Genomic DNA, 56,287 nt, shown 5'->3' with positions numbered 1-56,287 from the left:
TCGATTGCGCGGCGTGGACATACATGTTCTCGCGCACCGAGACCACCGCGCTGCGCACGATGCGCGAGCCGCCGATGCCAAGCAGCAGCCCCAGCGTGCAGACGATCTGCCAGCTGCCCGGGCCCAGCACCGAGACCACCACGATCAGGATCACCAGGTCCGGGAAGCTCATCCAGGCATCGACCATGCGCTGAACGATCAGGTCCAGCTTGCCGCCGAGGTAGCCGGTCAGGATGCCGAGCAGCACCGAGATCGCCGTGGCGAGCGTGGCCGCGCTCAGGCCGATCACCACCGACAGCTGCGCGCCGTACAGGCAGCGCGACAGCATGTCGCGGCCAAGGTTGTCGGTGCCGAACGGATGCGCCCAGGAGGGCGCCTGCAGCCGTTGCAGCATGTTGATCTCGTTCATGCCGTACGGCGCCAGCAGCTCGGCAAACACGCCGCAGAACAGGAAGATGGCGCAGATGACGGCGCCGGCGGCGCCCAGCGGCTTGTCGCGGAACAGCCGGCCGAGCAGCCCGCGGCCGGGCACGGCGCGCCGGGCCGGCGCGGCAACAGCAGCGGGGGCGGCGGGATTGGGGTGCAGGGCGGGTTTGGCCATCAGCGGTGCCTCACTTTGGGATCGAACAGCCCGTAGCTCAGGTCGACGAGCAGGTTGATCAGCATCACCGCGACGCCCACCACCAGGAACACGCCGGTGATGACCGGATAGTCGCGCTGGTGCACGGCGTCGAGCAGCAGCAGGCCCATGCCGGGCAGCGCGAAGATCTGCTCGATGATGACCGCGCCGCCGATCAGCAGCGGCGCCTGCAGTCCGATCAGCGTCACCACCGGGATCAGCGCGTTGCGCAGGGCGTGGCGCAGCACCACCAGGCGCTCGCTCAGGCCCTTGGCCCAGGCGGTGCGGATATAGTCCTGGCGCAGCACCTCGAGCATCATGGTGCGGGTCATGCGCATGGTGATGGCGGACAGCGCCATGCCCAGCACGATGGCGGGGATCAGCATGTTGCGCACATGCTGCACCGGGTCTTCATGGAAGGGCACGTAGCGGGCCTCGGGCGACCAGCCCCACCAGACCGAGGGGAACACCATCACCATGGTGCCGAGCCAGAAGCTGGGGATGGCCAGCATCAGGATGGAGAACGAGCGCGCGATGTAGTCGGCGGCGCTGTCCTGGCGGATGGCAGACAGCACGCCGATCGGCAGCGCCACCGACAGCGCCACCACCAGCGCGATCACGCCCAGCGAGAAGGTGGCGGGAATGCGCGCGGTCACCATCGACAGCACCGGCTCGCCCTGCCACAGGGACTGGCCCAGGTCGCCGCGCAGCACGATGCCGCCGACCCAGTGCACATACTGCTGCCACATCGGGCGGTCCATGCCGAGGGCGCGGACCAGGTCTTCGCGGGTACGGGTATCGGCGCTGATGTCGTTCTGGCTCAGCATCAGGTCGACCACATCGCCGGGCACCATGCGCACGATGGTGAAGACGATCAGGCTGGCGAACAAGAGCGTGGGGACCAGCGCCAGCAGCCGGCGCAGCACGTAGGCGCTCATCGCAGCCCTCGCAGCGCCGCGTTGGCGCGGCTGGCCGAAACGGAGGATACCGGCAACACGAATCTGCATGATGCTTGGTGCATGTCGTCTCCTGTCTCCCGATCCCTTTGCATCCGCCAGCACAGGATTCTGCTGCTGGGTGGGAGTGGTTTTTGCTATTTCACCGGTGGTGAAACACCGTTGCGGGTGGTCTTGCGAGGCCGTGATCCCAGCATACTGATCGTTCGAAACGAAAACAACCCGATTGCCGCGCGGAAAGGCTAGTGGTTTTCCATGGCCCCGCGGCGGTGTGCGGGACGCGCGCCGGCACGCGCACGCCGGGCCCGGCTGCACGTTGCCTGCGCCAGCGCGCGCGCTGGCTAGTAGCCGCGCAGCGTGGCCCAGCGCTGCAACTGGGCGTTGGCATCGCCAAGCAGTTCCTGGGCCGTGCGTGCCCGCTTCATGAAGAAGCCGATCTCCAGTGCGTCGGTCATGCCGATGCCGCCATGCATCTGCACGCCCTCCTGCACGGCCAGGGTCGCGCTGGTGCCAGCGCGCGCCTTGGCAACGCAGACCAGGCCGGCGGCGTCGTCCGTGCCGGCATCGAGCCGCTGCTGGCACTGCAGCACGGCGGCACGGGTGATCTCGATCTCGGTGAACAGGTGCGCGGCGCGGTGCTGCAGCGCCTGGTACTCGCCGATGATGCGGCCGAACTGGCGGCGCTCCTTCAGGTAGGCAAGTGTGCGCTCGAAGGTTTCGTCGGCGATGCCGAGCAGTTCGGACGCCAGCACGGCGCGGCCAACGTCGAGCACGCGCTCCAGCATGGCGGCGCCATTGCCGGGGGTGCCCAGCACAGCGGCGCCCGGCAGCCGCACCTCGCGCAGGGTCACGCGCGCCGCATTGGTGGCGTCGGCCATGACCGTACGCTCGATCGAGAGGCCGGCGCTGCCGGCAGGAACCAGGAAGAGCGTGATGCCGTCGCGGTCGTCGGGCGCGCCGGCGGTGCGCGCCGCCACGATCAGGGTGTCGGCGACGTGGCCATCGACGACAAAGACCTTGTCGCCGTCGAGGCGGAAGCCGTCGCCGTCGGCGCTTGCGCGCAGGGCATGGCGCATGGGCCGGTGCCTGGCGCTCTCTTCCAGTGCCAGCGCGGTCAGGTGCTGGCCGGCGGTTATGGCGGGCAGCATCGCCGTGCGCTGCGCATCGCTGCCGTAGTGGGTGAGCAGCGCCGCGCCCAGCACGGCGGTGGACAGGAACGGCGAGGGCGCCAGCGTGCGCCCGATCGCTTCCATGATGATGCCGGCCTCCACCACGCCCAGGCCGCTGCCGCCATATTGCTCGGGCACCAGCACGCCGGCGAAGCCGAGTTCGGCAAATTGCTGCCACAAGGAGCGGGAGAAGCCGGTCTCGTCGCGGGTATCGCGCAGCGTGCGCAGCGCGGAGATCGGGGCGGATTCGCGCAGGAAGGTCAGGGCGCTGTCGCGCAGCATTTCCTGCGTCTGGTTCAGTATGATGGGCATGGGCGGACTCGTGTCTGGGTACGTGGCAGCGGGGGAGAGCGCGCGGTGCCGGGCTCAGGCGCCCGGCAGGCCGAGCAGGCGCTTGGCGACGATATTGAGCTGGACCTCGCTGGTGCCGCCCTCGATCGAGTTCGCCTTGCTGCGCAGCCACGCGCGTGCCAGCGCGCCCTGCTGGCTGCGCTCGCTTTCCCACTCCAGCGCGCCGCTGCCGCCGATCGACATCAGCAGCTCGTGGCGGCGCTTGTTCAGTTCCGCACCGTAGTACTTGAGCACCGACGAGAACGCCGCGATGCCCTCGCCCTGGCGGGCCAGGTCGCGCACGCGCTCGCCGGCCGCGGCAAAGGCGGCCTCGTCGATCTCGAACTGCGCGATGTGCGCGCGCAGCATCGGCTCGTCAAGCCGGCCGGCGGCGTCCAGCCCGATGGCCTTGGCAGCGTGCGCGCCAAGCGGCTGCCGCATGCCGCGGCTGCCGATGGCGCTGATCATCTCGCGCTCATGGGTGAGCAGGTACTTGGCAATCTCCCAGCCGCGGTTGAGCTCGCCGACCAGTTGTGCGCGGGGCACCGCGACGTCGTCGAAGAAGGTCTCGCAGAATGGGGATTTGCCGGAGATCAGCGGGATGGGCCGGGTCGTCACGCCCGGCGTTTCCATGTCGAACAGCAGGAAGCTGATGCCGGTGTGCTTTTGCGCCGCGGCATCGGTGCGCACCAGGCAGAAGATCCAGTCGGCCTGGTCGGCATAGGACGTCCACACCTTCTGGCCGTTGACCAGGAAATGATCGCCGCGGTCCTCGGCGCGGGTCTGCAGCGCGGCCAGGTCGGAGCCGGCGTTGGGCTCGGAGTAGCCCTGGCACCAGCGGATCTCGCCGCGGGCGATGCGGGGCAGGTGCTCGCGCTTCTGGGCCTCGGTGCCGTACCTGAGCAGGGCGGGGCCAAGCATGGAGATGCCGAAGCTCTGCAGCGGCACGCGGCAGCCGAGCCGGGCCATTTCCTCGCGCAGCACCTTGGCCTGCTCGCGCGGCAGGCCGGCGCCGCCGTATTCCGTGGGCCATTCGGGCACGGTCCAGCCCTTGTCGGCCATGCGGCCAAGCCACTGGCGCTGGGCCTCGGACTGGAAGCGGAACCTGCGCCCGCCCCAGCAGATGTCGTCTTCGTTGCGCACCGGCTGCCGCATCTCGGCCGGACAGTTCTGCTCCAGCCAGGCGCGCGCCTGCTGCCGGAAGGTCTCCAACTCGTCCACGCGTGTCTCCTTGTTCTCGGGTGCCTGTCGCTGGACGCCTCTTTCTCTGGCGCGCTGCCGGTGAGGTCGCCCGCACCTGGCTGGTCGGCCAGGCGGCGTATCCCGTTATACAAGTCGCATCTGGTAGCGTCAATACTCAATTACCTAAAATGGATGTGGCGGGCGCTGCGGCCAGAGCTGCAAAGTGCACGCATCGCAGGCCATAGTTCAAATCCGAGGTTGCGCTGCAGCACGAAATATCCCAGAAATGAAGGGGTAATTCGACGTAATCACCCGGTGAAAGGGAGGTCAGGCGTTGGGGGCGTTTCCTGTGGTAGCATCCGTTCAAAACATACCGCTATCACGAAAAAGCGGGGATGCACCGGTTGCGTGAGATGCCGGACAGGCAAGTTGCCAACGCAGACCGGTGCCATAGGGAGACCAAGCCGTGCCCGTCGTCATGCCTTCGCTCGACCAGCGAACCGTTTCGTATCCCGGTGCCGGTGCGCCGGACCGCGTGCGCCAGGGGGATTCAGGCGGCATAGGTCACGGCGCATGACATGCACGCGGACCCCCGAGCGGGTAGCCGGCCCCGATGAGGGACCTGACCTGAGCGCGCATGAACAGGCTGAGCGGTGCTATCTCAGGCATGTCGACCAGCACCTGCCGCGCAACGCCCGCGCGTACCTGGCGCACGGCATGCTGGGCATGACCGGGTTCAGGCTGGTGACCGCGCCCACCTTCGTGCCGGCCTACCTGTACCTGCTGTCCGGCTCCAAGCTGACCGTCGGCATCGTGCTGTCCGCGCAATATGCGGGCATGGCCGCGTCGTCGATCTGGGGCGCCACGCTGATCGAGCACCGCCCGCGCGTAATGCCGCTGATCTACCTGGTGGGCTGGCTGGTGCGTGCGCAGATCCTGGGGCTGGCGCTGTCGGCGCTGTGGCTGTCGGGCGAGGCGGCGCTGGTCGCGGCGGGCATCTTCCTGCTGCTGTTCGGGCTGCTCAACGGCGTGCAGAACGTCAGCTTCAACTACCTGACCTCCAAGATCATCCCGCTGGCGCGCCGCGGCCGGCTGACCGCGCTGCGCAACTTCTGCGGCGGGCTCACCGCGGCCGCGGTGGCGTGGCTGGGCGGGCGCTACCTGGTGGGCAACCAGGTGCTGGGCAACGGCTATGCCGCCACTTTCCTGGCGGCCTTCGTGCTGACCAGCATCGGCATTTCAGCGCTCACGCAGATGCGCGAGCCGACCCTGCACGACGTGCGCCTGCCGGCGGGCTTCCTGCGCCGCCTGGCCGAGGTGCCGGCGCTGCTGCGCGCGGACCGCGATTTCGTGCGTTTCTTCGTGGCGCGCGCGCTGGTGGCGTTCGGCATGATGGCGATGCCGTTCTATGCGATCTATGCCGGCACCCATATCGACCTGTCCGGCGCGGTGCTGGGCTACATGAGCCTGGCCTACCTGCTGGCGCAGACCACCAGCAGCCTGGCCTGGGGCCGCATCGCCGACCGCCACGGCTACCGGCTGGTGTTCCTGGCCAGCATCGCGCTGTGGGTGGCGGCAACGCTGCTGCTGCTGTGCGGCACCACGCTGCCCGGCTTCCTGCTTGCCTTCTGCGGGCTGGGCGCCGCCTTTGGCGGCTTCTTCATCTCCGCGGACAACCTGGTGATGGAGTTCGGCAGCCGCAAGGACCGGCCCATGCTGCTGGCGGTGTCCGATACCGCCACTTTCGCGATGATGGCCATCGGCCCGGTCTGCGGCGGCCTGCTGGCCCAGGGCGTGCGCTTCTGGGTGGTGTTCGCGCTCGCCATCCTGGTCAAGTGCGCCGCCTTCGTGCTGGCCCTGCGCATTGTCGACCCGCGCCGGCGCAGGGCGGCGCTTGAGCCTCCGCCGGGCCTGCACCGGCACCCCACACCGATTCAATCCAGGAGAACCGATCCATGACCGCCATCAACGCCGTGACCGACCTCGCGGTGGACGCCGACATCGCCGTCCTGACCCTCGACTCGCCCCCTGTCAATGCACTGTCCGCCGCCGTGCGCAGCGGCATCCGCGACGGCATGGCGCGCGCGCTCGCCGACGATGCCGTCAAGGCCGTGGTGCTGCTCTGCGCCGGCAAGACCTTTGTCGCGGGCGCGGACATCACCGAGTTTGGCAAGCCGCCGGCGGGCCCGTCGCTGGCGCAGGTGCAGGCCATGATCGAGGACGCACCCAAGCCGGTGGTGGCCGCCATCCACGGCACCGCGCTCGGCGGCGGGCTGGAGCTGGCGCTGGTGTGCCATTACCGCATTGCCACGCGCTCGGCAAAGTGCGGGCTGCCGGAAGTCAATCTTGGCCTGCTGCCGGGGGCGGGCGGCACCCAGCGGCTGCCGCGTATCGTGGGCCCGGAACAGGCGCTGGAGATGGTCACCTCGGGCACGCACGTGGCGGCCAGCGCCGCGGCGGAGATGGGCCTGGTCGACCTGCTGACCGACGACGCCTCGTTGCGTGCCGACGCGGTGGCGTTCGCGCGCAAGGTGGTGGCCGAGCAGCGGCCCCTGCGCAAGGTGCGCGAATCCGATGACAAGGTGGCGGCCGCGCGCGGCAAGCCGGAGCTGTTCGCTGCCTTCCGCAAGGCCAATGCGCGGCGCTTTCGCGGCTTCGATGCGCCCGAGTTCAATATCCGCTGCATCGAGGCGGCGGTGGAGCTGCCGTTCGAAGCCGGCCTGAAGCGCGAGCGCGAGCTGTTCACCGAACTGCTCAACGGCACGCAGTCGGCGGCACAGCGCTACTACTTCTTTGCCTCGCGCCAGGTATGGAACGTGCCCGATGTGGGAGCCGACACGCCCGCGCTTGCGGTCAGGCGCATCGGCATCGTCGGCGCGGGCACCATGGGCGGCGGCATCGCCATGAATTTCCTCAACGCCGGCTACCCGGTGACCATCGTCGAGACTTCGCAGCAGGCGCTCGACCGCGGCCTGAAGACGATCCGGGCCAACTACGACAACACCGCGCGCAAGGGCCGGCTCAGCGCGGCCGATGTCGAGGCGCGCATGGCGCTGCTGACTCCCACGCTGGACCTGCAGCAGCTGGCCGATGCCGACCTGATCATCGAAGCGGTGTTCGAGAACATGGAGGTCAAGCAGGACCTGTTCGGCAAGCTGGACCGGATCGCCAAACCGGGCGCCATCCTTGCCACCAATACCTCGGCGCTGGACGTGAACGTGATCGCGGCCGCGACCTCGCGCCCGGAGGCGGTCATCGGCCTGCATTTCTTCTCGCCCGCCAACGTGATGAAGCTGCTGGAAGTGGTGCGCGGCGACAAGACCGCAAAGCCGGTGATCCGCACCGCGATGGAACTCGCGCGCAAGATCGGCAAGGTCGCGGCGCTGGTCGGGGTGTGCCCGGGTTTTGTCGGCAACCGCATGCTGGCCCAGCGCCAGCGCGAGGCCCAGAAGCTGGTGCTGGACGGGGCGCTGCCGTGGGACGTGGACCGCGTGCTGTACGACTTCGGCTTTCCGATGGGGCCCTTCGCCATGAGCGATCTCGCCGGGCTTGACCTTGGCTGGGTGCGCGAGAAGTCCAGCGGCTCGACGCTGCGCGAGGTGCTGTGCGAGATGGACCGCCGCGGACAGAAGGCCGGCGCCGGCTACTACGACTACGACGAACAGCGCAACGCGAAGCCGTCGCCGGTGGTCGAGCAGGTCATTCGCGACTTCGCCGCGAAACAGGGCAGGAACAGCCGCGTGGTGTCGGAGCGGGAGATCCTGGAGCGCTGCATCTATCCGATGATCAACGAAGGCGCGAAGATCCTGCAGGAAGGCAAGGCGATCCGCGCCTCGGACATCGACGTGATCTGGGTGAACGGCTACGGCTGGCCGGTGTATCGCGGCGGCCCGATGTTCCATGCCGACACCATCGGGCTGGACAAGGTGCTGGCGGCGATGCGGCGCTATGAGGCGCTGTATGGCGCGGACTTCACGCCGGCGCCACTGCTGGAGGAGCTGGCGGCGCAAGGGCGCAGGTTCGCCGACCTCAGGTAAGGCAGCAAGGGCTGCCTCGGCCGGCCGGTGCCATGCGCCGGCCAGGCGCCTACTTCTTCTTGACCACGCTGACCTTGCCGTCAGACTCCAGGTACAGCGCCTTGACCTCGTCGATCGATTCCAGGCCCTCCTGCCGGTACTTGGCTTCGAGCTCTTCGTCGGTGATGGATTCGCGCCGCATGTTCTCGCGCAGCTTGGTGCCGTTGCGCACCAGCAGCACCTTCCTGGGTTCGGCAAAGCGCTGGAAAGCGGGGGAGTGGTAGGCCAGCAGGTCGATCAGCCGGTTCCAGGCGATCAGCGTGACCACCAGCAGCACGGCATCGGCGACGCTCTCGCCGTTGCCTGCCATGCCGTTCTGCGCGGCGTCGGCGACGATCACCACCAGCAGCAGGTCGGCGATGCCCAGCGAGCCGATGTCGCGCCGGACCACGAAGCGGAACAGCAGGAACAGCACCCAGTACATCAACGTGCCGCGCGCGACGATCTCGAGCGGGGACAGGGTCAGGAGGAGGGCTTCGCGCCAGTCGAATGACAGGTCCATGCGCGCTACCCAGCAACTTCCGGGCCACTTTGCAACGATGGCGGCGGTGGCACGGGCGTCGCCGCGCCGCGGGTAATTCTTACACCTGGCGCGTACGGTTTGCTGCGCTGAAAGCCAGGCGTCCCGCATGCGGCGGGGACGCCTGGCGGTCCGGTCTCAGGCTAGTCCGCCTGGATGCCGAACTCCTTGACCACCTTGGTGTAGCGGGCGGTGTCGGCGGCGATCAGCTTCGACAGCACCGCCGGCTCGCCGCCCGCCGGCGTGACCGCGATGGTGGCCATGCGCGCCACCACGTCGGGCATCTTCAGGATCTCGTTGACGTGCGTGTTGAGCGTGCGCACCAGGTCGGCCGGCATGCCCTTGGGCCCGAGCAGGGCCTGCCAGGCGCCGATCTCCACATCCTTGTAGCCCAGCTCGGCCAGCGTCGGCACGTTGGGCGCGAACGGCGAGCGCTTCTGGTCCGCAACCGCCAGCGGCACCAGGCTGCCGTTGCCGACGTACTGCGAGATCGCGCCGTAGGTGATGTAGGTCACCGGCACCTGCCCGCCGATCACGTCGACGATGGCGGGCGCCAGGCCGCGGTAGGGCACCTGGCTGATCTTGATGCCGGCGGACTTGTTGAACAGCTCACCCATGATGTGCATCGGCGAGCCATTGCCGGGCGTGGCATAGGTTTCCACCTTGCCGGCCTTGGCGCGCGCCACCAGCTCGCTGACCTTGGTGATGCCGCTGCCCTTGTTGACGACCACGAACAGCGACTGCGTGCCGATCTGGCTGATGGGAGTGAGGTCGTGCTGCACGTCATAGCTGGCGCCGGTGCCGGCCTTGAGCACCAGCGGCGCGAGGGCGACGGTGTTGGGGGCCAGCAGCAGGGTGTAGCCGTCCGGGTTGGCGCGCGCCACGTAGGCGCTGCCGATGGTGCCGGCGGCGCCGGTGCGGTTTTCCACCACCACCGACTGCTTCAGGCGCGGGGCGAGCTTTTCCGCGAACAGGCGCGCCAGCACGTCGACGTCGCCGCCGGCCGGGTAGGCGACAACGATGGTGATGGGCTTGTTCGGGTACGCACCCTGGGCCAGGGCGGTGCCGCCGGTGGCAGCGACCAGGGCGGTCGCGGCGGCCAGCGTGGCGAGTACTTTGCGGCGTACGGACTTCATGATGTTCAGACCTCTGTAAGACGTGGCGCCCGGACGGGCCGGGGCCAATGGCTGTGTTGGCGTCCGGCGCCTTGCCTGCGCCGGACGGTACCGCCGGGGGGCGCGGAGGAAATCAGAAAACGTGCTTGATGCCGATCATCGAGCCCCACTGGTTCTCGCCCGGGCGCGGGTTCGAGCCAGGCGAGCCGCCGCTGACCGACATGGCCAGCTGGCCGCCGTTGTTGATGAAGCCGGCGGTGGCGTACACCGAGGTGCGCTTGCTGAAGCTGTACATCGCGCGCAGCGTATACAGCATGGCCTGGTTGTCGCTGCCGTGGTAGTTCAGGAAGTAGACCTGGCCGGCCAGGTTGACCGCGGGGGTGATGTCGTAGGACGCGCCGGCGTAGTACAGGTCGCTGATCGGCGTGGGGCTGCCCTCGTTGTCGCGGCGGATCCAGCCGGCGCCGATCTTGGTGCGCTGGAACAGCATGTAGCCGCCCAGCGACAGGCGGTCGTCGGTCAGGTTGCTGTTGGTCAGGCCGCCGAAGGCGCCCGGGCCGCCGCGCTGCGAGTCATACGCGGCGGTGACGCCCCAGGTCTTGTTGTCGTAGCCGAGCATGGCCGACCACTGGCGGCACGCCTTCTTGTCGGTGGCGTTCTCGCCGGCGCAGTTGGTGCCCGAGGGGCTGGGGCCGGCGTTGACCGCATCGCGCCCGAAGCTGTAGGTGGCGCCCACCACGAAACCGCTGAAGTTGGCCTTGTACGACACCGCGTTGTCGGCGCGCGTATTGGGCAGGTAGCTGTCGAGCGAGCCCGAGCCGTACACGTTGGGCCCCAGGACATCGCTGTCGAGCGTGGCCCAGAACAGCATGGTGTACTGGCGGCCGAACGACAGCTGCCCGTACTGGTTGCTCAGCCCGACCAGCGCCTGGCGCCCGAACAGGCGGCCGCCCTGGTTGGAGGTGCCCGAATCCGGCGAGAAGCCCGACTCCAGCACGAAGATGCTTTTCAGGCCGCCGCCAAGGTCTTCGGTGCCGCGGATGCCCCAGCGCGAGGGCACGGTCGCGGTCAGGTTGGGCATGCGCACCAGGCCGTCGCCGTTGGCGCCGACATTGCTCACATACTCGACGCCCGTGTCGATGACCCCGTACAGGGTGACCGAGGATTGTGCCGAGGCCAGCAGGGGGAAAGCCGCGGCCAGGCCTGCGGCGATTCGTGCAAGTTTCATCTACCAGTTTCCTTCCGTTTTCCGTTTTGTCGTCTTGTAGTCCGCTGCCACTGCGGATGGCGGCGGCGGATGCTGTTTCGGTCTCTTTTGTGTTTTATATATGAAACATCAAACAACATAAGAAACGTCAAGCAAAATATAGCTGCGAGTTTCCACAAGATGTGAGGAGGGTTATCCCTAGTGAGGCGACGCCGCGAGGGCTAACGCCGGCTCTGCGCGGAGGTTTCCGATCTTTCTATCGTTAACCCTCATCCCGGCTGGACCCCGACACGCCTATGCTTTAAAAGTTTTATTCTCAAACCTAAGTTTTATATATGGAACAAAATCAGCCCCACATTCCAGCCGAGCCAGACCGGCAGTTGCTGGAAGCCCTCGACAGCGGGTTTGCCCAGCGCGTGGTGCAGGTGGGCGCGGACGGCGAGCGCGTGGCCTACCGCGGCGGCGGGAGCACGGGCCCGGCGGTCGTGCTGCTGCACGGCATCAGTTCCGGGGCGGCGTCGTGGCTGCCGTGCGCGAGCCTGCTGGCCGCTCACGCGCGGGTGATCGCCTGGGATGCGCCGGGCTATGGCGATTCGTCGCCGCTGCCGCAGGCGCGGCCGCTGGCGTCGGACTACGCGCAGCGGCTGGACGGGCTGCTGCAGGCACTGGGCGTGCAGCCGGCGCTGATCGTCGGGCATTCGCTGGGCGCGCTGATGGCGGCAGCCTATGTCGCCAACGCGCGCCAGCTGCCCGCGCGCCTGCTGTTGCTCAGCGTGGCGCAAGGCTACGGCGGCGCGGGCAGGGAAGCGCAGGCAAGGGAGGTGGCGCGGCAGCGGCTGGAGGCGCTGGAATCCCTGGGCGTCGATGGCCTGGCGCAACGCGGCCCGGCCCGGCTGCTGAGCGAGGAAGCCGACCCCGGCGCCCAGGCATGGGTGCGCTGGAACATGCAGCGGCTGAACCCGGACGGCTACCGCCAGGCGGTGGCGATGCTGTGCGGCGACGACATCCACGCCTACCTGGCGCGGCGCCCCACTGCCTTGCCCACGCGGATCGCCTGCGGCAGCCGCGATGTCGTCACCACGCCGCCAGCCTGCGGCACGCTGGCCGAACGCTTCGGCCTGCTGTTCTCGCTGATCCCCGATGCCGGCCACGCCTGCTATATCGACCAGGCCGCCGCCACCGCGCGGCTGATCCGCTCGGTGCTGGACGACGCCACCTGAAGCCACCGCGGCGGCGCCTGCCGCCGCATCCCGAGCGGTGGCGCGCAGCTTGCGCCACCCGTTCCAGATTTCGTAGTGCCGATCGCGGGTTAACCCCAGTCAATTTTTGCGGCCGCGTTGTCTATAGTCGTACCTGTGTTCAATATCTAAACCAGTGTTTCATTAGTAAAACGTAGCCAGGCGATCGCAAGACCGGTCGGCGAGGCACGCGGAACACGGTCCCCCGCTGCAAGACATGGAGCAAAGCGCAATGGAAAGCCTCTCGTACAACCCGAACCTGGTGCCCTGGGAGCGTCCGGCGCCGAACAACGTGGCAGGCAAGGGCCATATCGAGCAACCCGGCAAGGTCGCCAACATCGTCTGGCAGACCCGCGCCGCCGCGCCGAGCGCCTATGAGAACGCGCTGGGCGATGCCCTCGAAGCCGCGTTCGAAGGCGGCGCGCAGAACCCGCAGGACATCGTGCGCGCCTTCAATGACGCCGGTTTCCTGGGCGTGGACGGCCAGCCCTGGACCGAAGAGCGCTTCCTGTCCGAAATGCGCCGGCTGGGTGCCTGAGCCCGCCCCAGTCCAAGTCCAGCCTCGAAGCGAGAAAACCATGGAATCGAACAAGCAAGCCCGCACCGAAGCCCGCCTGAACACCGGCCTGCGCAACTACTGGTACCCGGTCGCCGCCTCGTGGGCGGTGTCCCATGCCCCGATCGGCATCACCCGCCTGAGCCAGAACATCGTGCTGTGGCGCGATGGCGAAGGCCAGGTCCACGCCCTGGAAGACCGCTGCCCGCACCGCGGCGCGCGCCTGTCGATGGGCTGGAACCTGGGCGACCGCGTTGCCTGCTGGTACCACGGCGTCGAGGTCGGCGGCGACGGCCAGGTCAAGAGCGTGCCGGCGGTGGAAAGCTGCCCGCTGGAAGGCCGCACCTGCGTGCGCAGCTACCCGGTGCAGGAGAAGGCCGGCGCCATCTTCCTGTGGTTCGGCGACCAGGCCCCGCAAGGCGAGGGCAGCCCCGATGAACTGCGCCTGCCGGAAGAACTGGTCAGCGAAGAACACAGCAACTTCCTGTGCGTGGCGCACTGGGACTGCAACTACCGCTACGCCATCGACAACGTGATGGACCCGATGCACGGCGCCTACCTGCATGCGGTGTCGCACTCGATGGCCAGCGGCGAGAAGTCCGCCGTGATGCAGGTGCGCGAGACCGAGCACGGCCTGGTGTTCGAGAAGACCGGCCAGCGCGGCGTCAATTTCGACTGGGTCGAATTTGGCGAAACCGGCACGCTGTGGCTGCGCCTGGCGATCCCGTACCGCGCCAGTGTCGGCCCCGGCGGCCCGTTCGGCATCGTCGGCATGGCCACGCCGGTGGATGAAGACCACTGCATGGTGTTCTTCTGGCGTACCCGCCATGTGCAGGGCTGGGAGCGCGACGTGTGGCGCTTCCTGTACCGCAACCGCCTGGAGCAGCTGCACTGGGACGTGCTGGAGCAGGACCGCGTGGTGCTGGAAATGATGGCCCCGAACGCACGCGACCACGAGATGCTGTACCAGCACGACGCCGGCATCACCCGCGTGCGCCGCCTGCTCAAGCGCCGCGCCGAGCAGGAAGTGGCCGACGAGCCCGTCGCCATGCTGCAACCCGCCGGAGCCGCCAGCCATGCCTGAGGCAAACACCAACAACACGCTGCTGGCCGGGCGCAAGGTGCTGGTCACCGGCGCCGCGCGCGGACTGGGCCTGGCCTTCGTCAAGGCGCTGGCCGAAGCCGGCGCCACCGTGGCCATGGCCGACATCCTGGCCGAGCGCCTGCAGCAGGAAGCCGACGCCCTGCGCGCCCGCGGCCTGAAGGTGGTGCCGGTCACGCTGGACCTGTCCGATCCGGCCTCGGTGCAGGCTTGCGCCGAGGCCGCGGTCAAGGCGCTGGGCGGGCTCGACGGCCTGGTCAACAACGCCGCCGTGACGGATTCCGGCGGCCGTGACGCCGCCGCCATCGACATTGCCACCTGGGACCGCGTGATGAACGTCAACGTGCGCGGCACCTGGCTGATGACCACCGCCTGCCTGCCGGCGCTGCGCGCCAGCGGCCGCGGCGCCGTCGTCAACCTGGCGTCGGACACGCCGCTGTGGGGCGCGCCCAACCTGCTGGCCTATGTGGCGAGCAAGAGCGCCATCATCGGCATGACCCGGTCGCTGGCGCGTGAACTGGGCAAGGACCAGATCACGGTGAACGCCGTGGCCCCGGGCCTGACGCTGGTGGAAGCCACCGAATACGTGCCGCAGCACCGGCACGACCTGTACCGCGAGCAGCGCGCGATCACGCGCGAGCAGCTGCCCGACGATGTTTGCGGCGCGGTGCTGTTTGCACTGTCCGACCTCGCCCGTTTCGTGACCGGCCAGACGCTGGCGGTCAACGGCGGCTTTGTCATGCACTGAACCAACCGATCCACTGAAAACAGAAGGAATCCAAATGAGCGATCTTTCTCAACCACAAAACCTCAAGCGTTCCTGGGACCAGCCGGAGGACGCCTCGTTCGACCAGTGGATGGAAAGCCGCGTGGCGCGCTTCTCCACGCGCAAGTACGACTGGGACGCGCTGAAGTTCCAGGCCGACTACGACCCCAAGTACCGCCGCGCGCAGATGCGCTACCTGGGCACCGGCGGCACCGGCGTGGCCGCCGACACCAACACCGTGCCGAGCGAGCATTTCACCTTCTCCACCATGATCATCCCGGCCGGCCATGAAGGCCCGTCGCATATCCACACCGACGTGGAAGAGGTGTTCTTCATCCTGCGCGGCAAGGTCAAGCTGATCCTGGAAAAGGACGGCGAGCGCTACGAGACCATCCTGACCGACCGCGACCTGGTCTCGGTGCCGCCGGGCGTCTACCGCGAGGAAATCAACATCGGCGAGGAAGACGCGCTGATGTGCGTGATGCTGGGCGCGAAGAAGCCGATCACGCCGACCTACCCGCCCGAGCATCCGCTGACGAAGATCAAGCGCTGATGCCGGCGAACGCCCGTCAGCACGCATCCACCGAAACCATGAGCAGCAACCCCATCCCGGCCACGCCCGCCGCCAACGAAACCCCGGACAAGTACATCGTCCCGGGCCTGGAGCGCGGCCTGCGCCTGCTGAGCGAGTTCAGCAGCAAGGACCGCACCATGTCGGCAGCGGAACTGGCGCGCCGCCTGAAGGTGCCGCGCTCGACCGTGTTCCGCCTGCTGGCCACGCTGGAAATGCTGGGCTTTGTCGAGCGCGCCGATGGCGGCCGGGATTTCCGGCTGGGCATGGCCGTGCTGCGCCTGGGGTTTGAATACCTGGCGTCGCTGGAGCTGACCGAGCTGGGCCGCCCGCTGCTGGAGCGGCTGCGCGACGAGATCGGCTACCCCAGCAACCTGGTGGTGCGCGACGGGCGTTCGATCGTCTACGTGGCCAAGGCGGTGTCGCCGCGGCCGTTTGCCAGCTCGGTCAACGTCGGCACGCGCCTGCCCGCGCATGCCACGGTGCTGGGGCGCGTGCTGCTGGAAGACCTGTCGCTGGCGGAGTTGCGCGCGCTGTACCCGGAAACGCAGCTTGCGGTGTTCTCCGAGAGCACGCCGCGCACCGTCGACGAGCTGTACGAGATCGTCCAGCGCGACCGCGAGCGCGGCTACGTGCTGCAGGAAGGCTTCTTCGAGGCCAGCATTTCCACCATCGCCGCGCCCGTGCGCGACCGCACCGGCAAGGTGGTGGCGGCGCTGGGCGCCACCATCCCCGCCGCGCATATCGATCCGGCGCAACTGGATGCGATGGTGGAGATGGTCAGGGATACCGCGGGCGAGCTGTCGCGCCTGCTCGACTACCGCCCGTCGCTGCACAGCAGCGGCGCCAAGGTGGTGAATCTGTATCGGGAGTGAGGACAATGTCCATGATTGAACTCGGCGGCAAGGTTGCCGTCGTCACCGGCGGGTCCTCCGGCATCGGGCTGGCGACCGTCGAGCTGCTGCTCGAAGCGGGTGCCGCCGTGGCCATGTGCGGCCGCGACGAGAACCGCCTGCGCAGCGCCGAAGCGCAGCTGCGCGAGAAATTCCCCGGGTGCCGGCTCTATGCCGCCACCTGCGACGTGCTCAAGCCTGAACAGGTCGCCGCCTTCGCCGCTGCCGTGCAGGCCACGCTGGGCAACGTCGACATGCTGGTCAACAACGCCGGCCAGGGCCGTGTCTCCACCTTCGCCAACACCGAAGACGCGGCCTGGATGGAGGAACTGCAGCTCAAGTTCTTCTCCGTGATCCACCCGACGCGCGCGTTCCTGCCGCAGCTCGAGAAGTCGGGCCAGGGCGCCATTGTCTGCGTCAACTCGCTGCTGGCGCAGCAGCCGGAGCCGCATATGGTGGCGACCTCCGCCGCGCGCGCCGGCGTGCTCAACCTGGTGCGCTCGATGGCCACCGAGTTTGCGCCCAAGGGCGTCCGCGTCAACGGCATCCTGATCGGCCTAGTTGAGTCTGGCCAATGGCGCCGCCGCTTCGAGGCGCGCCCCGAAGCAGACCGCCACCTGGACTGGGCCGCATGGACCGCGCGCCTGGCCCAGCAGAAACATATTCCCCTTGGCCGCCTGGGCCTGCCGGTCGAGGCAGCCCGCGCCATCCTGTTCCTTGCCTCGCCGTTGTCTTCGTACACCACGGGCAGCCATATCGATATCTCCGGAGGACACTCCCGTCATGCCTAATCAACAACAGTACGAGCAACAGCAGGTCACCGTCGGCTGCGCCATCACGGCGTTTCTCGAGCAGTGCGGCGTCAAGGCTGCCTTCGGCGTGATCTCGATCCACAATATGCCGATCCTCGACGCCATGGGCGAGCGCGGCAAGATCCGCTTCGTGCCGGCGCGCGGCGAAGCGGGCGGCACCAATATGGCCGATGCCTATGCCCGCACCACGGGCGGCCTGGGCGTGTGCCTGACCAGCACCGGCACCGCCGCGGGCAACGCCGCCGGCGCCATGGTGGAAGCGCTGACCGCCGGTACGCCGATGCTGCATATCACCGGCCAGATCGAAACGCCTTACCTGGACCAGAGCCTCGCCTACATCCACGAAGCCCCGGACCAGCTCACCATGCTCAAGGCCGTGTCCAAGGCCGCCTTCCGCATCCGCAGCGCCGACACCGCCATCAGCACCATCAAGCTGGCGGTGCAGACCGCGCTGACGGCGCCGACCGGCCCGGTCAGCGTGGAGATCCCCATCGACATCCAGGCCGCGCTGATCGAGATGCCGGCCGACCTGCAGCCGCTGCCGGTGCCGCAGCACGTGCCGTCGGCGCATGCGCTGGACGCGCTGGCCGAGCGCCTGGCCAAGGCCAAGCGCCCGCTGCTGTGGCTGGGCGGCGGTGCGCGCCACGCCAGCAAGCAGGTGCAGCGCCTGCTGGACCTGGGCTTCGGCGTGGTCACCAGCACGCAAGGCCGCGGCATCGTGCCGGAAGACGATCCCCGTTCGCTGGGCGCCTACAACCTGCATAAGCCGGTCGAGGCCTTCTACCAGACCTGCGACGCGATGCTGGTGGTGGGCTCGCGCCTGCGCGGCAATGAAACCCTGAAGTACGAACTGAAGCTGCCGCGCCCGCTGCTGCGCATCGACGCCGACCCCGCCGCCGAAGGCCGCTGCTACCTGAGCGACTACTTCGTCAGCGGCGACGCCGCGCTGGCGCTGGACGCCCTGGCGGATCGGCTTGAAAAGCGCATGCAGATCGACCCGGCCTTCGCCGCCGACCTGCGCCGCGCCCACGACACCGCCGTCAACAGCCTGGTCGACGGCCTGGGCCCGTACTCGGCGCTGGTGCAGGCGCTGCAGGGCGCGGTCGGCCGCAGCTTCAACTGGGTGCGCGACGTGACCGTGTCGAACAGCACCTGGGGCAACCGCCATCTGCGCATCTTCGATTCGCGTGCCGGCGTGCATGCGCTGGGCGGCGGCATCGGCCAGGGCCTCGCGATGGGCATCGGCGCCGCGATCGGTGCTGCGGCGACCGCTTCGGGCAAGAAGACCTTCACGCTGGCCGGCGACGGCGGCTTTATCCTGAACCTGGGCGAACTGGCCACCGCGGTGCAGGAACGCGCCGACATGGTGATCGTGCTGATGAACGACAAGGGCTACGGCGTGATCAAGAACATCCAGGACGCCCAGTACGGCGGCCGCCGCCACTACGTGGACCTGCATACCCCGGACTACGCCACGCTGGCCAAGTCGCTGTCGCTGCGCCATGCCCGCGTGAGCAACCTGGCCGAGGTCGGCGCCGCGCTGGAAGCGGCCACGGCCGAGTCGGGCCCGTTCCTGCTGGAGATCGACATGCTGTCGATCGGTTCCTTCAAGACCATCTTTGCCGGCCCCCCGGTGAACCAGGACAACGAAGAGCCGGCGCGCGAACAAACCACTGTCACCGCCTGAGGGAGACCGGAGATGCTGCATGTGTCCATGGTTGGCTGCGGCGCGATCGGCCGCGGCGTGATGGAATTGCTCAAGAGCGATCCCGACGTGGTGTTCGACGTGGTGATCGTGCCGGAGCACACGATGGACGAGGCCCGCGACGCGGTCACCGCGCTGGCGCCGGGGGCCCGCGTGGCGACGCACCTGGACGACCAGCGTCCCGACCTGCTGGTCGAGTGCGCCGGCCACCATGCGCTGGAAGAGCACATCGTGCCGGCGCTGGAACGCGGTATCCCGTGCATGGTGGTGTCGGTGGGCGCGCTGTCCGAGCCCGGCATGGCCGAGCGGCTGGAAGCGGCCGCGCGCCGCGGCGGCACCCAGGTGCAGCTGTTGTCGGGTGCGATCGGCGCGATCGATGCGCTGGCCGCGGCGCGTGTCGGCGGGCTGGACGAAGTCATCTACACCGGCCGCAAGCCGGCTCGCGCCTGGGCCGGCACGCCGGCCGAGCAGCTCTTCGACCTGGATGCGCTGACCGAGGCGACCGTGATCTTCGAGGGCACGGCCCGCGACGCGGCGCGCCTGTATCCCAAGAACGCCAACGTGGCCGCGACGGTGTCGCTGGCAGGGCTCGGCCTGGACCGCACCTCGGTCAAGCTGCTGGCCGACCCGCATGCGGTGGAGAACGTGCACCACGTGGAAGCGCGCGGCGCCTTCGGCGGCTTCGAGCTGACCATGCGCGGCAAGCCGCTCGCGGCCAATCCCAAGACTTCCGCGCTGACAGTGTTCAGCGTGGTGCGCGCACTGGGCAACCGCGCGCACGCGGTATCGATCTAGCCCCGGCAGCCACGCCCCACAGACTTAGCAGGCAACGACAATGAAGACGCAAGAAGTACTTCCCATCTGCATCGCGGGCGAATGGCGCCTGGGGACCGGCGACCGCTACGGCACGCGCTATCCGGCTACCGGCGAGGTGGTGGCTGAACTGAACGCCGCCAGCCTGGCGGATGTGGAAGAAGCGGTGCAGGGCGCCCATCAGGCCTTCCTTACCAGCGGCTGGGCCCAGCGCAAGCCGCATGAGCGCGCCGCCGTGCTGTACCGCGTGGCCGAGCTGATCCGCGCCCAGGGCGAGCAGCTGGCCCAGCGCCAGCGCCTGGACAACGGCAAGCCGATCAGCGAGACGCGCGCCCTGGTGGCCAGCGCCGCCGGCACCTTCCAGTTCTTTGCCGCCGCCTGCGAGACGCTGGAAGAAACCATCACGCCGCAGCGCGGCGACTGCCTGACCATGAGCGTGTACGAGCCGATGGGCGTGGTCGCGGCGATCACGCCGTGGAACTCGCCGATCGCCAGCGAGGCGCAGAAGATGGCGCCGGCGCTTGCCGCCGGCAACGCCGTGGTGGTCAAGCCCGCCGAAGTCACGCCGCTGATGGCGCTGGAACTGGCGCGCATCTGCGAAGAGGCCGGCGTGCCCAAGGGCCTGGTCAGCGTGCTGCCGGGCAAGGGTTCGGTCATCGGCGACGCCATCACCAAGCATCCGCTGGTGCGCCGCGTGTCGTTCACCGGCGGCACCACCACCGGCAAGCATATCGCCCATATCGCCGCCGACAAGATGATGCCGGTGTCGCTGGAACTGGGCGGCAAGTCGCCGACCATGGTGTTCGATGATGCCGACCTGGACCACGCGGTCAACGGCGTGCTGTACGGCATCTTCAGCTCGTCGGGCGAGTCATGCATCGCCGGCTCGCGCCTGTTCGTGGCGCGTTCGCAGTACGAGGCCTTCATGGACCGTCTGGCGCATGGCGCCGCGCAGCTGCGCGTGGGCGATCCGGCCGACGAGCACACCCAGATGGGGCCGCTCATCACTGACCGCCATCGCGATTCGATCGAGTCATACGTCGCCGCGGGCGTGGACGAAGGCGGGCAGCTGCGCACTGGCGGGTTGCGTCCCGATGTTGCAGGCCTGCCCAACGGCTACTTCTACACGCCGACCATCATCGAGGGGCTGGATAACAACGCCCGCATCTGCCAGGAAGAGATCTTCGGGCCGGTGCTGGTGGCGATCCCGTTCGACGACGAGGATGACCTGATCGCGCAGGCCAACGACAGCGTCTATGCGCTTGCCGCGGGCATCTGGACGCGCGACTACAAGCGCGCCTGGCGCGTGGCACGCGCCGTGCAGGCGGGCAATGTGTGGATCAACACCTACAAGCAGTTCTCGATCGCGACGCCGTTCGGCGGCTGGCGCGACAGCGGCCTGGGCCGCGAGAAGGGACGGCTTGGCATCCTGCAGTACATGGAGCAGAAGAGCGTGTACTGGGGCCTGAACGAACAACCGCTGCCGTGGGCCAACCACTGAACCCGGCAGGCTGGAGAGAAGCAATGATCAAGGTATTGGGGATCGACGAGATCGTCTACGGCGCGGATGACTTTGACGCCTGCCGTGGCTTTTTCACCGACTGGGGCCTGGCCATCAAGCGCGACGATGCGCAGGGCCTGGATTTTGAAACGCTGAACGGCTGCCGCGTGCTGGTGCGCCGCATCGACGATGCCACGCTGCCGCCCGCGATCGAGGCCGGTCCGACGCTGCGCGAAGTGGTGTGGGGCGTGGAGTCGCAAGCGTCGCTGGACCAGCTCGCCAAGGCAATCGCTGATGCACCGGGCTTCGTGAAGCAAGGCGAGGGCGATACACTGCGCGTGGGCTGCACCGACCCGAACGGCCTGGCCGTGCGTTTCCAGGTCACCCGCAAGCATGACGTGCAGGTCGAATGCGCGCTGATGAACACGTGGAACGACAAGCCGCGCCTGAACCAGCGCAGCCCGATCTACGACCATGCCACCCCGATCGAAGTGGGCCACGTGGTGTTCTTCGTCAAGGACGTCAAGGCCACGGAGCGCTTCTATGTCGAGAAGTTCGGCTTCGTGCCGTCGGACCGCTACCCGGACCGCGGCGCCTTCCTGCGCTGCACGCCCGAAGGCGGCCACCACGACCTGTTCCTGCTGCAGCTGCCGGAACCCAAGAGCGGCCTGAACCACGTTGCCTTCACCGTGCGCGACATCCACGAAGTCTTCGGTGGCGGCATGCATGTCTCGCGCAAGGGCTGGGATACGCAGCTCGGCCCGGGCCGGCACCCGATCTCGTCGGCCTACTTCTGGTACTTCAAGAACCCGGCCGGCGGCCTGATCGAGTACTACGCCGACGAAGACCAGCTGGACGAACACTGGGAGCCGCGCGCTTTCGAGCCGGGTCCGACCATGTTCGCCGAATGGGCGATCGAAGGCGGCATCGACGGCAACACCCGCCGCCAGAAGAACGCGGGCGGACCGGCAGGCAAGTTCCTGACCGAGAAGCGGTAAGTCAGCAGCAATCGAAGGAAGCAGCAATGAGTGCCCACCAGTCCCTGACCCTGCGCGTCCACGCCATGCGCTATGAAGCGCGCGGCGTGGTCAGCATCGAACTGCAAGATCCCGAAGGGAAGACCCTGCCCGAGTACAGCCCGGGCGCCCATATCGACCTGCACCTGGGCAACGGCCTGGTGCGCAGCTACTCGCTGTGCGGCGCGCCCGAAGCGCGCCAGCGCTACACCGTCGGCGTGCTGCTGGACCGCGGCAGCCGCGGCGGTTCGCGCTACGTGCATGAGCAGCTGCGCGTGGGCGCCACGCTGACCGTGGGGGCGCCGCGCAACAACTTCGAGCTGGACGAAAGCGCCGCGCACACCGTGCTGGTCGCCGGCGGCATCGGCGTCACGCCGATCGTCTGCATGGCGCGCCGCCTGGCCGAGCTGGGCAGGTCGTTCACGCTGATCTACTGCGCCCGTTCGCGTGCCGAGGCCGCATTCGTCGAACAGCTGTCGGCCCATGGCGATGCCGTGCGCTTTCACTTCGACGACGAGGCCGGCGTGCCGCCGGACCTGAACGCGATGCTGGCCGGCCAGGAGGTGCAGACGCACTTCTACTGCTGCGGCCCCGGTCCGATGCTGAAGGCGTTCGAGGCTGCCTGCGAAGCGCATGGCTACCCGAACGTGCATATCGAGCGCTTTGCCGCCGACCCCTCGACCGAGGCGGTGCAGGAGGGCGAGTACACCGTGTCGCTGTCGCGCACCGGCACCACCGTCAAGGTGCCGTCCGGCAAGTCGCTGCTGGACGCGCTGCTCGATGCCGGCGTGCAGATGGACTACAGCTGCCGCGAAGGCGTGTGCGGCTCGTGCGAGACCGCGGTGCTGGAAGGCTGCCCCGACCATCGCGACAGCGTGCTCAGCAACAGCGAGCGCGCCAGCAACAAGACCATGATGGTGTGCGTGTCGGGGTGCAAGGGCAGCAAGCTGGTGCTCGACCTGTAATCCTGCCGCACAGCCTTTGGACACCGATGGTGTTCCCCTCTCCCCTCATGGGGAGAGGGCAGGGTGAGGGGTGGTTTGGCAAGGCACCACGCTACCAGAACCGCCGCCCCTCACCCCCGGCCCCTCTCCCGCAAGCCGGAGAGAGGAGCAATCTTCCCGCATGCCGGGCCGCCCCAGAATCAAACCGAGAAATCCCGTGCTGACCCAGAGACAAGACGCAGCGTCCCCCGGCGCACCGGTGGCCGCCACCGCAGGTATCGTGACCACGGCCGACAGCGCCGGCCAGAGCGCGGCGGCGGCCCGCAGCGGCCCGCTCACGCGCGGCAATATCGTTGCCCGCATCGAGCGCATGCCGGGCAACGCCATGCATATCCGCGCCCGGCTGCTGATCGGCCTGGCCACCTTCTTCGATGGCTTCGACGTCATCGCCATTGCCGCAACGCTGCCGCTGCTGATCGCGCAGTGGTCGCTGACGCCGGGCCAGATCGGCTTCCTGATCGCGGCGCCGTCAGTCGGCCAACTGGTCGGGGCGCTGTTGTTCCCGGGCCTGGCCGAGCGTTTCGGCCGGCTGCGCTCGATCGGCTGGAGCGCGGGCATCATCGGCCTGATGAGTATTGCCTGCGGCTTTGCGCCGTCGTTCGAGATATTCTTGCTGCTTCGCATCGTGCAGGGCCTCGGCCTTGGCGGTGAGCTGCCGGTGGCCGCCACCTATATCAACGAAGTCACGCGCGCGCATGGCCGTGGGCGCTTCGTGCTGCTGTACGAGGTGGTGTTCCCGATCGGCCTGATGGTGTCCAACGGCGTTGGCGCCTGGCTGGTGCCGCACTACGGCTGGGAGGTGATGTACTTCATCGGCGGCGTGCCGCTGGTGCTGTTCTTCATCCTGCGCCGCGTGATCCCGGAATCGCCGCGCTGGCTGGCGGAGAAAGGCCGTCTTGAAGACGCCGATGCCGCACTGCGTGCGTTCGAGGCGCGCGCCAAGGGTCCGCTGCCTCCGCCGGTCAATGCCGGCAGCTACGACCGCATGACCCAGCACCCGCGCCGGCGCGTGCGTGACCTGGTCAGCAAGGCCTACCTCGGCCGCACGCTGGCGGTATGGATGTTGTGGGCGACCTGCGGCTTTATCCAGTACGGGCTGTCGACGTGGCTGCCCACGGTCTACAAGACCGTCTACCACGCGCCGCTGCAGCTGGCGCTGAACCTTGCCGCCGGTGCCTCGGTGCTGGGCGTGGTCGGTTCGCTGGTGTGCGCGATGATCGTCGACAAGGTGGGCCGCAAGCCGGTGATCAATGTGTCGTTCCTGCTGTGCGCGCTGTCGCTGGTGCTGGCGGGGGTGTTCCACGCTTCGGACGTGTACGTGGTCGCTACTTTCTGCGCGCTGGCGATGGGGTTCCTGGCCAGCGGCTTTATCACCGCCTATGTCTATACGCCGGAGCTGTATCCGACCAGCGTGCGGGCGATGGGGTGCGGGCTGGGTGGGGCGTGGCTGAAGCTGGCGGCGATCTTCGCGCCTGGCCTGATCGCCAGCACCATTGGCAGCGGCAACCTCAGCGTCGCCTTCTTCGCGCTGGCCGTGGTGCCGGCGCTGGCGGCTGTCACCGTGCATTTCCTTGGCATCGAGACCAAGGGGCGGGTGCTGGAAGAACTGGAGGTCTGAACGGGCGTGCTCGTCCCGTTCCCTTCGGGCCGCCCCGCGATCCGGGTGCGGCCCTTTTTCTTTATTCCTGCGTGCGCAACAGCTTGCGCAGCCCCTGGTAAACCGCTTCCCGCTCCTCCGGCGACAACTGCCGGATCACCTGCGCCTGCCCCCGCCGCGCCAGCGGCATCACTTGGTCGTGCAGCGCGGCACCGGCTTCACTGATCGCGCAGATCAGCTTCTTGCGCGGCGTGTTGCCGGCTGAGGTCAGCCGCACCAATCCCCGATCCTCCAGCAGCCGCAGCGTGCGGCTCACCAGCGCCTTGTCCGAGGTCGACTGGGTCACCAGCTCGGCAAACGGCAGTTCGCGCGCGTGCGCCAGCAGCGCCAGGATGCGCCACTCCGGCACGGTCAGGCCGAACTGTTCCGCATAGGGCTTGGTCACCGTGCTGCGCAGCGCGGTGACCAGCTGGCTCAGCATCGTGGTCAGGAAATTGTCGACGGTCAGGCCGCTGCCGGCCTCGTCGAGGTCGGTCCACGGGCTGGTGTTGTCGGTGTCTGGCGCGGGCTGGCCGTTGGCGGGCGCGGCGTCACGGGGCATGCGTTCCTCTTGGTCAGGTTCTGCCGGCCGCGGAGTTCGGGCCGGTTGGCGGGCCCGATTGTCTCACAGGCGCTCGCCAATTCCGCCACCGGGGGTCGCTTTCGCGCCATGCGAAAAAATTCAGAAAAGTCAGCCAAGTCAATTGGGGTTTAACGTAAGTTGAGTTGTCAATATTGGCGACATAGGATAGTAAATGTTCCGGATGTGAACACGAGGTTTACTAATAAAACAACCGAAAGTGTTGTAACCCGAGCCAACCCTGTTTTCGCGGTGCGCACAACAGCCCACTCCAACCGCGAATGCGCCCCCACAGGAGCTGTTGATGAGACACGAACGCCCCCGCCGCCTTTTCCTTGCCGCCACTGCCATGGCCGCGCTCGCGCTTGCCGCGGGCAGCGCGCTGGCCACCGCCGCGTATCCGGCCAAGACCGTGACCATGGTCGTGGCCTATCCGCCCGGCGGCGACACCGACGCCATGGCCCGGCTCTATGCCGACAAGCTGTCGGCGCGCCTGAAGCAGCCGGTCATCGTCGAGAACCGCCCCGGTGCCGGCGGCGTGGTCGGCGCCAGCTTCGTCAGCCGCGCGCCGGCGGACGGCTACACGCTGCTGTACACGCCCAACCCTTTCACGCTGGCGCCGATGGTGCTCAAGCTGGCGCCGTCGGCCAGCTATGACCCGCTGCACGGCTTCACCCCCGTGATCCAGACCGCGGTGCAGGCGGTCCTGCTGGTGGCCAACCCGCAGGCCGGCATCAAGACCGTCGGCGAGATGATTGCCGCGGCCAGGGGCGGCAAGACGCTGACCTATGGCAGCCCGGGCGCGGGTTCGCCAATGCATATCGCCGGCGAGATGCTGAACCGCGCCGCGGGCGTGAAGATCCAGCACGTGCCGTACAAGGGCGTGGCGCCGGCAGTCAACGACGTGGTGGCGGGGCACGTGAACTTTGCCTACGTCACGCTGGGCCCGGTGGCGCAGTACATCAACACCGGCCGGCTGATCCCGCTGGCGATCACGGACGCAAAGCGCTCGCCGCTGCTGCCCAACGTGCCGACGCTGGCCGAGCTTGGCTACAAGGACGTGGTGGTCGGCGCCTGGCATGGCGTGATGGCGCCCAGGGGCACGCCGCCCGAGGTGGTCAAGGTGCTGAACCAGCAGCTCAACGACGTGCTGCGCCTGCCCGACGTGACCGAGAAGATGGCCACCTTCGGCGCCAGCCCGGTGGGCGGCGCCCCGGCCGCGCTGGAAAAGGTCAACGCGGCCGATTACGAGCGGCTGGGCAAGGTGATCCGCGACCTCGCGATCACGGCGGAATGACGCAGGGCACCGCATCGCATTCATGCAACCAGACAAGCAGGAGGCCGGCATGAGCAAGGCCATCGTGGGAAGCTCCACGCCGCAGGTGACCGCGCGGGAAAAGGTCATGGGGCGCGCGCAGTATGCCGGCGACATCAAGTTGCCCGGCATGCTGCACGCCAAGGTGCTGCGCAGCCCGCACCCGCATGCGCGCATCGTGCGCATCGACACCGCCGCGGCGAAGGCGCTGGCCGGCGTCAAGCTGGTGGTGACCGGGCACGATGTGCCCACCCGCAACTGGGGCCCGCACCGCAAGGAGCAGCGCATCCTGGCCTGCGGCATGGTGCGCCACGTCGGCGAGGAAGTGGCCGCGGTGGTGGCGGTCAGCGAGGAGATCGCGCGCGATGCGCTGGACCTGGTCCGCATCGAGTACGAGGCGCTGCCCGCGCTGCTGACGCCGGAAGCGGCGCTGGCCGATGGCGCGCCCGAGATCCATGCCGGCACGCGCAATATCGGCCATGAGATGCACATCGTGCGGGGCGACGTGGATGCCGCGTTCGAAGCCTGCGCGGCGGTGTATGAGGCCACCTACGACATGCACTCGCAGTACCCGGGCTACCTTGAGCCGATGGCCTCGGTGGCGGCGCAGGACGGCAACGGGCGGCTCACGCTGTGGGCCTCGACCCAGTCGGTGTTCCTGGCGCGCGCGCGGCTGGCCGAGGCGCTGGACCGGCCGGTCTCGACCATCCGCGTGGTGCAGGCCACCACCGGCGGCGGCTTCGGCGCCAAGATCGTCGAGGAGAACAACAGCCTGATCTGCGCCTTCCTGGCCAGCCGGCTGGAGCGCCCGGTGCGGCTGGTCAACAACCGGCTGGAAGACTTCCAGGGCGCGCGCGCCAGCGTGCCGATGAAAGTGTGGCTGCGCATGGGGCTGTCCGCAGACGGCGTGATCCTGGCCAAGGATGTGCGCATCACGGCCGAATGCGGCGCCTACTCCGGGCTTGCCGGTGATGTGATGCACGTCACCGCCATGCGCAGCGACAACATGCACCGCGTGCAGAACGTGCGCTCGCATGCGGTCATGGCCTATACCAACAACCCGCCGCGCGGCGCCTTCCGCGGCTTTGGCGGGCAGCAGATGCAGTTTCCGCTGAACTGCCACCTGACCGTGCTGGCCGGCATGCTCGGCATGGACCCGGTGGAGGTGCACAAGCGCAATGCGATCGGCGCCGGCGAGACCAGCGTGCATGGCTGGAAGATCAGCAGCACCGGCATGGCCGAGTGCCTGGACATGACCCGCAAGGCCATCGGCTGGGACGAGAAGCGCGCCGCCCCGCGCGGCACCGGCACGCGCCGGCGCGGCGTGGGCATTGCCGCGGCCATGCACGTCAGCGGCAACCGCACGCTGGGCAACTGGGACGGCTCGACCATCCTGCTCAAGGTCAACGAGGACGGGCGCGCGATGCTGCAGACCAGCGAGTGCGACATGGGGCAGGGCGCCAACACCATGCTCAGCCAGATCTGCGCGCAGGAGTTGGGCATCCCGCTGTCGCACGTCACCGTGATGGCGCCGGATACCGATACCGCGCCGTTCTGCCTGGGCTCGCTGGCGTCGCGCGTGACCATCATTGCCGGCAACGCGGTGCTGCGTGCCGCGCGCGAGGCGCGCCAGAAGCTGCTGGCCCTCGCGGCGGAGAAGCTTGGCGTGGACGCGGAACAACTGGAGATTGCCGATGGCCGCATCGCCGCGCCGGGCCAGCCCGACAAGTCCGCCACGCTGGCGGAGATCGCGCGGCTGCATATCTTCCGCCACGGCGGCGAGGGCATCCACGTGCGCGCCACCTATGACGCGCCCACGGTGATGCACGACGCCGACTACTACGGCAACGTCGCGCCCGCGCACTCCTTCGCGGCACAGGCGGTGGAAGTGGAAGTCGACACCGGCACCGGCCAGGTCACCGTGACCGACAGCTTTGTCGCCGACGACTGCGGCAAGGCCATCAACCCGCTCGCCGTGCACGGCCAGACCCACGGCGCGACCGTGCAGGCGATCGGCTGGACCCTGTACGAGAACCTGCAATACGAGGATGGCCGCCTGATGAACGGCAACTTTGCCGACTACACCATGCCGACCGCCGACGCGGTGCCGATGCTGCGCACCGACGTGGTGGAATCGAACGACCCCAACGGCCCCTATGGCGCCAAGGGCGCCAGCGAAACCGCGATCCTGCCGGGCGCGGCGGCGATCGCCAATGCCGTCTTCGACGCCGTGGGCGTGCGCATCCAGTCGCTGCCGATCACGCCTGAGAAGGTGCTGGCGGGCCTGCGCGAACTGAAGCAGAAGGAGGCCGCCCATGCGTGACTTTGCCTTCCTTGAGCCGGCCACCGTGGCCGAGGCCAGCCAGATGCTGGCCGACCTGGGCGACAGTTGCCGCATCCTTGCCGGCGGCACCGCGCTGATGCTCGGCATGCGCCAGCGCATGCTGACGCCTGGCCACCTGGTCTCGCTGGGCCGGCTCGAGGCGCTGCGCGGCATCACCTTCGATGCGCGCGAGGGCCTGCGCATCGGCGCGCTGACGCTGCATGCCGAGGTGGCGCGCTCGCCGCTGGTGCAGGCGCACTACCCGATGCTGGCCAGCATGGCCTCGCGCGTGGCCAATCCGCAGGTGCGCAACCAGGGCACCATCGGCGGCAACCTCTGCTATGCCGACCCCGCCACCGATCCGCCGGGCTGCCTGATGGCGCTGGGCGCGCGGATCGTGGTCAGCGGCCGAGGCGGCGAGCGCGAGATCGATATCGAGGACTTCCTGGTCGACTACTACGTTACGGCACTGGCGCCGGACGAGATCGTCACGCAGATCCGCGTGCCGGCGCCGGGTGCCGGCGCCGATGGCCGCTATGCGCGTTTCCTGCGCACCGCCGCCGAGCACCGGCCGCTGGCCAGCGTGGCACTGGCGGTGCGGCGCGAGGGCGCGTTCTGCGTCGAGGCACGGCTGGCCGTGGGCGCGTCCACGCCGATCCCGGCCCGGCTGCGCCGCGCCGAAGCGCTGCTGGCCGGCAAGGCCGTCACCGCGGAACTGGCCGAGGAAACGGCCGCCATTGTCGCCGCGGACATCAACGCGGTCTCGGACATGCGCGGGTCCGAAAGCTACCGGCGCGAGATGGTGCGGGTAGTCGCGCGCCGCACCATTGCCGAGCTGTTTGGCGTGGCATCGGAGTAAGGAGTCTTCATGAACCAAGTCAGCATCGAACTCACCGTCAACGGCGAAGAACACCAGGTGGAGGTGCCGGCGCGGCGCCTGCTGTCCGACCTGCTGCGCGACGACCTGAACCTGACCGGCACCAAGCGCGGCTGCGAGACCGGCATCTGTGGCGCCTGCTCGGTGCTGGTCGACGGCGAGGTGGTCAAGTCCTGCCTGATGCTCGCCGTGCAGGCGCGCGGGCGCCATGTGATGACCGTGGAGGGGCTGGCCGCTGATGGCCAGCTGCATCCGCTGCAGCAGTGCTTCATGGACAACGGCGGGCTGCAGTGCGGCTATTGCACGCCGGGCTTCCTGATGGCCTCGTGCGCACTGCTTGCCAACAACCCCAACCCGACCGAAGACGAAGTCCGCCACGGCCTGAACGGCAACCTGTGCCGCTGCACCGGCTATGTCGGCATCGTTGAATCGGTCCTGTCCGCCGCGGAGAAAATGCGTGGAAATTGAAAAGACCCTGGTCACCGCGGCGCCGCCGGCGCGCGTGTGGGAGCTGCTGCTCGACCCCAACGTGATGGGCGCGTGCGTGCCCGGCATGGAATCGATCGAAGTGCTGAGCGATGTCGAGTACATCGCCCATATGGCGGTCAAGATCGCCTTCATCAACGCGCGCTTCCGGCTGCATACGAAGATCGTCGAGACGCGCGCGCCGCATTACCTGCGCACCGAGGGCACTGGCGAGGACGCCTCGGTGGCCAGCTCGCTGCGCCAGTCGAGCGAGCTCTTCCTGACCGCGCTGGACGATGGCGGCACGCAACTGCGCATCAGGGTGCAGGTGGACGTGCTGGGCCGGCTGGGCACTTTCGGCCTGAGCGTGATGAAGACCAAGGCCGACCGCATGTGGGACGAGTTCGGCGCCAACCTGCTGGCGCGGCTGTCGCCGCAGGGGGCGCAGGGGGCGCAGGGGGCGCAGGGGGCGCAGGCAGTGCCCGAGCCGGCGGCGAAGTCCGCACCTGCGGCAGCGGTTGCATCGGCTGCCGCGGTCAACGGCCATGCGGTGCTGCCGACGCGGTCCGCGCCGCCCGCACCCGCCGCCGGCGGGCTGTTCTCGCGGCTGTTCGGGCGCGGCGAGGCCGCGCGCGGGCCGCTGTCGGATATCTGCGTCGAGCTGCGCCGCCGCGACGAGACCATCGTGGTGCGGTGGCCCGCCGCCCAGGGCGAGCAATGCGCGGCCTGGCTGCGCGACTACCTGCGCCCGGGGGCATAGGCGGGGCCAGGGCGGGGTCTGCCGGCAATACGGGTACCCTACGGGGTGCAGGCGTGATATATGAGAGCGTTACGCCAAGACCGAATATTGCAGAGACAGACCATGACGACCGATTCGCCGCAGGAAGACACGCAGGAAAGCGGCCAGGAGGGCGCCCCGGAGAGCGCCCAGGACAAGTACATCGTGCCGGGGCTGGAGCGCGGCCTGCGGCTGCTGGCCGAATTCAGCAGCCGTGAGCGCACCTTGTCGGCGGCCGAGCTGGCGCGCCGGCTCAAGGTGCCGCGTTCGACCGTGTTCCGGCTGCTGGCCACGCTGGAAATGATGGGTTTTGTCGAGCGCACCGACGGCGGGCGCGAGTTCCGCCTGGGCATGGCGGTGCTGCGGCTGGGCTTTGACTACCTGGCCTCGCTGGAGCTGACCGAGCTGGGCCGCCCGCTGCTGGACCGGCTGCGCGACGAGATCCACTATCCGTGCAACCTGGTGGTGCGCGACGGGCGCTCCATCGTCTATGTGGCCAAGTCGGTGGCCTCGCGCCCGTTTGCCAGCACGGTCAACGTCGGCACCCGGCTGCCGGCGCACGCCACCGTGCTGGGCCGCGTGCTGCTGGAGGACCTGTCGCTGGCGGAACTGCGCGCGCTGTATCCGGAGGAGCGCCTGGAGGTGTATTCCGAAAGCACGCCGCGCACCGTCGAAGAGCTGTACGACATGGTCCAGCGCGACCGCCAGCGCGGCTATGTGCTGCATGAAGGGTTCTTCGAGGCCAGCATCTCCACCATCGCGGCGCCGGTGCGCGACCGCAGCGGCAAGGTGGTGGCGGCGCTGGGCGCGACCATCCCGGCCTCGCGTATCGATCCGGACCAGCTCGACAACGTGGTGGAACAGGTCAGGCGGGCGGCGGCCGAGCTGTCGAGCCTGCTCGACTACCGGCCGGAGGTGCAGAAACCGTTCGCGTGACGGCAGCGCGCGCCGCCAGCCATCCAATGGGAAGCAATATGCAGCAACGCAAGACATACAACAGGCCGCCGCGCCGGCGGCAATGGCTGGCCGGCACGGCGCTGGCCGCTGCGCTGGCGGCGTGCGTGCCGTGGCAGGCGGCGCAAGCCGCCGGCTGCGCCAATGTGCGCATCGTGGTGCCGTTCCCGGCCGGCGGGCCGGCAGACCAGCTCGCGCGCACGCTGGCGCACGGGCTGCAGCAGCGGCGCGGCACGCCGTTCGTGGTCGATAACAAGCCTGGCGCCAACGGCAATATCGGCATCGACACGGTGCGGCGGGCACCGGGCGACGGCTGCACGCTGCTGGTGGCCCCGGCCGGCAACCTGACCATCAACCCGACGCTGATGCCGGCGCTGAGCTACAACGTCGAGCGTGATTTCCGGCCGGTGTCGCTGCTGGCGGGGTCGCCCAACGTGCTGGCGGTGCATCCGTCAGTGAAGGCGAATTCCGTGCAGGACCTGGTCAGGCTGGCACAGCAGGCAGAGAAGTCCGGCAAGCCGCTGGGCTACGCCAGCCCGGGCGTCGGCAGCGGCCTGCACCTGGCCGGCGAGCTGTTCCGCAACAAGGCCGGCATCACGCTGCTGCACGTGCCCTACAAAGGCATCACGCAGGCGCTCAACGACGTGGTGGGCGGGCAGGTGCCGATGCTGTTCGGCACGTGGCCGGCGCTGGCGCCGTTCATCCAGTCCGGCGCGCTGCGCGCGCTGGCGGTGACGCAGCCCAGGCGCTCGCCGGCCGCGCCGAACGTGCCGTCGCTGGCCGAGCAGGGCGTGCCCGGCATCGACGTCAGTTCCTGGTATGCGCTGCTGGTGCCCAGGGCCACGCCGCAGCCGGCGGCCGATGCGCTCAGCGCCGACGTGCGCGCGCTGCTGGCCACGCCCGCGGTGCGCGCCGAGCTGCAGCGCCAGGGCATGGAGCCGGTGGGCAGCACGCCGCAGGCGCTCGAGGCGCGCATCCGCGACGAAACCGCGGCGTGGGCGAAGCTGATCAAGGCGTACGGGATTACCGCGGAGTAGCGGCGGAGCGGTATCCCATCAGGCCCGACAGGTCGCGCGCGGCCTGCCCGACTTCCTTCGCCACGCGCTCGCGCAGCGCGCCATCGGCGTCAAAGCGCTGCTGCGGTCCCGCCACGCTGATGGCGGCGATCACGTCGCCGTCGGTGCCGCGCACCGGTGCCGCGCAGGAATCGATGCCCGGCTCATAGGCGGAAAAGCTCCAGGCGCAGCCGCGTTCGCGGTCGGCGGCAAGGATATCGGCCAGCCGCGCGTGCGTGGCCGGGCTCTGGCCGGTGACCGTCGGCAGGGGATCGGGTCCCAGCAGCTCGCGCAGCGTCTCCGGCGGCAGCTCGGCAATCAGCATCCGCCCCGGCGTGGTCAGGTGTGCGGCCACGCGGCTGCCCACCTGGATATTGCTGACCAGCGAGGTCGCGGGCATCTGCCGCAGCAGGTAGAGTGCATCGCCGCCATCGCGCACGGCCAGGTAGGCCGATAGCTGCAGCGACGCGCTCAGCCGGGCCAGCACGCGTGCGGCAAAGCTGGTCAGGTCATTGCTGGCCAGCACGCGCGAGGCCAGCTTCAGGAAGTTGAAGCCGACCTGGTGCCCGCCTTGCGGCAGGCGTTCCAGCATGCCCTCATGCTCCAGCGTATCCAGCAGCCGCATCACGGTGACGCGGTTCACGTCGATGCGCCGGCCCACTTCGCTCAGGTTGGCGGTGGCGCCGCCCTCGGCGATGAAGCGCAGCAGGCGCAGGCCGCGGATCACCGGCGAGACCAGCTGGGCTTCGCGGGCGTCTTCAGTATCGCCATCGTCGGCAAGGTCAGGTTGTGGGCGGGACTTGGGCATGGTGGTGTCTGCAGTCAACGGAAAACGGCCGCGCAGGCGGCCGTGCTGGCGGAAACGATCGGCGCGGCTTCAGCCGAGCGCGACGTTCCAGGCGTCGTAATCGTACACCCAGTCGGCATTGCCGCCTTCCTTCAGCCAGGCATTGCTGCGCGAGCCGATCTGGATGCGGCTGGTGCGTTCGAGGCGCGCGGCCTGGTAGCGTGCCAGTGCGGCGGGCACGCCTGCGGCACCGCCGGGTGCGGCATCGGCAAGGCAGCGCGCCAGCACCACGCCGTCTTCAATCGCCATGCCGGCGCCCTGCGCCATGAACGGCATCATCGGGTGGCAGGCGTCGCCCATCAGCGTGACCGGGCCGGCGCACCATGCCGGCAGCGGGTCGCGCACGTACAGCGCGGAGATCAGCACCTCGTCGCAGGCATCGAGCAGTGCGCGCGCCTCGGGGTGGAAGCTGGCATAGGCGCTGCGCAGGTCTTGCACGCGGCCCGGCGTGGTCCAGGACTCATGGCGCCAGGCTTCCTGTGCGACGGTGGCGAAGATAAAGATGTCGCGGCCGCGGTTGAGCGGGAAGGTGACGATCTGCGTGGCGGCGTCGGGGCCCCACCATTTGGTGAAGGCGCCCAGGTTGGGCACGCCGGCGAGGCGCTCGGCGGGAACGACCGCGCGGTAGGCCACCACGCCGGTGAAGATCGGGCTTTCCTGGCCGAACAGGGCGGTGCGCACGGTCGAGTGGATGCCGTCGGCGCCGACCAGCACGTCGACGCGCTCCTGCGCACCGTTGGCGAAGCGCAGCGTGGCGCCATCGGCATGCGGCTCGATGGCCACGGCCTTGTGGCCAAGGCGCACGCATTCGGCCGGCACGGCGGCTTCCAGTGCGGTCATCAGGTCGGCGCGGTGCATGGTCAGCTGCGGAGCGCCGTAGCGGCGCTCGGCGTCTTCCTGCATCGGCAGGCGGGAAGTTTCTTCGCCGGTGTCCCACGTGCGGCTGATGCGGTGGCTGGGGCGTGCGGCGGTTTCGCGCAGGGCGTCGCCGATGCCTAGCCCGTCGAGCGCGCGTACGGCGTTGGGGGTCAGGTTGATGTCGGCGCCTACGCGGGCGAAGCGGGGGGCTTGTTCGTAGACGATTGCGTCCAGGCCGAGCTTGCGCAGTGCGATGGCTGCGGCGAGGCCGCCGATGCCGGCGCCGTTGATTCCGATCTTGAGGGGCATTTGGTCTATCTGCTTGGTTGTGTTCAAAAATGAACTATATGTTCATAAAAATATATGAGCGTAGAGGTAACCAGTCAATTAAGGGTGAACCCCTAGGGAGTGGTTTTCAGTCCTTTGGTGAGCTGGGGGCAATGCGGTCGGTTTGTGGCTTCTGGCAGCGTGGCTGTTTCGCCGGCGTATCCGGCGAGTCACTTTTTGTCCGAGCGACAAAAAGTAACCAAAAAACGCGTCGCCTATGCGGCTGGCAATAAATTCCACGGTGTTGGTGGTTCGCGCGGTGGTGGTTTCCGTTCCGCGTGGTTGGCCGTTCGACCCTGCTACGCCATGTGAGTTAGGGACAGTGCCTGCGTTAACCCACTATTGAACGATCCCCAGGGCGTAGGCCGCCTGCTGCCAGCCGTATCGCGGGGACGCCTACGGCTGCTACGCAGGCTCAAAATGCGCTGACGGTCATTGGGCGCTTGCGCGGAGCGCAGCCGAAGGCGTTGATGCGATATCGCCGGCCCAAAAAAAGCAGCCGCACACGGCGGCTGCTCTTGAAACCATCACTGGTACACGAACGCTCAAAGCCCCAGCACGAGCTTGGCAATGATATTGCGCTGGATCTCGTTGGACCCTCCGTAAATCGACGCCTTGCGATAGTTGAAATAGCGCGGCGCGAGCACGGCAGCATATTCAGGCCCGACACGCGGCGCGGCCTCGCGTCCCTGCAAATGAGCCCAAGTGTCCTGCACGAACGGCAATGCCGCCGGGCCTGCAGCTTCCACGGCAAGTTCGCTGGCCGCCTGCAGGGCCTCGGTGCCCGTGAGCTTCAGCATGCTCGACGCAGCCCCGATCGAGGTTCCGGATTCCACGCCTGAGAACACCCGTAACTCAACCGCTTCCAGCGCGGCAGCACGCAGGTGCAGCGCCGCCAGCTTGCGGCGGAAGGCGGGATCGTCCAGCAGGCGGCCACCGTCGTCGGCAGGCTGCTCTGCCGCAATCTCCGCGATCTTCGACAGTTGCTTGCGCAGCATCGGGCTATACGTACCGCCGCGCTCGAACTCCAGCAGGTACTTGGCGTAGGTCCAGCCCTTGCCTTCCTCCCCGATGCGGTTGGCTGCCGGCACGCGCACGTTCTCGAAGAAGACCTGGTTCACTTCCTGCTGCCCGGTCATGGGGCCGTCCAGCGTCGGCAGTGCCGACACCGTGATGCCGGGGGTATGCATGTCGAGCAGCAGGAACGAAATCCCTTCCTGGCGCTTCGATTCGCGGCTGGTGCGCACCAGGCAGAACATCCAGTCGGCCCACTGCGCATGCGTGGTCCAGATCTTGGAGCCGTTCAGGATGTAGTGCTCGCCGTCGCTGTCGGTGCCGTGGTCGGCGCGCATCTGCAGCGAGGCCAGGTCGGAGCCGGAGTTGGGTTCGGAATAGCCCTGGCACCACCACACGTCCGAGCTCAGGATCGGCGGCAGGAAGCGCTGCTTCTGTTCGGGCGTGCCGTACTTCATGATCACCGGCGCCACCATCTTCAGGCCCATCGGCGACACTGGCGGGCAGCCGGCGGCGGCCAGTTCCGACTGGAAGATAAAGCGCTCGGTCGAGCTCCAGCCCGGGCCGCCGTATTCTTTCGGCCAGTTCGGCGCGGCCCAGCCGCGCGCGTGCAGCGCCTTCTGCCAGCGCAGCTGCGCGGCCTTGTCGAGGTAACCGTTCTTGGACTGCGTCATCATCGCGCGCAGGTCGGCGTCATAGGCCTGGGCGATCCAGGCGCGCACGTCTTCACGGAACTGCTGGTCTTGCGGGGAGAAATCGAGATTCATCGACGGGCCTCGCTGGGTATTCGTCTGGGTTCGGGGATGCCGGCTTCAGGCCGCGGCCTGGGCGGGGTAGAGCAGGTCGGCGTAGCGGCGCAGGTGGTGCTCGGCCGAGCCCAGCTGCAGGTCGATCGCGGTGACGCGCTTGAAGTAGTGGCCCACGGCCAGCTCTTCGGTGACGCCCATGCCGCCGTGGATCTGCACCGCCGCCTGGCCGACAAAGGCACCGGCCTGGCCGGCCTGGATCTTGGCCGCGCACGCCGCCTGGGCGCGTGCCTGCGGCGCGCCGGCCGCCTGCATCGCCGCCACCTGGGTCAGCGCCACGGATTGCTCCAGCTGCATGTACATGTCGGCCATGCGGTGCTGCAGCACCTGGAAGGTGCCGATCGGCACGCCGAACTGCTTGCGCTGGCGCGCATAGTCGATGGTGTCGGCCAGCATGCGCGCCATCGCGCCATTGGCTTCGGCGCAGAGCGCGACCATGGCTTCGTCGCACAGCTGTTCGATCAGGGCAAAGGCTTCGCCTTCGGCGCCGATGCGCTGGCTGGCCGGCACCTGCACGTTGTCGAGCAGCACCTCGGCGGCACGCAGGCCGTCGAAGGTCGGGTACTCGCGCAGCGTTACGCCCGGCGTGTCGCGTGCAATCCAGAACAGGCTGATGCCATCCCGGTCGCGGCGCGCGCCGGAGGTGCGGGCGCTGACCACCAGGTGGGTGGCGAACGGCGCGCCGACCACGGCGTGCTTGTGCCCGCTCAGCTTGTAGCCGTTGCCCTGGCGCGTGGCGCTGGCCTGCACGTCGTGGCGGCAGTAGCGGCTGGCGGGTTCGGCGTGGGCCCAGGCGGCGGTGGCTTCGCCGCCGATGATGGCCGGCACCCACTGCGCGGCCAGCTCGGGGCTGCCGTGCATCAGCGCGCCGCCGCCCAGCACCACGGTGCCCAGGTAGGGCTCCAGCGCCAGGTGGCGGCCCAGTTGTTCCATCACGATCATGTGCTCGGCCGCGCCGCCGCCCAGGCCACCACCGAGCGTCTCGGGGTAGGCCGCGCCGAGAATGCCGAGCTCGCGGGCGAATGCGCGCCAGCAGTCCGGGCGCCAGCCCGCGGCGGACTGCACGGCAGCGCGGCGGGCTTCGAAATCATAGTGGTCGGCCAGGTAACGCGCGAGCGTGTCGCGCAGCATCGACTGTTCTTCGCTGAACTGGAAATCCACCTTGGCTCCTTCGGAATGGGGGTGAGGCGTGATTGCGGTAGTCTGGCGGGCATCATCCTGCCAGGCCGCCTAGTGGCGCATCGTCGCATCGGACGAAGCTGTCCCGGCGCGCCCGCGGCCCTGTTTTGCGGCACTGCGGCAAAACGGCGGCGGTGCCGCTTCGTCGCTTCCGACGATGGTTGAACCGGCTGGGGTTCCGAGAATGCGGTACCGGCATCCGCCAACACACCGACACCCTCGAGGAGTCCAACGCCATGCATCCGCACATCCACGCGCAGCGCACACCCGAAAAGCCAGCCGTCATCATGGGTGGCAGCGGCGCAGTCGTCACCTACCGTGAACTGGACGAACGCTCGAACCAGGTCGCCCACCTGTTCCGCAGCCAGGGACTGCAGCCCGGTGACCGCGTGGTGTTCATGGTCGAGAATCATCCGCGCCTGTTCGAACTGTGCTGGGGCGCGCAGCGCAGCGGCATTGTCTATGTCTGCCTGAGCACGCGGCTGAACGTGGCCGATGCCGCCCACATCATCAATGACAGCGGCGCCAGGCTGCTGGTCACCACGCACGCGCAGGCCGAGGTTGCGGCTGCCCTGGTCGGGCAGACGCCGGCCTTGCGCGGCAGGTTGATGCTGGACGGCACCGTGCCGGCCTATGACGCGTACGAGACCGCGCTGGCGCGCTGCCCGGCAACGCGCATCGATGACGAAGTGACCGGCGGCGACATGCTGTATTCGTCCGGCACCACGGGCCGGCCCAAGGGGGTGTATGCGCCGCCGTCGAGCCCGAATATCGACGATCCCACGACCCTGACCAGCCTGTGCCAGCGGCTCTATGGCTTCGATGCCGAGACGCGCTACCTGTCGCCCGCGCCGCTGTACCACGCGGCGCCGCTGCGCTACAACATGACCGTGCAGGCGCTGGGCGGGACTGCGGTGGTGATGGAGCATTTCGATGCCGAGCACTACCTGCAGCTGGTGCAGCAGCACCGCATCACGCATACGCAGCTGGTGCCGACGATGTTCTCGCGCATGCTCAAGCTGCCCGAGGCGCAACGCCAGGCCTATGACGTGTCGTCGCTGCGCGTGGCGATCCACGCGGCCGCGCCGTGCCCGGTGCAGGTCAAGGAAGCCATGATCGCGTGGTGGGGGCCGGTGATCTGGGAGTACTACGCCGGGACGGAGGGCAACGGCGTGACCGTGGTCAGCACGCCGGAGTGGCTGGAGCGCAAGGGCACGGTGGGCCGGGCCATGGTCGGCAAGCTGCGCATCTGCGGGCCGGACGGCGCGCTGCTGCCGCCGGGCGAATCGGGCACGATCTACTTTGCCGAAGGCCGCGACTTTTCGTACCACAACGACGAGGCCAAGACCGCGGAGTCGCGCCACCCGCAGCAGCCTGACTGGAGCACCATCGGCGATGTCGGCTACGTGGATGCGGACGGCTACCTGTACCTGACCGACCGCAAGGCCAACATGATCATCTCGGGCGGCGTCAACATCTACCCGCAGGAGGCCGAGAACCTGCTGATGACGCATCCCAAGGTGATGGACGTGGCCGTGATCGGCGTGCCCAACGAGGACTTCGGCGAAGAGGTCAAGGCCGTGGTGCAGCCGGCCGACATGGGCCAGGCCGGTCCCGAGCTGGCCGCGGAACTGATCGCGTTCTGCCGCGCCAACCTGTCGGCCATCAAGTGCCCGCGCTCGGTCGACTTCGCGTCGGAGCTGCCGCGCCTGCCGACCGGCAAGCTGCTCAAGCGGCTGCTGCGCGACCGCTACTGGGCCGGCCACGCCAGCAAGCTGGTGTAGGCCACTTGCCGCCGCCCGCATTTTCGCGAGTGCGGCGGTTTACGTCATAATCCTCCGTTACATCACAGCCACGGCCGCCCGGCTGCATCCGCAGCGCGGGCGGGCGCATCGCGCGGCCTGCAACGGCAGCGATGTGCGGGAGACGACAACAGCCAATGGCAAGTATCGAGGAGACCGGACGGCGCGCGCCGCCGCCCGCCGGCGCCGCATCGCTGGCGGCCAAACTGCGTCCGCCGCTGCTGACCCCGTTCCAGGTCGAGCGCGCGGCGATCTGCGAGGCCGTGTGCGCGGCCGGTTTCGTCAAGCTTGTGCTGGTGCGTGCACCGGCGGGCTTCGGCAAGACCACGGCCATGCTCCAGTGTCGCGCGCGCCTCGAGGCCGCGGGCGGGCGCACCGCCTGGCTGACGCTGGATCGGTCGGACAATGATGCCTCGCGCTTTCTGGGGTCGGTCGAAGCTGCCATCGCGCAGGGCCTGGGCGGCGGCGGCCCCGGCCGGTCCGCGCACGCGACGCTGGCACAGGATCCCGGCGAGCAGGCGCTCGCGCTGATCGACCGCCTGGCCAGCCATAACGGCGCCTTCACGCTGTTCCTCGATGATTTCGAAGCGATCCAGAACGCCGCCGTGACCGGGCTGGTCTGGCAACTGGTGGAAAGCCTGCCGCCCGGCTGCCGCGTGGTAATCGGCACGCGCTGGGTGCCGGAATCCGGCCTGGGCCGCCTGCGCGCGCGCGGCGAGCTGCTTGAGATCGAACCCGCGCAGCTGCGTTTTTCCGCCAGCGAAACCGCATCCTTCCTGCGCCATGCGCGCGGGCTGAAGCTGGAGCAGGCGGCCATCAGCGCGCTGCACCGGCGTACCGAGGGCTGGGCCACTGCCTTGTGGCTGGCGTCGGTCGCGCTGGAGCGGCGCAGCCAGCCAGAGGGTTTTATCGCCGGCTTCTCCGGCTCCAACGCGGCGATTGCCGACTACCTGGTCGAAGACGTATTCCTGCACCTGCCCGAGGCGGTGCGCGACTTCCTGCTGCGCACCTCGATCCTGGACCAGTTGTGCGGGCCGCTGTGCGACGCCGTGTGCGAGCCCGCGACAGCTGGCAGCAGCGACGAGATCCTGGCCTGGCTGGAGCGCGCCAACCTGTTCCTGCTGCCGCTGGAGAGCGAACGCTATGGCGAGCGTGGCTCCGGTGCGGCATCGGAGCAGTGGTACCGCTATCACAGCCTCTTTTCCGGCTTCCTGCGCGGCCAGCTGGCGCAGGCCATGCCTGACGCCGTGCCGCAGCTGCACCTGTCGGCATCGCGCTGGTATGAGTCGCAGGGGCGCCCGGTGCCCGCCATCGAGCATGCCTTCGCGGCCGGTGCGCTGGCGCGCGCGCTGCCGTTGCTGGACGGCGCCGCGGACGACCTGCTGGCGCAGGGCCGCATGCGCCTGCTGACGCGCTGGCTGGAGGCGGTGCCGGCGGAAGAACTGGCGCGCTGGCCCAAGCTGCAGATCGCGCGCGTGTGGGCGGTGTCGTTCACGCGCGGCCCGGCCGAAGCCATCGCCCTGCTGCAGCAGATCCCCACCGAGGGCGCGGCCGGCGACCTGCTGGCGCATATCCGCGCGCTGCGCCACATGCTGCTGAACATGATGGACCGCTTCGACGATGCGCGCGCCTTCGCCCGCAATGAGCTGCCGCCGTTGCCGATGGGCTATGCCTTCCCCGATGCGATCCTGGGCACGTCGATGGCGCGCCTGGCTGCAGTCGCCGGCGACTACCCGGAGGCACGCCGGCTGCTGCAGGTGGCGCGGCACGCGGTGCGCGGCTCGGACAGCAATTTCAACAAGATTTTCTCGGAATCGGTCGAAGGGCTGATCGACCTGCGCCAGGGGCGGCTGCAGCAGGCCCTGGCACGGTTCCGCATCGCCGCCAGCACGATGCTGCCGAACCGCTTCGGGCCCACCAACGGCAATGCCATGGCCGGCATCCTGCTGGCCGAAGGCCTGTACGAGAGCGGCGATTCCGAGCGCGCCAGCCGATTGCTCAACGTCTACCTGCCGCTGTCGCGCGACCTCGGGCTGCCGGACCAGATCATCACCGGGCACACGGTGCTGGCCCGCATTGCCTTCGAGCGCGGCGAAGCCGACCAGGCGCATGAATGGCTGGCGCAACTGGAAGCGCTGGGGCACCACCGCGGGCTGACGCGGCTGGTGATGGCGGCAATGCTGGAGCGCGCACGGCTGGCACTGCGCCAGGGCAATGTCCACGCGGCGCAGGAGGCGATCGAACGCGCCGCCGATCCGGCGCTGTGGCGCACGCGGCCCGGGGTCAGCTCCTTTGCCAGCGATGTCGAGGACATCACCCTTGGCCGGCTGCGGCTGGACCTGTATGCGCGCCCGGGCACGCCGGTGCGCGAGGCCATCGAGCGCGAGCTGGCGGCTGCCGCCGGCAACCAGCTGATGCGCCGCGCGCTCAAGCTGCGCATCCTGCTGGCGCAGGCGTGCCAGCGCACCGGCGACGGCGCGCACGCGCTGGTGGTGATGGGCGAGGCGCTGCGTTTCGGCGCTGCCGAAGGCTTTGTCCGCATCTTTACCGACGAGGGCGACGATGTGCGCAGGCTGGTGGCCGATGCCTGCTCGCGCCAGTCGGCCAGCCTGCCTGCCCCCTATGTGGAAAAGCTGCTGCAGGCCTGCGGCCAGGCCGGGGGCGAGCAGGCCGCTGGTGCCGGCCGGCCGGCGCCGGCCGCGCTGGTGGAGCCGCTGACGCCCAAGGAGCAGAAGGTGCTGCACCTGCTGGCCGAGGGCTATTCCAATGTGGCCATGGCCGAGCGCCTGTTCGTGTCCGAAACCACGGTGCGCACGCACCTGCGCAATATCAGCGCCAAGCTGCACGCCAGCAACCGCACCCAGGCGGTGGCCATCGCACGCCAGCTCGGGCTGCTCTGAGGCCGCGCGCGCAGGCCAGCCCGCGCGCGCGGTTGCGGCTCAGATGCCCATGAACTCCGTGAATTCCTCCAGCGGCGCGCGCACGGCATGCAGCTGGTTGGCGGGCGCCTCGGGATCCTCGTAGCCGATTGCCATGCCGGTGAACAGCATCCGTTCGGCAGGCAGCGACAGGAACTTGCCAATGGTCTGCGGGTACATCGCCCAGCATTCCTGCGCGCAGCTGTCCAGGCCTTCTTCACGCAGCAGCAGCATCACGGTCTGCAGGTACATGCCCAGGTCAGACCATTGCGGCGGGCCCATGCGGCGGTCCACGGTGCAGAACAGTGCCAGCGGCGCGCCGAAGAAGGTGAAGTTGTTGGCAAACTGCGCCAGCCGCCGCGCCTTGTCCTCGCGCGGGATGCCGAGGTAGTGGTAGAGCGCCTCGCCCACCTGGAAGCGGCGGTCGCGGTAGGGCGAGACCAGCTCGCGCGGGTAGATGTCGTACTCGCGCTCTTCACCCGCGGGCGCCTGGGCGATGCGCTCGCGCATGATGGCGCGCAGCCCCTCCAGGGCTTCGCCGCCGACGACATGGATATGCCAGGGCTGCAGGTTGCCCCCGGAGGGCGCGCGCGCGGCGGCGTCGAGCACGCGGCGGATGGTGTCGGGCGCAACAGCCCGGGGCAGGAAGCCGCGGACGGACTTGCGGCTGGCGACGGCTTGGCTGACTTTCATGCGTATTCCGGAAAAGTTGATCGACGGGCGCGCTTCAGATGAAGGGCGGCTCGCTGGTCCAGTCGAAGAAGTCCGGCATGTCGTGCGACACGGTTTCCGGGAAGGCGGCGGGACGCTTCTCCAGAAAGGCGCTGACGCCTTCCTTCACGTCGGCGGAGCGCCCGCGCGACTGGATCGCGCGGCTGTCGAGCTTGTGCGCTTCCATCGGGTGGCTGGCGCCGGCCATGCGCCAGATCAGCTGGCGCGAGATCGCTACCGAAACCGGCGCGGCATTGGCGGCGATCTCGCGGGCAATGGCCTGGGCGGCAGGCAGCAGGTCTTCGGGCGCGTGCAGCGAGCGCACCAGGCCGCGCTCATGCGCTTCCTGGGCCGAGAACACGCGGCCGGTATAGCACCATTCCAGCGCGGTCGAGATGCCGACCACGCGCGACAGGAACCACGACGACGCCGCTTCGGGCGTGATGCCCCGGCGCGCAAAGACAAAGCCGAACTTGGCGTCGGTCGATGCCAGCCGGATATCCATCGGCAGCTGCATGGTCACGCCCACGCCGACCGCGGCGCCGTTGACCGCGGCGATCACCGGCTTGAGGCTGCGGAAGATGCGCAGCGAGACGCGCCCGCCGCCGTCGCGGTGCGCGCTGTCGGGGCTGGCGCCATAGCGCTTCTCGAAGTCGAAGGTGGAACTGCCGCCGGACAGGTCGGCGCCGGCGCAGAAGGCCCGGCCCGAGCCCGTGACGATCACGGCGCGCACGTTGTCGTCGGCATCGGTGGCGTCGAACGCGGCGATCAGCTCATGCATCATCTGCGCGGTGAACGCATTGAGCTGGTCCGGGCGGTGCAGGGTGATGGTGGCGACACCGTCTGCAACGGCGTAGCGCAGGGTTTGGAACGAAGGCGTGGCTTGCGTCATGGGGGGCTCCTGCCGGGATTGCTGCAAACAAGGGGGGAAGGGTGCCGGGGCGGGGCGCCGGCACGGGGCTCGGTCAACACTAGTGCAGAATGCGCCGCCCGCAATCGTCGCTTCCGACGAGGCTCGGAATTGGCACCTGGCCGTAGACTGATCCCGATCAAGCGGCAGGGCCGGCACTACCGCGCGCCTGCCGGCGCAGACAGCAAAGGGACAACCATGAAGACACGAATTACCGAACTGCTTGGCATCCGCTACCCGATCATCCAGGGTGGCATGCAATGGGTTGGCTACGCCGAGATGGCCTCGGCCGTTTCCAACGCCGGCGGGCTGGGCATCCTCACGGCGCTGACGCAAGCCACGCCCGAGGACCTGGCCGAAGAGATCCGCCGCTGCCGCGAGATGACCGACAAGCCGTTCGGCGTGAACCTGACCCTGCTGCCGTCGATCAACCCGCCGCCGTACGCGCGCTACCTCGACGTCATCATCGAGAGCGGCGTCAAGGTGCTGGAAACCGCCGGCAACAACCCCAAGGAACATATCGCGCGCGCCAAGGCCGCCGGCATCAAGGTGATCCACAAGTGCGTGGCGGTGCGCCATGCGCTGTCGGCCGAGCGCCTGGGCGTGGACGCGGTGTCGATCGACGGCTTCGAGTGCGCCGGCCACCCCGGCGAGGACGACGTGCCCGGCATGGTGCTGATCCCGCAGGCGGTGCGCAAGCTGTCGATCCCGGTGATCGCCTCCGGCGGCATCGCCGACGGGCGCGGCATGGCGGCGGCGCTGGTGCTGGGCGCCGAGGGCGTCAACATGGGTACGCGCTTCTGCGCCACGCGCGAGGCGCCGATCCACGACAACGTCAAGCAGGCGCTGGTGCAGGCCAGCGAGCGCGACACCAACCTGATCTTCCGCACGCTGCACAACACCGCGCGCGTGCTCAAGAACGCCGTGTCGGACGAGGTGGTGAGCATTGAGCGCCGCCCGGGCGGCGCGCAGTTCGAGGACGTCAAGCACCTGGTCGCCGGCGTGCGCGGCAAGGCGGCGCTCAAGGCGGGCGAGACCGACGGCGGCATCATCAGCGCCGGCCAGTGCGTGGGCCTGATCGACGACGTGCCCAGCTGCGAGGAGCTGATCACGCGCATGGTGGCCGATTGCCGCGAGCACCTCAGCGTGGCCTCGCGCTTCTTTGCCTGACGCCATGGCCGAGGCTGAAATCGAGGCGGCGATGACCCGGGCCATCGCCGCGCCGGGCGAAGCTGCCGGCGGGGACGTGCCGGAGGGCTTCGTCCCGGTGCGCCGCATGAGCGGCTACATGGCGGGCTTTGGCCAGCTCTACCTGCATGCCGGGCGCCGCACGCTGGCGGTGCGCATTGACGAGAGCCACCTGAACAACCTGGGCATCCCGCACGGCGGCATGCTGGCGACGCTGGCCGATACCGCCATCGGCATGATGATGTCGCTGGAAACCGGGCGCTCCAAAAGCGCGGTGACCGTCAACCTGAGCCTGGACTACCTGGATTCCGCGCGCCTGGGCGACTGGGTCGAGGCCCGCGTGGAGTTCGACAAGCTCGGCTCGCGCCTGCGCTACGGCACCTGCCGGCTGGTCAGCGGCGAGCGCTGCCTGCTGCGCGCGACCGCGATCTTTGCGGTGCTGGCGCCGCGCACCTGAGGCCTGCGGCAAACTTCGTCGCTTCCGACGACGCTTGCCACTGCCCGCAGCGCAACAATGCAAAGCGACACTGCCGGCGCCAGATGCCGGCACTCCGGACAACACCATGGCTGCCCCGGCAGCCTGCACCGAACCAAGGAGATCACATGGCAGAGGCATATATCGTTGCGGCGGTCCGTACCGCCGGCGGCCGCAAGGGCGGCAAGCTGTCGGGCTGGCATCCGGCCGACCTGGCCGCACAGGTGCTGGACGCGCTGGTGGAACGCACCGGTGCCGACCCGGCGCTGGTCGAAGACGTCATCATGGGCTGCGTGAGCCAGGTCGGCGAGCAGGCCGGCAACGTGGCGCGCAATGCCATCCTGGCCTCGCGCCTGCCTGAAAGCGTGCCCGGCACCTCGGTGGACCGCCAGTGCGGTTCGTCGCAGCAGGCACTGCACTTTGCCGCGCAGGCAGTGATGTCGGGCGCGATGGACATCGTCATCGCTGCCGGCGTGGAAAGCATGACGCGCGTGCCGATGGGCCTGTCGTCGCAGCTGCCGGCCAAGAACGGTTTCGGCGTGCCCAAGAGCCCCGGTGTCGAGGCGCGCTACCCCGGCGTGCAGTTCAGCCAGTTCACCGGCGCCGAGATGATCGCGCGCAAGTATGACCTGTCGCGCGAGCAGCTGGATGCCTACGCCCTGCAGAGCCACCAGCGCGCCATCGCCGCCACCAAGGCGGGCCGCTTCACTGCCGAAATCCTGCCGGTGGAAGTGCGCACGGCCGACGGTGCCAATGGTGAAATGCACACCACTGACGAAGGCATCCGCTATGACGCCACGCTGGAAAGCATCGGCAGCGTCAAGCTGATCGCCGAAGGCGGCCGCGTGACGGCTGCCTCAGCCAGCCAGATCTGCGATGGCGCCGCCGGCCTGATGGTGGTCAACGAGGCCGGACTGAAGAAGCTCGGCGTCAAGCCGCTGGCGCGCGTGCACACCATGACGGTGATCGGGCATGATCCGGTGGTGATGCTGGAAGCGCCGCTGCCGGCCACGGAGGTCGCGCTGAAGAAGGCGGGCCTGCGCATCGGCGATATCGACCTGTTCGAAGTCAACGAAGCCTTCGCCCCGGTGCCGCTGGCCTGGCTGAAGGCCACCGGCGCCGATCCGGCGCGCCTGAACGTGCATGGCGGCGCGATCGCGCTGGGCCATCCGCTGGGCGGCTCGGGCGCCAAGCTGATGACCACGCTGGTGCATGCGCTGCATACGCACGGCAAGCGCTACGGCCTGCAGACGATGTGCGAAGGCGGCGGGCTGGCCAACGTGACCATTGTCGAGCGCCTGTAAAGCTGTGAGACTCGCTGCGCGCCGCACAGGCACGCAGCGCATGAATTGCAGCAGCAAGGAGTGGTAAAGGGAGAAGGACCGGCGGCGCGGGCATGTCAGCGTGCCCGCGCCGGCAGCCGGAAAAAAGGCCGCGATATTCGCGGCTTTTTTTGTTTACGGTGTGTCGCGCGTCAGGCGAACGTCACTGCGCTGCGCCGGTCGGCGCGTTCCAGGTGCGGCACGTTGTTGAAGCTCAGCAGCCGCTGCACGCCGCGGCCGACGATGATCTCGCAGAACGCCGTGTTGCGGAACTGCAGGTTCATCTCGATGGCGGCCTGGGCCGGTGCGCCAAGCAGGTCGGCCGTGGCGCGGCCGATGGCGCCACCGGAGCTCACCACCAGGATGGCATCCTCGCGCGTCGTGCCTTCGCTTGCGTGCGCGAGGGCGCCGTTAATGCGGGCGCCGAAATCGGCCCAGCTCTCGGGCATCTCGGCCAGCCCGTCCTGGGTCCATGCCGCGTAGGCGGCGCGGAAGGTGCGCCAGTAATCGTTGTAGTCGCCGTTCTGGTGTGCGCGGTGGTCGGCGCCGCCGGTGTGGCAACGGTACAGCGCCTCGCCGTCGTATTCGTTCAGGCCCGGGTGCGAGACGATCGCCGCCTGCGGCTGACCCATGCCGGCCAGGATCTCGCTGGCGGTGTCCTGCTGGCGCACCAGCGTGCCGGCTACCACGCGGCTGAAGCTGACGCCGCGCTCCTGGAAATACTCGCCCAGCCAGCGCGCCTGCTGGCGGCCGGTCGGCGACAGGCAGTCGTAGTTGGCGGCGCCAAACGAGGCTTGTCCGTGCCGGACGAGGAAAAGCGTGGCCATGAGCGGTCCCGGTGAACGTTGAGGCGGATAGGGCTGCGCCCGGCGCGCCGTTTCGCGGCAGGCCGGGGGCGCCGGGCACGGAACCCGGCGTGGGCACATTCTAGGGAGGTCCGGCGCGCCAGCCAAGCAAGCGCTGCGCAATTCATGGCAGCCATGGCCTGGCTGCATTACCGCGGCTGGCGCGGGCCGGTCGTGTGCTCAGGCCGGCTCTGCGCAGGTGATGCCGAGATAGCCGGCCATCAGGCGGTTGAGTTCCGGGATCATCTGTTCGTCGTCGAGGTGCAGCGGGCCGGAATCATTGAGCACGGCATTGACCAGCACACTGAACACCGCCTGCATGGCAAAGCGCACGCGCAGCTCGGCGGTCTCGGCAGGCATCGCCAGCCGCGGCACCAGCAACTGCACCATGCGCTCCACGATGGCTTCGCCGCTCTGGCGGTGGGGCACCCATTCCTCGGGCCGCGTGGACGCATGCCGCAGCGACGCGCGGATCACGCCGCGGTTGGCCAGGGTGCCGAGCACCATGAAGCGCGCGGCCTTTTCCAGCAGTACCGGTGTCGGCACGTCCTCCCAGCGCTCCTGCGCCAGGTAGCGCTCGGTCGACGCTGCGGTTTCTTCCATCACCAGCGCGCGCAAGGCCTCGAAATAGGCCATCTTGTCGCGGAAGCGCCCATAGAAGGCACCCACCGACACCTGGCACGCCGCGGCGATCTGCGCCACGGAAACCGCGGCAAAGTCACGCGAGGCAAGCAGTTCCCGGCCCGCGCCCAGCAAGGCTTGTTCGGTCTCGCGCGCACGGCGCTGGCGCGGCGGCTGCAGGATCGAGGGCGTATCGATACGGGGAAAGGAGGCGTTGGCGGTGAAGCCGGATTGGGTCGCTGACATGGGCACTCCGTATTCGAATTCGGATTCGATTTTGAAAATACCGGTGCGTGCCACGACGCGTCAAGGATTTTGTCGGGTGGCAGCCCGGCGTGACGGGTGGGTGGGCTGCGCCGGAGGTGGCGTTGCGGCGCGCATGCGCCGCTTGCCTCGGCGCGGGTCAGAGCGAGCCGAACACGGTGCCCAGTCCGTAGGTGAAGGCTGCCGCCATGCCCCCGATCAGCACCTGCCGCAGCGCCGAGAACCATCCCGGGCGGCCATTGAACGACGAGGTGCCCCAGCCCACCAGGCCAAGGCCGGCCAGGCACGCGACGATGCTGCCGAGTTGCGCCGATGGCCCTGCGGTCACGAGGAATGGCAGCAACGGCACCAGCGCACCGCTGCTGTACAGCACGAAGGAAATCACCGCTGCCTGCACCGGGTTGCCGCCGCGCTCCTGCGGGTTGATGCCCAGCACTTCGCGCGCAAAGGTGTCCAGGGCCGCGCGCGGGTTGCGCATGATCTCGTCGGCGGCGCGCTCGGCATCGGCCGGCAGCACGCCCTTGCCCTCGATCACCGTGACCAGCCGCTGCCGGGCCCGGGTGGCATCATGCGCGAGCTCGTGCGCCATGTCGCGCAGGCGCTTGTTGTTCATCTCGCGGCTGTTGGTCACCGACAGCCATTCGCCCAGCGCCATCGAGCAAGCGCCCGCCGCCAGGCCCGCCAGCCCGGCCAGGATGACGGCCTCGCGCGAGGCCGCCGCGCCCTCCAGGCCCATCACCAGGCAGAAGCTGGACACCAGCCCGTCGTTGACGCCCAGCACGGCTGCGCGCAAGGCGTTGCCGCTCGGTCGATGGATCAGGCGCCGCACGCGGGAGCCGAAGCCGGTTGGAGTGGGGGCGCTCGACAGGGGCATGGTCTTTTGGCGATGGAACGTTGTCAGTTGAAGCGCGGGCCCAGGTCATCCCGCATCCATTCGATAAAGGCGCGCGTGCGTGCCGGCAACAGCCGTGCATGGGGATAGATCAGCGACAGCGGCCATGCCGGCTGCTCGAAATCCTGCAGCACGATGCGCAGTTTGCGTGCTTCGACCAGTTGCGCGACCTGGTAGGACAGGAAGTGGCCGAAGCCCGCGCCTTCGGCACAGGCAGCCACGGCGGGCGCGGTCTGGTTGAATTCCAGGTTGCCGCTGACCTGCACGTGGAACTCCCGGCCGGCTTCCTGGAAGGTCCACCAGTGCGCGTGGTTGCCGGTGAAGCGCACGCAGTTGGCGCTGGCCAGTTCCTCGGGATGGCGTGGCACGCCGTGCTTGCGCAGGTAGGCGGGCGTGGCCACCACCACGCGGCGGATGCTGCCGACGGTCTGCGCCACCAGCGTGGAATCAGCCAGCGGGCCGATGCGCACGCCCACGTCCAGGTCTTCTTCAAGCAGGTTCACCACGCGGTCGGTGAACTCCATGCGGCAGCGCACGCGCGGATAGCGCTGCACGAAACGCGTGACCGCCGGCGCCACATACATCTGGCCGAACAGCACCGAGGCGGTCAGCGTGAGCTGGCCGCTGGGTTCGACATGGCTGGCGGTCAGGCCGGCCTCGACCTCGTCGATGGTGGCCAGGATGCGCCGGCAGCTGTCCAGGTAGCTGCGCCCCTCGCCGGTCAGCGACAGCCGCCGCGTGGTGCGGTTGAGCAGCCGGACCTGCAACTCGGATTCCAGTGCCGCCAGCGTGCGCACCACCGCCGGCAACGAGGTATGCAGCGTCGTCGCGGCTGCCGTCAGGCTGCCCTCGTCGACGATCCGCACAAAGGTCTGCATCGCGCGTAGCTTGTCCATGGCGCCACACATTACTCCATTCTTTGGAGTAGTCAAATATCAATTGCCCTATTTATTGCAACGGCTTCGGCGCCCAGAATCCGGCTATCCCAACCGTTGAGGAGAGTGCCATGCAAGAAACCAATCGCCCCGCCAAGCCGCTGGTGCTGTACCGCTCGCCGGTGTCCGGCCACGCCCATCGCGCAGAACTGTTCCTGGGGCTGCTGGGCTTGCCCTGCCGGCTGGTGGACGTCGACCTGCGCGGCGGCGAGCAGCGCAGCGAGGCCTTCCTGCGCCTGAACCCGTTCGGCCAGGTGCCGGTGCTGGATGACGACGGCGTGATCGTCGGCGATTCCAACGCCATCCTGGTCTACCTGGCCACGCGCTATGACCACGGCCGCTGGCTGCCGCGCGACCCGGTGGGCGCGGCGCGCGTGCAGCGCTGGCTGTCGGTGGCCGCCGGCGACATTGCCTTCGGGCCGGCGGCGGCGCGCCTGGGCGTGCTGTTCGGCAGGCCGGTGGCGATGGACGATGCCGTCACCCGCGCGCAGCGGCTGTTCACGCTGATGGAAACCCTGCTCGCCGGGCAGCCGTTCCTGGCGGCCGACCATGCCACCATCGCCGACGTTGCCGCCTACAGCTATATCGCCCGCGCCGAGGAAGGCAACGTGCCGCTGGTGCCGTACCCCGCGCTGAACGCCTGGCTGCGCCGCATCGAAGCCTTGCCCGGCTTCGTGCCGATGCTGGTGTCGAAGGTCGGCCTGGCGGCGTAGCGCCTGCCGGACCCGCGTATCGCCAATCGATCCGACAAGGAAAAGGAGCTAGTCATGGATCTGCCCACATGGCCGCACGCCGGCCTGCCATTCCACGCCGGCGAACTGGCCGCCCAGGAGCGCGCCGGCAAGCGCGAACGCATGGCCGCGTCCGGCCCGCGGGTGATCCGTGGCGAGATGCCGGAGCAGCACCGCACGTTCTTTGCGCAGCTGCCGTTCCTGCTGGTTGGCGCCGTCGATGCCGACGGGCAGCCCTGGGCCACGATGCTGGCCGGGACGCCGGGGTTTGCGCATACGCCCGACGCCACCCACCTGCGTATCGACGCCGTGCCGCTGCCCGGCGACCCGGCGGCCCCGGCGCTGGCGCAGGGCGCGCGCATCGGCCTGCTCGGGATCGAGCTGCCTACGCGCCGGCGCAACCGCATGAACGGGGTCATCGTGGCGCGCGACGAGGGCGGGATGACGGTCGAGGTCGAGCAGAGCTTTGGCAACTGCCCGCGCTATATCCAGTTGCGCGACGTGAGCCTGGCCGAGCCGGCGCCCGCGCCGCCCGCCTGGCACGGCGACGCGCTGGACGAGCAGGCGGTGGCCTGGCTGCGCGGCGCCGATACCCTGTTCATCGCCACCAGCCACACCGCATCGCCGCAGGACGAGGGCGAGCACACCGGCGGCGCCGATGTCTCGCACCGCGGCGGCAAGCCTGGCTTTATCCGCGTCGACGAGGCCGGCACGCTGACGTTCCCGGACTTCAACGGCAACAACTTCTTCAATACGGTCGGCAACCTGCTGGCCAATCCGCGAGCCGGGATCGTGGTGCCGGATTTCGTCGATGGCTCGCTGCTGCATGTGGGCGGGCGCGCCGAGGTGATCTGGGAGGGCGATGAACTGGCGTCATACGCCGGCGCCGAACGGCTGGTGCGGCTGCATGTCGAGCGCGTGGTGCGGCGTGCGGCGGTATTGCCGCTGCGTTTCGGTTTTCGCGAATACTCGCCGGTGCTGGCGGACACGGGCGCGTGGCCGGTGCGTTGAGTCCGGTAGTCCGGGAGATTGTCATAAAAATGACATCAAAAAGTCACAAAAGAGTCACAATGGCGGCTGGCGATTGTCCGTAGCACCCGGAACCAGGGCGCTGGCGGGCAGCCCTGTATCAAGGAGAAATCAACCGTGGACAAGACGAAGAACAAGCCGCAAGCCCGCCGGGACATCCTGAAACACGCACTGCAGGCCCTGGCCGCCGCGCCGCTGGCGCTGGCGGCGGGGGCCGCGCAGGCGGCCTGGCCGGAAAAGCCGATCCGGCTGGTGGTGGCATTCCCGCCCGGCGGCCCGGTCGACACGCACGCGCGCCTGCTGGCCGAAAAGCTGCAGCCGATCCTGGGCCAGACCATCGTGATCGACTACAAGGCCGGCGCCGCCGGCAATATCGGCTCGGACAACGTCGCCAAGTCCGCGCCCGACGGCTACACGCTGCTGCTGGCCAACACCGGGCAGATGGCCATCAACAACTCGCTCTATCCCAAGCTGCCCTACAGCATGCCGAAGGACTTCGCGCCGGTGGCACGCACGGCGCTGATCCCGCTGGTGATGGTGGTCAACAACAACGTGCCGGCGCGCGACCTGAAGGCGTTCATCAGCTATGCCAAGGCCAACCCGGGCAAGCTGAACTTTGCCTCGGGCGGCAATGGCGGCATCTCGCACCTGATGCCGGAAATGTTCAAGCAGGCTTCGGGCACGTTCATCGTCCATATCCCGTACAAGGGCAGCTCGCCGGCGCTGACCGACGTGATGGGCGGCCAGGCGCAGATGATGGCCGACTCGATCCCGCTGTTCACGCAGTACATCAAGGCGGGCAAGGTGCGTGCGCTGGCGGTGACCTCGCCGCAGCGCTCTCCCGCGCTGCCGGATGTGCCGACGATGCAGGAAGCCGGGCTGAAGGGCTTCGAGGTGGTTGGCTTCTACGGCATGCTGGCGCCGGCGGGCACGCCCAGGGACGTGGTCTCACGCCTGTCCGGTGCCTTGCGCACGGTGCTGGCCGACCCCGACACCAAGGCGAAGCTCGAGCAGCAGGGTGCCGAGCCCGCGTGGCAGTCGCCGGAGGCATTTGCCGCCACGATCACGGCCGAGCAGAAGCGCTGGGGGCAGGCAGTGAAGGCGTCGGGCGCAAGTATCGACTGAGCCGGGCTGGTACCCGCGGGTGCCGTGGCTCAGCTGCGGCCCCGATATTTCAGGCTGGCGCAGTGGCCGACGAGCGCGGTGATGCAGCAGGCATCGCCGCGCCATTCGCCGCCGATGACGATGCCGTCCTGGCCGGTCACCAGCTTGCGCTGGCATTGGCCCGGCACCGGCGTGCGCTCCATGCCGGCATCGCGCGGGCCGCTGCCCGGGGCGCGCGCGGGCGCAACCGAATCGTTCCAGACATAGGCCGTGCCGGAGGGCAGGGCCTGCACCGCTTGCGGCGGACCCCACTGGCGCTTCGCCTCATCGACGGGGACGTTTTTCCAGGAATCGAAGACGTCCTGCATGGCGCTGGCCTCCAGGCCGGCGCAGGCACCGGTGATGGCAGCCGCCCACAAGACGGCCAGGTTTGCACGCACGCTGACGGCGCCGCGGGCCGTTTCGGCCGGAAGGATTGGGTTGGCTGGCATGTAGGCTCCGCATCGGCGCAGCCGGCTGCAAGGGCCGGCCTGTGCAGGCTAGCGGAGCCGCGTGCCTCGCTGCAAGCGTGCTCTGCGCGATGACGCACAGAGCGTGGCCGGCTTCAGTCGGAGAACAGGCCCAAGGGGTGCTGTGCGGCAGCCGGCGGCGCCTTGCGGGCGGTCTGCCCGCCCGGGATGCGTGCCGGGCGTGGCGCCTCGGCGGGGGCCTCGGGGGCGGTCAGCGTGAACGGCCTGTGCACGGACAGCGGCACCGCCTGCGGCATCCATTGCGCCAGCCGCGGCGCGAGGATCTGGTATGTATCGAGGTCGAAATGCGCTGGTGCTGCCGCCAGCGCCTGCGCTTCTTCCAGTGTGGCTGCGCAGCCCAGGTAGCACCAGTCGTCGGCGACATGCCACCAGGTGCGTCCGTCGTGCTGCTCGCGCCAGGCGGCCGGGCCATCGAAGGGCCAGGGTATCAGCGCGATCGGCGCCAGCGCGGCGGCCAGCCGGGCGCGGTGCGCGCCCGACGGCTCGGCGCCGACGCAGGCACCGGCGCAGCGATGGACCTGGCGCGCAAAGCAGGGGCTGCCACGGCGGGTGGTTTTCTCCAGCGACAGCGTTGCCAGGCACAGGCCGTGTTCCTGCGCCAGTGCGCGCAAGCGAGCCTCGGCCGCGCCGCGGCTGCCGAACACGCCGAACAGGTCTCGATGCCGGCAGAAATCCGTATCTCGATCCGAGCGCAGGCGTGGCACCGGCAACTGCTGCGGCAGTTCCCAGGCATAGAGCCGGGCATTGCAGCGCAGCAGCTGGTTGTGCACCGGCTGCATCGCCTTGACCAGCCGGGCTTCCAGCAGCAGCGCGCCGGTCTCGCCGCCGGTCTCGCGCCATTCCACACGGCGTACCAGCCGGGCCAGCCGCATGTCCTTGCCGTACCGGTAGTCGCCGGAGAAGTGGGCGCCGATCCGTTGGCGCAGGTGCACGCTCTTGCCGACATAGAGTGGCACGTCCTGGTCGCCGTAGAAGATATAGACACCGGGCGCCGCCGGCACGTCTTCCAGCGCGGTTTCGTCCAGGCCGGCCGGCAGGCTGGCCCGCCGCACCAGCGTGCGCACGGCTGATTCCACCAGGTCGACGGAATACGTGGCATGGATCTTCTGCCAGAACTGCCACAGCAGCTCGGCATCGGCCAGCGCGCGGTGGCGGCCCTTGGGCGTCAGGCCGAAGCGCGCGATCAGCGCATCCAGGCCGTGGCGTTCCACGGACGGGAACAGCGAGCGCGACAGTCTTACCGTGCACAGCACGTCGGCCCGGAAGGTCACGCCGGCACGCCGGAAGGCGTTCTTCAGGAAGCCATAGTCGAAGCGCGCGTTGTGCGCCACGAACAAGCGGCCTTGCAGGCGTTCTGCAAGCGATTCCGCCAGTGACTCGAAGCTCGGCTGGCCGCGCACCATCTCTTCGGTAATGCCAGTCATGCGCTGGATGAACGGCGGGATCGACATGCCGGGGTCGAGCAGGGTGTCCCATTCAATGATGCCGTCCGGGCCGACTTCGACCACGCCGATCTCGGTAATGCGGTCGCGCTGGGCGTCCGCGCCGGTGGTCTCCAGGTCGACAAAGACAATAGGGCGCGACAGCGCCGCGGCGAGAGCTTGGGCGTCGAGCAGGCGCGCCCCTTCCGATGGCAGGTGCGACGGCAGGTAGGTAGGCATGTCAGGCATCTGCCGATTCTAAGGGGGCGCTGATGGTGGCACGAAGAAGTTTTCAAAAACCCCTTGCCAACCCCGCTGCGGTCACTTAATATTCGCCCCCTCGCAATACAACGCAGCGCTGCAAAGCAGACGCAGCAAGGGTTGCGGGGTCGACCGGGATGGTTGGCGCAGCGAAGTTGGCGCG

At 68.7% G+C, this 56,287-nt stretch carries 50 protein-coding genes (1 of these 50 cut by a window edge); 30 read left to right on the top strand and 20 right to left on the bottom strand.

Going from position 1 to position 56,287, the window contains the following annotated elements:
• The 4 genes from AC3WVS_RS28190 to AC3WVS_RS28175 all read right to left on the bottom strand — a co-directional run.
• Positions 1-601: the 5' portion of an ABC transporter permease gene (locus tag AC3WVS_RS28190; protein ID WP_492321265.1), read on the bottom strand. Its footprint begins 317 nt before the window's first position; 601 of the gene's 918 nt are visible here — the first part of the coding sequence; the start codon lies at positions 599-601; the stop codon falls past the left edge of the window.
• Positions 601-1,557, bottom strand: coding sequence for an ABC transporter permease (locus AC3WVS_RS28185; RefSeq protein ID WP_035825039.1), 957 nt, complete (start codon positions 1,555-1,557; stop codon positions 601-603). The genes AC3WVS_RS28190 and AC3WVS_RS28185 overlap by 1 nt, the downstream gene beginning before the upstream one ends.
• Before the next feature lie 359 nt (positions 1,558-1,916).
• Positions 1,917-3,056, bottom strand: coding sequence for an acyl-CoA dehydrogenase family protein (locus tag AC3WVS_RS28180; protein ID WP_492321264.1), 1,140 nt, complete (start codon positions 3,054-3,056; stop codon positions 1,917-1,919).
• Between the two features lie 54 nt (positions 3,057-3,110).
• Complete coding sequence (locus AC3WVS_RS28175) at positions 3,111-4,295, bottom strand: acyl-CoA dehydrogenase family protein (RefSeq protein WP_492321263.1); 1,185 nt, start codon at positions 4,293-4,295, stop codon at positions 3,111-3,113.
• A 534-nt stretch (positions 4,296-4,829) separates the two neighbouring features.
• Between AC3WVS_RS28175 and AC3WVS_RS28170 the strand changes: the two genes are divergently transcribed.
• Positions 4,830-6,215, top strand: a complete 1,386-nt coding sequence (locus tag AC3WVS_RS28170; protein WP_492321262.1) for an MFS transporter — start codon at positions 4,830-4,832, stop codon at positions 6,213-6,215.
• Complete coding sequence (locus AC3WVS_RS28165) at positions 6,212-8,293, top strand: 3-hydroxyacyl-CoA dehydrogenase NAD-binding domain-containing protein (RefSeq protein WP_492321261.1); 2,082 nt, start codon at positions 6,212-6,214, stop codon at positions 8,291-8,293. Before AC3WVS_RS28170 ends, AC3WVS_RS28165 begins: the two co-directional genes overlap by 4 nt.
• A gap of 49 nt (positions 8,294-8,342) precedes the next feature.
• Here AC3WVS_RS28165 and AC3WVS_RS28160 read toward each other — a convergent pair whose 3' ends face one another.
• The 3 genes from AC3WVS_RS28160 to AC3WVS_RS28150 form a co-directional block, all read right to left on the bottom strand.
• Positions 8,343-8,834, bottom strand: coding sequence for a DUF421 domain-containing protein (locus AC3WVS_RS28160; protein WP_492321260.1), 492 nt, complete (start codon positions 8,832-8,834; stop codon positions 8,343-8,345).
• 161 nt (positions 8,835-8,995) lie between these two features.
• The gene (locus tag AC3WVS_RS28155; RefSeq protein WP_492321259.1) at positions 8,996-9,988 is read right to left on the bottom strand and encodes a Bug family tripartite tricarboxylate transporter substrate binding protein; all 993 of its coding nucleotides are present in this window, start codon (positions 9,986-9,988) and stop codon (positions 8,996-8,998) included.
• A 112-nt stretch (positions 9,989-10,100) separates the two neighbouring features.
• On the bottom strand, positions 10,101-11,195 hold the full coding sequence (locus tag AC3WVS_RS28150) for a porin (protein ID WP_010811691.1): 1,095 nt from the start codon (positions 11,193-11,195) through the stop codon (positions 10,101-10,103).
• Between the two features lie 314 nt (positions 11,196-11,509).
• Between AC3WVS_RS28150 and AC3WVS_RS28145 the strand changes: the two genes are divergently transcribed.
• The 13 genes from AC3WVS_RS28145 (at position 11,510) to AC3WVS_RS28085 (ending at position 24,769) form a co-directional block, all read left to right on the top strand.
• Positions 11,510-12,394, top strand: a complete 885-nt coding sequence (locus AC3WVS_RS28145; RefSeq protein WP_492321258.1) for an alpha/beta fold hydrolase — start codon at positions 11,510-11,512, stop codon at positions 12,392-12,394.
• Between the two features lie 250 nt (positions 12,395-12,644).
• Positions 12,645-12,950, top strand: coding sequence for a recombinase-like helix-turn-helix domain-containing protein (locus AC3WVS_RS28140; RefSeq protein ID WP_492321257.1), 306 nt, complete (start codon positions 12,645-12,647; stop codon positions 12,948-12,950).
• 40 nt (positions 12,951-12,990) lie between these two features.
• Positions 12,991-14,052 carry an aromatic ring-hydroxylating dioxygenase subunit alpha gene (locus tag AC3WVS_RS28135; RefSeq protein WP_011616776.1) on the top strand — a complete coding sequence of 354 codons (1,062 nt, stop codon included), beginning with the start codon at positions 12,991-12,993 and terminating at the stop codon, positions 14,050-14,052.
• The gene (locus tag AC3WVS_RS28130) at positions 14,045-14,818 is read left to right on the top strand and encodes an SDR family oxidoreductase (RefSeq protein WP_492321256.1); all 774 of its coding nucleotides are present in this window, start codon (positions 14,045-14,047) and stop codon (positions 14,816-14,818) included. Before AC3WVS_RS28135 ends, AC3WVS_RS28130 begins: the two co-directional genes overlap by 8 nt.
• Before the next feature lie 34 nt (positions 14,819-14,852).
• Complete coding sequence (locus AC3WVS_RS28125; RefSeq protein ID WP_492321255.1) at positions 14,853-15,389, top strand: cupin domain-containing protein; 537 nt, start codon at positions 14,853-14,855, stop codon at positions 15,387-15,389.
• A 38-nt stretch (positions 15,390-15,427) separates the two neighbouring features.
• Entirely contained in the window at positions 15,428-16,282 is an 855-nt protein-coding gene (locus tag AC3WVS_RS28120) for an IclR family transcriptional regulator (protein WP_492321254.1), read from the top strand.
• Positions 16,283-16,287: 5 nt separating this feature from the next.
• Positions 16,288-17,091 carry an SDR family oxidoreductase gene (locus AC3WVS_RS28115; protein WP_492321253.1) on the top strand — a complete coding sequence of 268 codons (804 nt, stop codon included), beginning with the start codon at positions 16,288-16,290 and terminating at the stop codon, positions 17,089-17,091.
• Positions 17,084-18,799, top strand: a complete 1,716-nt coding sequence (locus tag AC3WVS_RS28110; RefSeq protein WP_492321252.1) for a thiamine pyrophosphate-binding protein — start codon at positions 17,084-17,086, stop codon at positions 18,797-18,799. Before AC3WVS_RS28115 ends, AC3WVS_RS28110 begins: the two co-directional genes overlap by 8 nt.
• 12 nt (positions 18,800-18,811) lie before the next feature.
• Positions 18,812-19,612, top strand: coding sequence for an aspartate dehydrogenase (locus tag AC3WVS_RS28105; RefSeq protein WP_035825062.1), 801 nt, complete (start codon positions 18,812-18,814; stop codon positions 19,610-19,612).
• A 40-nt stretch (positions 19,613-19,652) separates the two neighbouring features.
• Positions 19,653-21,131 (top strand): aldehyde dehydrogenase, encoded by a 1,479-nt coding sequence (locus tag AC3WVS_RS28100; RefSeq protein WP_492321251.1) that lies wholly within the window; start codon positions 19,653-19,655, stop codon positions 21,129-21,131.
• A gap of 23 nt (positions 21,132-21,154) precedes the next feature.
• Positions 21,155-22,129, top strand: coding sequence for a VOC family protein (locus AC3WVS_RS28095; RefSeq protein WP_011616780.1), 975 nt, complete (start codon positions 21,155-21,157; stop codon positions 22,127-22,129).
• Positions 22,130-22,155: 26 nt separating this feature from the next.
• Complete coding sequence (locus tag AC3WVS_RS28090) at positions 22,156-23,112, top strand: PDR/VanB family oxidoreductase (protein ID WP_492321250.1); 957 nt, start codon at positions 22,156-22,158, stop codon at positions 23,110-23,112.
• A gap of 349 nt (positions 23,113-23,461) precedes the next feature.
• Positions 23,462-24,769 (top strand): MFS transporter, encoded by a 1,308-nt coding sequence (locus AC3WVS_RS28085; RefSeq protein ID WP_492321287.1) that lies wholly within the window; start codon positions 23,462-23,464, stop codon positions 24,767-24,769.
• Between the two features lie 61 nt (positions 24,770-24,830).
• Here AC3WVS_RS28085 and AC3WVS_RS28080 read toward each other — a convergent pair whose 3' ends face one another.
• The gene (locus AC3WVS_RS28080; RefSeq protein WP_010811677.1) at positions 24,831-25,349 is read right to left on the bottom strand and encodes a MarR family winged helix-turn-helix transcriptional regulator; all 519 of its coding nucleotides are present in this window, start codon (positions 25,347-25,349) and stop codon (positions 24,831-24,833) included.
• A gap of 322 nt (positions 25,350-25,671) precedes the next feature.
• On the opposite strand from AC3WVS_RS28080, the gene AC3WVS_RS28075 reads away from it, so the two are divergent.
• The 7 genes from AC3WVS_RS28075 (at position 25,672) to AC3WVS_RS28045 (ending at position 33,116) form a co-directional block, all read left to right on the top strand.
• The gene (locus AC3WVS_RS28075; RefSeq protein ID WP_492321249.1) at positions 25,672-26,664 is read left to right on the top strand and encodes a Bug family tripartite tricarboxylate transporter substrate binding protein; all 993 of its coding nucleotides are present in this window, start codon (positions 25,672-25,674) and stop codon (positions 26,662-26,664) included.
• 49 nt (positions 26,665-26,713) lie between these two features.
• The gene (locus AC3WVS_RS28070; protein ID WP_492321248.1) at positions 26,714-29,005 is read left to right on the top strand and encodes a xanthine dehydrogenase family protein molybdopterin-binding subunit; all 2,292 of its coding nucleotides are present in this window, start codon (positions 26,714-26,716) and stop codon (positions 29,003-29,005) included.
• Entirely contained in the window at positions 28,998-29,864 is an 867-nt protein-coding gene (locus AC3WVS_RS28065; RefSeq protein ID WP_492321247.1) for an FAD binding domain-containing protein, read from the top strand. The genes AC3WVS_RS28070 and AC3WVS_RS28065 overlap by 8 nt, the downstream gene beginning before the upstream one ends.
• 9 nt (positions 29,865-29,873) lie before the next feature.
• Entirely contained in the window at positions 29,874-30,350 is a 477-nt protein-coding gene (locus tag AC3WVS_RS28060; protein WP_010811673.1) for a (2Fe-2S)-binding protein, read from the top strand.
• On the top strand, positions 30,340-31,107 hold the full coding sequence (locus AC3WVS_RS28055) for an SRPBCC family protein (protein ID WP_492321246.1): 768 nt from the start codon (positions 30,340-30,342) through the stop codon (positions 31,105-31,107). The genes AC3WVS_RS28060 and AC3WVS_RS28055 overlap by 11 nt, the downstream gene beginning before the upstream one ends.
• Positions 31,108-31,209: 102 nt before the next feature.
• Positions 31,210-32,061: an IclR family transcriptional regulator gene (locus tag AC3WVS_RS28050; protein WP_492321245.1), complete on the top strand. Its 852-nt coding sequence runs from the start codon at positions 31,210-31,212 to the stop codon at positions 32,059-32,061.
• Positions 32,062-32,099: 38 nt separating this feature from the next.
• Positions 32,100-33,116, top strand: a complete 1,017-nt coding sequence (locus AC3WVS_RS28045; protein ID WP_492321244.1) for a tripartite tricarboxylate transporter substrate binding protein — start codon at positions 32,100-32,102, stop codon at positions 33,114-33,116.
• Here AC3WVS_RS28045 and AC3WVS_RS28040 read toward each other — a convergent pair.
• The 4 genes from AC3WVS_RS28040 to AC3WVS_RS28025 all read right to left on the bottom strand — a co-directional run bounded on the left by AC3WVS_RS28040 (position 33,103) and on the right by AC3WVS_RS28025 (position 38,147).
• Positions 33,103-33,942: an IclR family transcriptional regulator gene (locus AC3WVS_RS28040; RefSeq protein ID WP_492321243.1), complete on the bottom strand. Its 840-nt coding sequence runs from the start codon at positions 33,940-33,942 to the stop codon at positions 33,103-33,105. The two genes, AC3WVS_RS28045 and AC3WVS_RS28040, sit on opposite strands and share 14 nt — an antisense overlap.
• Before the next feature lie 69 nt (positions 33,943-34,011).
• Complete coding sequence (locus AC3WVS_RS28035; RefSeq protein ID WP_492321242.1) at positions 34,012-35,148, bottom strand: FAD-dependent monooxygenase; 1,137 nt, start codon at positions 35,146-35,148, stop codon at positions 34,012-34,014.
• Between the two features lie 563 nt (positions 35,149-35,711).
• On the bottom strand, positions 35,712-36,947 hold the full coding sequence (locus AC3WVS_RS28030) for an acyl-CoA dehydrogenase family protein (protein WP_492321241.1): 1,236 nt from the start codon (positions 36,945-36,947) through the stop codon (positions 35,712-35,714).
• 45 nt (positions 36,948-36,992) lie between these two features.
• Positions 36,993-38,147 (bottom strand): acyl-CoA dehydrogenase family protein, encoded by a 1,155-nt coding sequence (locus AC3WVS_RS28025; protein WP_492321240.1) that lies wholly within the window; start codon positions 38,145-38,147, stop codon positions 36,993-36,995.
• A 254-nt stretch (positions 38,148-38,401) separates the two neighbouring features.
• Between AC3WVS_RS28025 and AC3WVS_RS28020 the strand changes: the two genes are divergently transcribed.
• Together AC3WVS_RS28020 and AC3WVS_RS28015 are read left to right on the top strand one after the other, a co-directional pair.
• Complete coding sequence (locus tag AC3WVS_RS28020; RefSeq protein WP_492321239.1) at positions 38,402-39,949, top strand: AMP-binding protein; 1,548 nt, start codon at positions 38,402-38,404, stop codon at positions 39,947-39,949.
• A 155-nt stretch (positions 39,950-40,104) separates the two neighbouring features.
• Entirely contained in the window at positions 40,105-42,867 is a 2,763-nt protein-coding gene (locus AC3WVS_RS28015; protein ID WP_492321238.1) for a winged helix-turn-helix domain-containing protein, read from the top strand.
• Positions 42,868-42,906: 39 nt separating this feature from the next.
• On the opposite strand, the gene AC3WVS_RS28010 is transcribed toward AC3WVS_RS28015, so the two are convergent.
• On the bottom strand, positions 42,907-43,578 hold the full coding sequence (locus AC3WVS_RS28010) for a nitroreductase (protein WP_492321237.1): 672 nt from the start codon (positions 43,576-43,578) through the stop codon (positions 42,907-42,909).
• Between the two features lie 34 nt (positions 43,579-43,612).
• Positions 43,613-44,488 (bottom strand): crotonase/enoyl-CoA hydratase family protein, encoded by an 876-nt coding sequence (locus AC3WVS_RS28005; RefSeq protein ID WP_492321236.1) that lies wholly within the window; start codon positions 44,486-44,488, stop codon positions 43,613-43,615.
• 216 nt (positions 44,489-44,704) lie between these two features.
• Between AC3WVS_RS28005 and AC3WVS_RS28000 the strand changes: the two genes are divergently transcribed.
• The 3 genes from AC3WVS_RS28000 (at position 44,705) to AC3WVS_RS27990 (ending at position 47,473) form a co-directional block, all read left to right on the top strand.
• Entirely contained in the window at positions 44,705-45,676 is a 972-nt protein-coding gene (locus AC3WVS_RS28000; protein ID WP_492321235.1) for an NAD(P)H-dependent flavin oxidoreductase, read from the top strand.
• 4 nt (positions 45,677-45,680) lie between these two features.
• Positions 45,681-46,151, top strand: coding sequence for a PaaI family thioesterase (locus AC3WVS_RS27995; RefSeq protein ID WP_492321234.1), 471 nt, complete (start codon positions 45,681-45,683; stop codon positions 46,149-46,151).
• 146 nt (positions 46,152-46,297) lie between these two features.
• Positions 46,298-47,473, top strand: a complete 1,176-nt coding sequence (locus AC3WVS_RS27990) for an acetyl-CoA C-acetyltransferase (protein WP_492321233.1) — start codon at positions 46,298-46,300, stop codon at positions 47,471-47,473.
• A gap of 170 nt (positions 47,474-47,643) precedes the next feature.
• Here the strand turns inward: AC3WVS_RS27990 and AC3WVS_RS27985 are convergent, their stop codons facing one another.
• The 4 genes from AC3WVS_RS27985 to AC3WVS_RS27970 form a co-directional block, all read right to left on the bottom strand.
• Positions 47,644-48,318: a histidine phosphatase family protein gene (locus tag AC3WVS_RS27985; protein WP_492321232.1), complete on the bottom strand. Its 675-nt coding sequence runs from the start codon at positions 48,316-48,318 to the stop codon at positions 47,644-47,646.
• A gap of 198 nt (positions 48,319-48,516) precedes the next feature.
• Entirely contained in the window at positions 48,517-49,203 is a 687-nt protein-coding gene (locus AC3WVS_RS27980) for a TetR/AcrR family transcriptional regulator (RefSeq protein WP_013952396.1), read from the bottom strand.
• A 157-nt stretch (positions 49,204-49,360) separates the two neighbouring features.
• Positions 49,361-50,095, bottom strand: coding sequence for a VIT1/CCC1 transporter family protein (locus AC3WVS_RS27975; protein ID WP_492321231.1), 735 nt, complete (start codon positions 50,093-50,095; stop codon positions 49,361-49,363).
• 23 nt (positions 50,096-50,118) lie between these two features.
• A complete protein-coding gene (locus tag AC3WVS_RS27970) occupies positions 50,119-51,021 on the bottom strand; it encodes a LysR family transcriptional regulator (RefSeq protein WP_492321230.1) in 903 nt (300 codons plus the stop codon).
• Between the two features lie 98 nt (positions 51,022-51,119).
• On the opposite strand from AC3WVS_RS27970, the gene AC3WVS_RS27965 reads away from it, so the two are divergent.
• The 3 genes from AC3WVS_RS27965 (at position 51,120) to AC3WVS_RS27955 (ending at position 53,933) form a co-directional block, all read left to right on the top strand.
• A complete protein-coding gene (locus AC3WVS_RS27965; RefSeq protein ID WP_492321229.1) occupies positions 51,120-51,761 on the top strand; it encodes a glutathione S-transferase family protein in 642 nt (213 codons plus the stop codon).
• A gap of 54 nt (positions 51,762-51,815) precedes the next feature.
• Positions 51,816-52,790: a pyridoxamine 5'-phosphate oxidase family protein gene (locus tag AC3WVS_RS27960; protein WP_492321228.1), complete on the top strand. Its 975-nt coding sequence runs from the start codon at positions 51,816-51,818 to the stop codon at positions 52,788-52,790.
• 135 nt (positions 52,791-52,925) lie between these two features.
• Positions 52,926-53,933, top strand: a complete 1,008-nt coding sequence (locus AC3WVS_RS27955) for a Bug family tripartite tricarboxylate transporter substrate binding protein (RefSeq protein WP_492321227.1) — start codon at positions 52,926-52,928, stop codon at positions 53,931-53,933.
• Positions 53,934-53,962: 29 nt separating this feature from the next.
• Here AC3WVS_RS27955 and AC3WVS_RS27950 read toward each other — a convergent pair whose 3' ends face one another.
• The gene (locus AC3WVS_RS27950; RefSeq protein ID WP_492321226.1) at positions 53,963-54,403 is read right to left on the bottom strand and encodes a hypothetical protein; all 441 of its coding nucleotides are present in this window, start codon (positions 54,401-54,403) and stop codon (positions 53,963-53,965) included.
• A 113-nt stretch (positions 54,404-54,516) separates the two neighbouring features.
• Positions 54,517-56,112 carry an exonuclease domain-containing protein gene (locus AC3WVS_RS27945; RefSeq protein ID WP_492321225.1) on the bottom strand — a complete coding sequence of 532 codons (1,596 nt, stop codon included), beginning with the start codon at positions 56,110-56,112 and terminating at the stop codon, positions 54,517-54,519.
• Positions 56,113-56,287 lie beyond the last annotated feature (175 nt).

It is taken from the genome of Cupriavidus sp. CPT47-8839-RL05A (assembly GCF_058792255.1).
Note: the sequence above shows the minus strand (reverse complement) of the source record. Positions and strands in the feature narration are given on the sequence as shown.

Bases quoted from the DNA above. Each gene is read 5' to 3' on its own strand.
- AC3WVS_RS28185 (WP_035825039.1), bottom strand. From the start codon at position 1,557: ATGAGCGCCTACGTGCTGCGCCGGCTGCTGGCGCTGGTCCCCACGCTC.
- AC3WVS_RS28180 (WP_492321264.1), bottom strand. From the start codon at position 3,056: ATGCCCATCATACTGAACCAGACGCAGGAAATGCTGCGCGACAGCGCC.
- AC3WVS_RS28170 (WP_492321262.1), top strand. From the start codon at position 4,830: ATGACATGCACGCGGACCCCCGAGCGGGTAGCCGGCCCCGATGAGGGA.
- AC3WVS_RS28165 (WP_492321261.1), top strand. From the start codon at position 6,212: ATGACCGCCATCAACGCCGTGACCGACCTCGCGGTGGACGCCGACATC.
- AC3WVS_RS28160 (WP_492321260.1), bottom strand. From the start codon at position 8,834: ATGGACCTGTCATTCGACTGGCGCGAAGCCCTCCTCCTGACCCTGTCC.
- AC3WVS_RS28155 (WP_492321259.1), bottom strand. From the start codon at position 9,988: ATGAAGTCCGTACGCCGCAAAGTACTCGCCACGCTGGCCGCCGCGACC.
- AC3WVS_RS28150 (WP_010811691.1), bottom strand. From the start codon at position 11,195: ATGAAACTTGCACGAATCGCCGCAGGCCTGGCCGCGGCTTTCCCCCTG.
- AC3WVS_RS28145 (WP_492321258.1), top strand. From the start codon at position 11,510: ATGGAACAAAATCAGCCCCACATTCCAGCCGAGCCAGACCGGCAGTTG.
- AC3WVS_RS28140 (WP_492321257.1), top strand. From the start codon at position 12,645: ATGGAAAGCCTCTCGTACAACCCGAACCTGGTGCCCTGGGAGCGTCCG.
- AC3WVS_RS28135 (WP_011616776.1), top strand. From the start codon at position 12,991: ATGGAATCGAACAAGCAAGCCCGCACCGAAGCCCGCCTGAACACCGGC.
- AC3WVS_RS28130 (WP_492321256.1), top strand. From the start codon at position 14,045: ATGCCTGAGGCAAACACCAACAACACGCTGCTGGCCGGGCGCAAGGTG.
- AC3WVS_RS28125 (WP_492321255.1), top strand. From the start codon at position 14,853: ATGAGCGATCTTTCTCAACCACAAAACCTCAAGCGTTCCTGGGACCAG.
- AC3WVS_RS28120 (WP_492321254.1), top strand. From the start codon at position 15,428: ATGAGCAGCAACCCCATCCCGGCCACGCCCGCCGCCAACGAAACCCCG.
- AC3WVS_RS28115 (WP_492321253.1), top strand. From the start codon at position 16,288: ATGTCCATGATTGAACTCGGCGGCAAGGTTGCCGTCGTCACCGGCGGG.
- AC3WVS_RS28110 (WP_492321252.1), top strand. From the start codon at position 17,084: ATGCCTAATCAACAACAGTACGAGCAACAGCAGGTCACCGTCGGCTGC.
- AC3WVS_RS28105 (WP_035825062.1), top strand. From the start codon at position 18,812: ATGCTGCATGTGTCCATGGTTGGCTGCGGCGCGATCGGCCGCGGCGTG.
- AC3WVS_RS28100 (WP_492321251.1), top strand. From the start codon at position 19,653: ATGAAGACGCAAGAAGTACTTCCCATCTGCATCGCGGGCGAATGGCGC.
- AC3WVS_RS28095 (WP_011616780.1), top strand. From the start codon at position 21,155: ATGATCAAGGTATTGGGGATCGACGAGATCGTCTACGGCGCGGATGAC.
- AC3WVS_RS28090 (WP_492321250.1), top strand. From the start codon at position 22,156: ATGAGTGCCCACCAGTCCCTGACCCTGCGCGTCCACGCCATGCGCTAT.
- AC3WVS_RS28085 (WP_492321287.1), top strand. From the start codon at position 23,462: ATGCCGGGCAACGCCATGCATATCCGCGCCCGGCTGCTGATCGGCCTG.
- AC3WVS_RS28080 (WP_010811677.1), bottom strand. From the start codon at position 25,349: ATGCCCCGTGACGCCGCGCCCGCCAACGGCCAGCCCGCGCCAGACACC.
- AC3WVS_RS28075 (WP_492321249.1), top strand. From the start codon at position 25,672: ATGAGACACGAACGCCCCCGCCGCCTTTTCCTTGCCGCCACTGCCATG.
- AC3WVS_RS28070 (WP_492321248.1), top strand. From the start codon at position 26,714: ATGAGCAAGGCCATCGTGGGAAGCTCCACGCCGCAGGTGACCGCGCGG.
- AC3WVS_RS28065 (WP_492321247.1), top strand. From the start codon at position 28,998: ATGCGTGACTTTGCCTTCCTTGAGCCGGCCACCGTGGCCGAGGCCAGC.
- AC3WVS_RS28060 (WP_010811673.1), top strand. From the start codon at position 29,874: ATGAACCAAGTCAGCATCGAACTCACCGTCAACGGCGAAGAACACCAG.
- AC3WVS_RS28050 (WP_492321245.1), top strand. From the start codon at position 31,210: ATGACGACCGATTCGCCGCAGGAAGACACGCAGGAAAGCGGCCAGGAG.
- AC3WVS_RS28045 (WP_492321244.1), top strand. From the start codon at position 32,100: ATGCAGCAACGCAAGACATACAACAGGCCGCCGCGCCGGCGGCAATGG.
- AC3WVS_RS28040 (WP_492321243.1), bottom strand. From the start codon at position 33,942: ATGCCCAAGTCCCGCCCACAACCTGACCTTGCCGACGATGGCGATACT.
- AC3WVS_RS28035 (WP_492321242.1), bottom strand. From the start codon at position 35,148: ATGCCCCTCAAGATCGGAATCAACGGCGCCGGCATCGGCGGCCTCGCC.
- AC3WVS_RS28030 (WP_492321241.1), bottom strand. From the start codon at position 36,947: ATGAATCTCGATTTCTCCCCGCAAGACCAGCAGTTCCGTGAAGACGTG.
- AC3WVS_RS28020 (WP_492321239.1), top strand. From the start codon at position 38,402: ATGCATCCGCACATCCACGCGCAGCGCACACCCGAAAAGCCAGCCGTC.
- AC3WVS_RS28015 (WP_492321238.1), top strand. From the start codon at position 40,105: ATGGCAAGTATCGAGGAGACCGGACGGCGCGCGCCGCCGCCCGCCGGC.
- AC3WVS_RS28010 (WP_492321237.1), bottom strand. From the start codon at position 43,578: ATGAAAGTCAGCCAAGCCGTCGCCAGCCGCAAGTCCGTCCGCGGCTTC.
- AC3WVS_RS28005 (WP_492321236.1), bottom strand. From the start codon at position 44,488: ATGACGCAAGCCACGCCTTCGTTCCAAACCCTGCGCTACGCCGTTGCA.
- AC3WVS_RS28000 (WP_492321235.1), top strand. From the start codon at position 44,705: ATGAAGACACGAATTACCGAACTGCTTGGCATCCGCTACCCGATCATC.
- AC3WVS_RS27995 (WP_492321234.1), top strand. From the start codon at position 45,681: ATGGCCGAGGCTGAAATCGAGGCGGCGATGACCCGGGCCATCGCCGCG.
- AC3WVS_RS27990 (WP_492321233.1), top strand. From the start codon at position 46,298: ATGGCAGAGGCATATATCGTTGCGGCGGTCCGTACCGCCGGCGGCCGC.
- AC3WVS_RS27985 (WP_492321232.1), bottom strand. From the start codon at position 48,318: ATGGCCACGCTTTTCCTCGTCCGGCACGGACAAGCCTCGTTTGGCGCC.
- AC3WVS_RS27980 (WP_013952396.1), bottom strand. From the start codon at position 49,203: ATGTCAGCGACCCAATCCGGCTTCACCGCCAACGCCTCCTTTCCCCGT.
- AC3WVS_RS27975 (WP_492321231.1), bottom strand. From the start codon at position 50,095: ATGCCCCTGTCGAGCGCCCCCACTCCAACCGGCTTCGGCTCCCGCGTG.
- AC3WVS_RS27970 (WP_492321230.1), bottom strand. From the start codon at position 51,021: ATGTGTGGCGCCATGGACAAGCTACGCGCGATGCAGACCTTTGTGCGG.
- AC3WVS_RS27965 (WP_492321229.1), top strand. From the start codon at position 51,120: ATGCAAGAAACCAATCGCCCCGCCAAGCCGCTGGTGCTGTACCGCTCG.
- AC3WVS_RS27960 (WP_492321228.1), top strand. From the start codon at position 51,816: ATGGATCTGCCCACATGGCCGCACGCCGGCCTGCCATTCCACGCCGGC.
- AC3WVS_RS27950 (WP_492321226.1), bottom strand. From the start codon at position 54,403: ATGCCAGCCAACCCAATCCTTCCGGCCGAAACGGCCCGCGGCGCCGTC.
- AC3WVS_RS27945 (WP_492321225.1), bottom strand. From the start codon at position 56,112: ATGCCTGACATGCCTACCTACCTGCCGTCGCACCTGCCATCGGAAGGG.